This window comes from Phycisphaeraceae bacterium (genome assembly GCA_019454185.1).
Lineage (GTDB): Bacteria > Planctomycetota > Phycisphaerae > Phycisphaerales > UBA1924 > JAHBWV01.
The window spans coordinates 3,742,647-3,800,083 of sequence record CP075368.1 but is presented as its reverse complement, the minus strand read 5'-3'; the positions used below and the strand labels follow the sequence as shown (position 1 = coordinate 3,800,083).

Sequence of the window (57,437 nt, the reverse complement as noted above, 5' to 3'; positions counted from 1 at the left end):
CAGAGGGGCAGAGGGGCAGAGGGGCAGAGGGGCAGAGGGGCAGAGGGGCAGAGGGGCAGAGGGAAATAATATTATATAGCTTTGTGCGTTCGCGGCTACGACTTGACCACTCGCACCTCGCCATCGGCGGCGTGGGCGACGATGCCGAGGTCGTGCAGCGCGATGAGGGCGGCCTCCTGCTCGGCCTGCTTCTTGGACTGACCCCAGCAGGGCTCGAACCTGCGGCCGGCGATCTCGACGCAGACCTTGAAGCACTTGGCGTGGTCCGGTCCCTTCTCGTCGAGCACCTTGTACGTCGGGGTCTCGTTGAACACCTGCTGCGCGTGCTGCTGGAGCACGGACTTGTAGTTGTGCTGATGCCCGCTCTCCGCGGCACGATCAACGAGCCCGATCAGGAGCGGGCGCAGGAACGCGCGTGTCATATCGCAGCCGCCGTCGAGATAAACCGCAGCGATGACAGACTCGAAGACCGCGGCGGCGAGCGAGGACGGGAGGGCGTCGCCCCGGGCTGTCTGCATCCCCTTGCCGAGCATCAGCAGGGAGTCGAGCCCGAGCTGGGTCGAGATCTGGGCGCAGGTGCGCCGGGAGACGATGGTGGATTTGATCTTGGTCATCTCCCCTTCGAGGAGATTGGGGAATCGCTCGTAGAGCATCTCGCAGACAACGAGGCCGAGCACGGCATCGCCGAGGAACTCCAGACGCTCGTTCGAGTTGAGCCGGTCTTCGGAGACCGAGGCGTGCGTCAGCGCGAGGTCGAGGAGCTCGATGCGCTTGAACGTGTACCCGATTGCCGCTTCTGCGGCGCGCAACGATGAGTGGTCCATTCCATCCGCCTGTCGGTCCGGTGACCGACGATGTGCTTGAGCGGCGCCATGCGGCTCAAGAGCGGACGCGGGCGCTCATTTGCCGTCCGTGCGAACACCGAACGGACGACGGCAGAGGAGCGGACGCGTCTGCGGTCGGCGAAGCCGACCCGACCCTCTGAACATACCACGCATCGGCGTTTCGTACACCGTACATGGACGAAGGAAAGTGAGATTCAGTCATGAATGTCCGATAACTATGTGGTCTACTGGCCAGTTCAAGGGAAAGCACCGGATGGATCGTCCGCCTGATCTGGCATGGAAAGTAGCAAACGGGCGTCTGGCGGGCTATTGTCTCTGCCCCCCATCGGGCGGGCGTGGGCGATGTCGCCCATGTCGATCCAGGAGCCGGCTATGCATTATCCACACCGTGTCAGCCGTCTGAAGAGGAAGCGCTCGATCGGCTTTCGCGCACGGATGAAGACCACCAACGGGCGCAAGATGATGAACCGCAAGCGTGCCGCGGGCCGCTCGCTGAACGTCGCTGATAAGTGATTCGCTCCCTCTGGCGACACAACTGAAAGTTCATTCACGCCTCGGCAGACGCCGGGGCGTCTTTGTTTTTCACGTGAGCCCGCGAGTCGCGCCGCCGTCGACGAGGAGACTCGTGCCGGTGATGAACGATGCGCGTTCGCTGGCGAGGAACGCGACCGCAGAAGCGAGTTCGTTGGGATCGCCGAGCCGCCCGAGCGGGATCGCCTGTGAGAGCATGGCGTACTCCTCGGCGGGTGTGAGGCCGGAGACCTTGGCGCGGGCCTCGGAGAGGTGGGTCAGGCGATCGGTCGCGTGCATGCCGGGAAGGACGCAGTTGACGAGGATGCCGTGCGGCGCGAGCTCTGTGGCGAGGGTCTTGGACAGCCCGTGGACCGCGCCACGGAGGGCGTTCGAGAGCATCAGGTTGTCGATCGGCTGCACGGCGGAGGTGCTGGTGATCGTGATGATCCTCCCCCACTTCTGCTTCTTCATGTGCGGGATGCAGAGCCGCGAGAGGCGGACGACGTTCATGAGCGTCGAGTCGATCGCGGCCTGCCAGGCGTTCTCGTCGGCTGCGTCGAACGGACCGGGAGCAGGGCCGCCGGAGTTGTTGATGAGGATGTCCGTGCCCCCCCACCGGCTCGCGACCTCGGCGACGAGGCGTTCGCAATCGGCGGCACGGGTGACATCGCACGCCAGGCCGAGGGTCTGGGAGCCCGTCTCCGTGGCGATGGCTCTGGCCGCGGCTTCAGCGGCATCGGCCGACCGTGAACTTACACAGACCCGGCACCCTTCCGAGGCGAGGGCTCGGGCGACGGCGTATCCGAGCCCCTTGGATGAGGCGGCGACGATCGCGACTTTGCCGGTGAGCCCGAGGTCCATGTGCTCTCCTTCGGATGGCTTGGGTGGATGGGGCGAGATGCTATCCGGGCGGGTGATACCGATGAACCGGGGCGGGTGGGGTATCGGGAGACGCTGAGGACGATACCCGATGACTGGCGAGGCACAATCTGATACTCTCGTGGGCCGATTCCACCCCTTCTCTGCCATTGCTGAGGACGACCATGCCGGGCGAAAGCGTCAACAAGGTGTGCTGCAAGTGCGAGGTCGATGTCTCTCAGGCGAAGCGCCACAAGGACGCCAAGGGACGGTACTGGTGCGAGCCGTGCTTCGCGAAAGCCGCGGCTGAGGCGAAGGGTGGAGCATCACAGGGCAAGCCGGATGCGGCTTCCGGCGCGGCGACGCCGGCATGGCTGGCGGGGAGTCTGGCTGTAGAGGGCAAGCGATGCACGGCGTGCTCCGCGCCGATGCCGAAGGAGGGAGTGATCTGCACATCGTGCGGTCACAACAGCGAGACGGGGAAGGCGATGGGGACGCGGGTGGTGATGGCGCCGAAAGAGAAGGCGCCGAAGGCCAGCAAGGGGCCGAGTCTGCTGGGTGGTCTCGGAGGCGCGTTGCAGGGCCCTGCTGCGGTTGGATTCAGTGTCGTAGGCGGCGCGGTAGGAGGCGGGATCGGCGCGTGCATCTGGGCCATGATCGCAAAGTCCCTCCAGGTTGAGATCGGGTACATCGCCGCGCTTGTGGGCATGTTGGCGGGTGGTGGTGTCGCGGTGATCGCCGGCAACTACAGAGGAATGACGACAGGGATCATCGCGGCCGTGATCGCCGTAGCAGCGGTGATGGGCGGACGATACTGGGCGATCTCGATGATCGCGGATGAGTTCGTCGGAAAGATGTCCAGAACCGAGATGAGGATCCAAGAGGAAGATGCCCCCTATTTCCTTGCTCGCGAAGTCACCTCAGAGTGGGAGGCATCGGGGCAGCTGAAGAACTGGATCTCGAATGTGTCCCGTGAGGATGCGGAGAAGCTCGAGGATTTTCCGAAGGAGATCCAAACGGAGACGATGCGTCGTTGGACAGCGAAATCATCTGCGGAAAGAGCCGCGTATGTCCGTGTCCAACAGGACCGCTTCAATCAGGGCGCGAAGGAGTACTTGAAGGAAAACGTCTTTATGGATTCCTTCGATCTCATCGACGGGATCTTCATCATGGTGGCGATTGGCGTTGCCTTCGGCATCGGGAGCGGCGGCTCATTCAACGATGACTGAGTCGGCTGCAGCCCGTTCGTCACGCGCTCACCGCACGCCGATAGGCAGCGGCTGAGGGCGGACGACGTGGGTCGGCTGCACCGCGATGTTGAGCGGGATGCGCTTGCCGTCGGGGCCCTTGGGCGGGATGCCCTCGTTGTCGATGTGGCGCTGGATGGCCATGATGCCCTCGATGAGCATCTCGGGGCGGGGCGGGCAGCCGGGGACGTAGACATCGACCGGGATGTACTGATCGCACCCCTGCACGACGGCGTAGGTGTCGAAGACGCCGCCGGTGGAGGCGCAGGCGCCCATGGAGATGACCCACTTGGGCTCGGTCATCTGCTCATAGATACGCTGGAGGACGGGCATCATCTTGACGCTGATGCGACCGGCGACGATGAGCAGGTCGGACTGGCGGGGGCTGAAGCGCATGACCTCTGCGCCGAAGCGGGCCAGGTCGTAGCGGGAGCAGGCGGTGGCCATGAGTTCGATGCCGCAGCACGCGGTGGCGAAGGGCATCGGCCAGATAGAGGAGCGGCGAGCCCAGTTGATCACACGCTTGAGCTGCGTGGTCAGGATGGCGTCAGTGGGAAGTGCGGCTTCGATGCCCATGGGGGGAACTCCAGAGAGAGAAGTCTAGGGGCATTCGGCATTCGGCATTCGGCATTCGGCATTCGGCATTCGGCATTCGGCATTCGGCATTCGGCGCCGGCTAGGGCAGGGGCTCGATCGTTGCCATCGCGGGTTCGATGTCGGAGACCTTCAGGATGCAGCGCGGGCCGAGCCCCGGGCCACGCTGGGCGAGGTAGGCGTATCGGATGTTGACGCGGGCAGCGGCCAGTGCGACCGCGATCTCTCGGAGGGCGTTGGGGCGGTCGGACATATCCACCACGACGACCTCGGTCTCCACGATCGGGCTGACGCCGGAGTCAACGAGCGATTCGCAGGCGTGTCGCAGGGTTTCGGTCTCGCGGCCGAGAAGTCGCACAACGGCCCGGCTGTTGTGTTCGGCCACATTTACAGCCGCGAGCTGGACCCCGTGTTCTCCGAGCGCGCCCAGCACACCCGCCAGTTCACCGGGACGTTGATCGAGGTAGATGGAGAATTCGGTGTGTCGTTCGGCGTGCATCAGGGCCTCTGAAGCGTTGTGAAGGGACGAAGACCCTCTGGCCGTTGTGGCCGGTTGGAGGGTGGGAAGCCGCGGCTCTCAATCGCGCGGCGTGTACCCCGACGGACGACGCGGGTTCGATTTCGTTTCTGTACCGAACACAGCCCGATCTACAAGACTGTTGGAACGGTTCGAGGGCTGGACGGCGACGCCTTCTGCGCCGATGCCCTCTGCCTTGACGACCCGCTTGTAGCAACCGCTCGTTGAAGCTAAAGCGGCAAAGAGGGTCGCACACGCGGAGAGCGTGAGAAACATGTGGAAGGGTCTGGTCCGTAAGCCGTGCAGCATGGGAAGGATGTTATTCCCTCTCCGAGCGTCGCCGGTTCGCTCCAGTTCGATTCTTGGGCTGAAAAGCGGCGTTCCGGGTTCGCGGGCCAGTTGAGGGCCTGGCTGCTTTTGCGGGCGATTCTGAGCGTCCTGAGGCATCTGCTCTGCCCCCTGCGTTCCCGGTCGGCCTCGGGGCTCGCTTGGTGGGATCGGGCTTCGCGTTTCGGGGTTTGGGGCTGCTTGCGGCGCGCGAGGCGCGGCGGGGCTTGCGTTTGCCTGCCTTTGATGCCGACCTGGGGCGATCGGGGAGGGGTGCGGCCTCGCTGACATCCCGCTTGAGGGCGAGGACCTCTCGACGTTCGAGTTCCCTCCACTCTCCTCGTGCGATCCCCCTGAGGAGTAGAGGCCCGAAGGCGATGCGTTCCAGGCGTTTGACGTGGTGTCCGGTCTTGGCGAGCAGGTCCTGCACGAGCGTGCCGCGGGATTCGAGCAGATTGATGCGCAGGATGGTCTTGCCGTCGTCGAACCCGATGATGGAGACCGGCTCGCCGGTGTCTGTCGTCGTCCTGCGCGAGCGGAGCCGTCGGTTGAGTTCCGCCAGCGTGCGGGGAGGAACGACGCCGGCGACCGCGACCTCGTAGACGCGCCGGCCTCCGAACTTCGGGTGGGTCAGCCTGTGGGCGAGGTCTCCGTCGTTGGTCAGCAGGAGGAGCCCCATGGCGTCGTAATCGAGCCGCCCGACCGGAAACAGGCGTGCGCCGGAGTGGTGGCGGACGAGATCGAGGACGGTCAAGCGGTCTGCGCCCGGCTCGTCCGACGCGGCACAGAGCGTGCGCGGGGGCTTGTTGAGCATGATGTAGACGGGCGGAGAGGCGGGCTTCAGGGGCTTGCCATCGACGATGATGCGATCGGCGGCGGGATCCACCCATATCGGCAGATCGGTGAGCACGCGTCCGTTGACCCGGACCTTGCCGTCTTTGATGAGTTGCTCGCACGCGCGGCGGGAGGCGACCCCTGCCTCGGCGAGCACACGCTGGAGACGCTCACCCCGCGACGCGTCGCGGTACTCGTCTTCGGGGCGAGCATGGGGAGACTTTGTGGATCGGAGCGGGTGTTGCACGGCGGAGTGTAGCGCACGGAGCGGGGAATCCGGTGTATTGTGTACGAGGTGCGGGGGGCAGTCGGCAGACGGGTTCGTCACGGAGGACGGCCATGGCAGAGAAACTGACTCGGGCGGAAGCGGCCTCGGCGGTTGAAGAGATCCTGATCACCCCGCGCGTGCTCAACACCGAGCGCTACGCGGCGATGATCGAGGAGCTCGGCTCGCTCGTGAGGGCTGCGGCTACGCAGACCAGCGCGATGGGGGCGGCGGCGGAGGAGCTGCGTGTCGCGCAGGCGATCGCCGGGCGGACGCTCGAAGAGCTTCGGTCGAGGACCGAGTCGCTCGGGCGGAGCGTCGCCCTGATCGATCAGCGGCTGGCGCGCGGAGAGTCGCAGCTCACGCGGGCGTCGGAGCAGGTTCACGCCGCGTTGGAAGCGACCGCGCGTGTGGAGCGGTTGGCGGCTGCGGATGTCGGTGAGGCGGCGGCACGGCTGGCCGAGGCCGAGCGTGCTGCGATCGAACGAGTCGAAGCGGCATCGCAGCGCGAGTCGTCGCGTCTGCGGGCAGGATCCGACGAGGGGATCGCCGTGATCGAGGCGCTGATCCGCGACGGCGGAGCTAGGGCCGCGGCGGGCGCGACGGAAGCGGCCCACCGCGCCGCGGCTTCGGCCGCGGAGGGGATCGTGTCGCGCTTCGAGGCGAGACTCGACGAGCGTGCGGCTGCGATCCGGCGGGCGTTGCTCGAGCAGGCCACCGGCGCGACCGACGCGATCGAGCGGGCTGTTGGTGCGGGCGTTGCGAAGATCGATGACGCGACGACGAAGGGCGTCACGGAGGTTGAGGGCTCTGCGCGTGCCGGGATCGAGGCGTCGCAGGAAGCGAGTGCGACGCTTGGAGCACTGGTCGAGCGGGCCGAGTCGCTCTCACGGCCGGAGACACTCGAACCGATCCGCACGCTCGTGCGCGAGCTGGGACTCGGGATCGACAACGCAGAGCGTGTGCGGGGCTCGCTGTCGGAATTGCTCGCAAGGGCCGAGGCGGACAGGGAACGCATCGAGGATGTGGTGAGCCGGGCGCGGACCGAGGAGCACTCGGCAAGCGCGAGCGAGACCGACGCATCCCGGTCGCTTGGAGAGGATGCGCTCCGCGATCTGGAAGCTCGATCGAGAGCGCTGATCGCATCGACCGAGGAGCGGCTCCATGCCGCGTCGGCGCACGCCGAGCGGCTCGGCGCGTGGCTGGCCCAGGCGCTGGCTCACGCGCAGCAGACGGGCGCGGCGCTTGAGGCCGTGGTGCGACGCGCCGAGGGCGTGGGGCAAGGCGCGGCTCCGCGATCTGGAGCCGCGAGGTAGTAGAAATGAAGACGAATGGTTGACAGGCGTCTGGGTGAGCGTGCGTCGTGGGCGAGACGGCCGCGCGACTGGGAGTGATGCGCGCGGCTCGGGAACGGCACGCGGTCTCCCAAAGAAATGACCCGCGCCCTGGGTAAGCAGGACGCGGGTCCGCAGGGGGTCCGCGCTCGGACGTACGCCGCCCGAGCACGGTGTGGGGGGCTGATCAGTCGGAGGCCAGGATGCGGTCGAGGAGAGAGACGGCCCGCTGGCGGCCGAGGAAGAAGTTGGTGTTGTCGATGGGGTCGATGCTGCTTGAGAGCAGGCGGTTGGCGTTGGAGTAGCGGTAGGGCTGGGCGAGACCTGGGATGTTCTGGACGCTGTTGGAAGCCATGATGTCGGCATCAGCCGAGGTCGTGAAGTTGTTGGAAATGCGGAGGCCGAGCATCTCGCCGACGCGCCGGCCGACGGCGGCGGTGAGGGACTGGCTGAGCTGCTCGAGTTCGGCCTGGCTCTGGGTGTAGCCGAGCGAGCTGGCGGAGGGGATGAAGACGACCGACTCGTCGCGTGCGCTGATGTTCAGCGCGTCGGAACGCTGGCTGTATCCGAAGGGCTGGTTGGTGATGGTGCCGATGCCGAAGAAGGAGAATCCGCTGTTCACGAAGTTGAGACTGTCGAAGTCGCTCGTGAGGAAGACTGTGGAGAAGTCCTGGAACTCGAAGTCGGCGGGATTGGCCGAGATGCGGATATCGACGCCCACGGCGGCGTACGCGCCGGTGAGCTGCGAGATGATGGAGTCGAGGAGGAACTTGTCGATCGTGCGCCCGTCTGCCACGTTGCCGGCGTATCCGAGCACGCGGGAATCGAAGCCGGTGAGCGTCGTGGTCAGGCCGCCCGCCTCGAGCCAGTTGACGGAGCCGCCCCTGGTTTCGAGCAGGATGTTCTGAACAAGACGTGGCGCGGCGGCGACTGTTCCGCCGAACTGGACGATCTCGATCTGGTAGTCGGTGTTGAAGGCGCCCTGGAGATAGACGGCGTACTTGGCGGGGACTGTGCCGTCGGAGCCAAGCGCGCCGGGCGTGACGAAGTCGATGTAGAAGTCGCCGTTGGCGTCGAAGCCGTAGGAGTTGGTGCCGTTGTCGGCGATGACGCCGGTGCGGCCCTCACGCCCGGTGAAGTCGGTGGGCGAGAAGAGGAGGACGCCGTCGTCGATGCCGACGGAGTTGGTGGTGTCGAAGACACCGAACTGGACGAAGCCGCGGTAGTCGAAGAAGGTGGAGAGAAGGAAGATGTCGGAGATGGAGCGCTGGTTTCTGGACCCGAGATCTGCGCCGAGGTCGGCGAGCTTGACGGTGATCTTGAGTCGGGTTCCGGGTGCGATGGCCTGGCGGTTGTTGAGGTGGTAGATGTCAACATCGGCCCAGACATCGCTGGGGACGCCGCTGTGGCCGGTGGGGCCGATGGCGGAGGAGATGGTGACGGTGCGGACGGCGGTGTTGACGCCGTTGATGACGGCGGTGGTGAAGTTCGAGGTGATGCCGTCGGGGCTCGTGCCGAGGACAAAGTCGTCAGCGGTGCCCTTGATGCCGTCGGGTCCGGCGTTGTAGACAAAGGTGTAAGAACCGATGATGCGGGTCGTGAGGTCGTCGGCGGTGCCGAAGATGCGGTCGGGTCCTGCAAAGTCGAGCGCTGACGGTGCGTAGACCACGGCGTTGCCGTCGCCGGCGTTGGTCGAGGCATTGAAGCCGGAGTCTCCGTCGTCGAATATCTCGATGTCGAATCGATAGGTGCCGACTGCGCCGGGGATCGAGTCGATGTTGGGGACCGTGGCGTTCGAGAAGGCGTTGGTGTTGCCGATGGCGATGACGTAGACGCCGGTCTGCTTCACGAGGTACGCGAACTCGCCGACGAAATCGAACTCTGTCCGGCCGTTGACCGGCAAGGCGAGGAGCGCGGCAGAGGTCTGGCCCTCGCCGAGGATCGCTCCGTTGGGATCGACGATGGAGCGACCCGCGAGGAGAGCGGAGCCCTGCATCTGACCGAGGCGGAGGATCTGTCCTGCCTGGAGGGAGACGCGGTAGAGATCGACATCACCAGCGGGCTTGAAGAAGTTGATGTTGGTGTCGGGGTGATCGCCGATGGAGCCGCGGACCGTGTACTTGCGGTTCGCGTCGGCAAGGCCGTCCGACGCGCGGTTGTTGTCCATGACGATGTCGAGGTTGAACGGCCCGTAGAAATCGATGTCGAGGATTGAGTTGCCGAATGTATTTACGATCGTGCTCCGCTGCGACGTGAGCTTGTCGCCCGCATCGCCGACGAAGTCGTCCTCTGAGTAGTTGTCGCCGGCCTCTGCGAAGCCGTTGCCATCGCCGTCGAGACGAGCATTGACAAGCGAGGCGCGGAGGATGTTCTGATCCAGCTCGAAGCGATAGGCACCAGCTCCGGGCACACCGACAACCTGCGGGAGGTTGCGCTCCGTGACGGCGCGGGCGAAGGTAACCGTCGCGACGCGCGTAGTCGGGTTGTACGTGAGGGTGTAGTCAAGGCCCTCGATGAGACGGATCGTCACGCTGCCCGTGCCGCGGACTTCGGAGACCGAGAGTGCTCGGGAGAGTGTCGAGACGTCGAGCGGCATGTTGAACGTGAGGTTCGCGGAGTAGACGCGCGAGGCCTCGTCGACGCGGAGATCGGTGACCTGGATGGGCTCGGGGTTGAGCGTGATGGGTCCGAACCTGAAGTTGCCCTGGTTGCGGGCGTTCTGGCCAGCGATGCGGACCGTGCCGATGGTACCGGTCGAGGAGATGGCGTAGGACTCGGAGTTGACGTTGGAGCCGACCTGAGAGCCGCCGATGGTGATCGAGCCGATGGTCGAGCGTCCCTCGGCGACGAGGTCGTCGTTGTTGCCGAAGAAGCCGTCGTTGCCGCGATAGATGCCGGCGACGATGTCGGACTCTGCGAAGTTGCCGCCGATGGTGATCGTGCCGATGCGCCCTGTGGTGATGAGGTCGGCGTTGACGCCTGTGCCTCCGAAGCGTCCGTCGGCGCCGAGATCGATGCCGGACATGATCGAGGAGTCGAACATGTCGCCGGCGATGGTGACCGAGTTGATGGCGTCGCGAGCGGAGATCCAAGCGCGGCTGAGGGATGCCGCGGTGAGCGATCCGATCGTGTCGCCGGCGCGGACGAAGCCGACATTGATGGAGCCGCCGATCACGATGGACGTGATGGACCGATCGGAGGAGAGCAGGCCGAGGAAGGTCTTGCCGACGTTCACGGTGCCGATGTCGAGGGCGATGATCGAGGCCTCTCCGACGATGCCCGGTGAGGTGTTGCCGAAGAAGCCGGAGATGTTGGTTGCGGTGATGGTGCGGGCCTCGACGTGGCCGCCGAAGAAGTCGCCGGAGATGAGCGAGGAGAGCGTGCCGCCGACGATGATGCGGCCCGTGCTGTTGAAGGTGGCGACGTTGATGACGCCTGCGTTGCCGTCGACCTTGATGTTGCTGTTGCCTGTGAGAGAGCCGGTGACGACGATCGAGCCGATGCTGATGTCGTCGCGCCCGACGATGTTCAGGTTGGCGACAGATCCGCCGCCCGCGGGGTCAACGCGGAGGATTGTGGCCGACGTCGTACCGGAGAAGGTGACGGTGCGTGTCGAGGCGTCCCAGCGGACTGAGCCTGGACCGCTGAACGAGATGCGTGTGGAGACGCCCCCGATGTTGACCGTGAGGCCCGAGCCGGGGACCACAACGCCGGGCTGTGCCTCGCCCGGTGCGAGGATGTCCGGATCGGTCGTCGGGCGAGTTGTGCTGGCGCGGAAGATGCGGCCGTCGATGCCACCGGCGAGCGAGTCGGCCGTGAGCCGGGCATTGGTGACGGGGCCGGAGACGATGATGTTGCTCGCACTGGAGAGTCCGACGGCCGTGCGGTCGTCGCCGCCGATGTAGAGCCCGTCGGCCCCGGCGTTCACACCCGCGACAAAGTCGACGGTGTCGAGTGCGCCAGCGCTGATGCCGTTGATCGTGCCGGACCGGACGACATCGGCGTTCGCGCCGGTGCCTCCGGGAAGGTTGTCGGCACCGAAGGAGACGATGCCCGCGCCGAAGAAGGCGCGGTTCACGCCGCCCGTGAAGGTGATGTTGCCGATCTGATCTCCCGCGGCGATGACGGTGGCTCGTTCGGTGGTGCCGCCGTTGTTGGCGACACCGCCATTGACCTGCATGGCGAGGATCGACCTGCCCGCGTGGATGAATGCCTCAAAGATGGAGCCGTTGGTGACCTCGAAGGAGACGATGTTGTGCCCGGCCGTGATGCGTGGCCCATCGACGCCGGTTGTCGCGGCGACGCCCGGGGGCAGTTCGTTGCGGCGTGCGTCGTAGCTGCGGAAGGCGGAGTTGGCGGGGTTGATGCCGACATCGCCGAAGATGCCGTCCGCGCTGGCGACGACGCGCAGCGACGTGATGTTCCAGTCGGCGTGGACATTGCCGAGGAGGTGGCCGCTGTTGATCACGAGGGAGTCGATGCTGCCGTCGTACGAGGCGATCGTGCGTCCCTTGTAGAACGACCCGTTCGAGATGGTGACGGTGCCGATGCCGCCCGACCAGGAGACGATGCTGCCTCCGAAGTCGCCGTTGGCGACGACGGAATTGATGCGTCCGAAGGCGATGATGGAGCCGTTTCCGACGAGGTTCGCGCCGGGCTTGGCAGAGACCGCGCCCGTGGTGACCGTGCCGGTGATGCTCTGTCCGACGCGGATGTCGTTGTAGAGCGTGCCGCCCGCGGTCGCGCTGCCGAGGTTCCCTCGGATCAGAACGACGCCGGGCTTGGAGATGTTTCCGATGTGGCGTCCGGCGACGAGGGTGGTCACGCCCGCGCTGACATCGCCTGTGATGTCGAGGTCGCGTCCCGCGCTCAGCAGTGAGATGCTGCCGAAGGCGGTGATGGTGGTGATGCGGGACTTGATGTCGCCGACGGTGGTGCGAATCGTGCCGATCGGGCCGGCGGAGGAGATCTGACCCGAGATGAGGTTGACGGCGGAGACCAGGTCCATGCGTCCACGCGGACCGGTGACGCTGATCGTCGTGTTGATGATGCTGTCGCCAGCGGTGAGCGAGACGATCGGGCCCGAGATGGCGATGCTGGACGAGACGATGGTCTCTGTGGCCGCGAGTCGGGTGAGTTCACCGGCGTTGATGTTGCTGGCCCGCATGCGCGCGGTCTGGAAGTCGCGCACGATGCCATCGACGTCGAGGATGACACGGACGGTGTCGGATGCGGAGTAGAGGTTCAGATTGCCCACGACATCGATCGTGATGTCCTTCACCGTGCCGAGCAGGGTGGTGGCGTTGGTGGTGCTGCCGTTGACGCGGAACTCGTTGAGGTTGCCGTCAACGATGACCGCGTTCGGGAAGAGCTCGAGCGCGGTGCCGGAGAGCGTCGAGTTGCGGTACTCGTCCGCGGTGATGAGGTTGATGTTGCCGTTGGCCTGGATGAAGACGGCGTCGAACACGCCGCCGAGAACCTGGAGGCGATTCAGATCGCCGAAGAACATCTCCGTGCGGAAAATGTCGGCGTTGCGTGTGAGGATGTCCTGGGCCTGTCCTCTGGCGATGTTGTCCGCTCCATACAGGATGGAGGTCCAGAAGTTGTCCATGTTCGAGACGGAGATGTAGGCATCGATGATCCGCCCGCCGTTGGTGAGCTCAACGAGCGAGATGCCGCCGACCTCTCCGGGTTCGCCCACGGTCTGATTCGACGCCGTGATCGTGCTGGAGATGATCGAGCCCGCGATGCGGTCGCCGATGACGGTGCGGACCTCGTTGGTCGCGAAGATGCCTGTCGTTGAGAGGGGCGAGTCGGCCCGCTGGAGGAGACCGTCGCCGATCTCGACGCGGGAGATGATGTTCGCGAAGACGGTCCCGACGATGCCCTCGAAGCGGCCGATCGGCGTGACACCGTCCAGATTCGCCACGAGACGGACGAGTTCCGAGGTTGCTCCCTGGAGGATCACATCGCCGACCGCGCCGTTGGTGCGGATCTCGGTGACGTTGCCATCGCGGACGACGATGCCGTTGAGATAGCCGTCAAAGGGAGAACCGACATCGTCGAGGAACGCCGCGCCGGCCGCGTTGCTGGCGTTCTGGGTCGGACGGAAGATCCCGCCGCCCCAATCGCCGGCCATGGTCTCGCGAACGATACCGAGCGGGCCGCCGACGGTCTGGTTGAGGCCTGAGGCGAGCCCGAGGAACGGCCCGATGAGCTTGGGGCCGAACTCGACAACCTCGGTGCGTCCGATGTCGCCCGAGCCGAACTCGACGAAGCTGATCCCGAGCACATCCATCGCGACGATGTCGCCGTTCGGGGTGTCGTTGATGATGCGCTCGAAGGCATCGCCGCCTGTCTGCACGATGCGCCAGATGTCGACCTCGCCGGAGCCGACGATGCGGATGCTGGAGGTGGCGACGGTGTTCGTGAGGGTGATGCGTCCGATCGAGACCGGCGTGCCGGTGCGTCCATCGCTCTGGATGTCGAGACGCTGCCCGGGTCCGCTGAGATCGACCTGGACCTCAGCGATCGCAACGCCTTGCGAGCCGTCAACAGGCAGGAAACGGACAAGGCCGACAGGGACGCCGTTCGGCGCGCCCGCGACACTGAACGTGACCTTCGCACCGCCATCATCGACGAGTTCGAGCACCTGCCCGCCGATAATCGGCAGCGTGGTGTTGACGGAGTTGACCGAGACCTGGGGCGAATCGACGAAGCGGACATCGGACCCGAAGCCGGTGTTGAGCGAGCTGAAGCCGCCACCGAAGCCACCCCAGATGCCGTAGAAGGTGTTGGGCGTGTCCTGAACATCCTGCGAGACGAGGATGCCGCCGATGATCGAACCAGCGGGGGTGCGAACGGAGATAGACGGGCCATAGATGTGGCCGCCGACGCGGATCATACCGATGGAGCCATCGCCGCCGTTGACGCCGGTGCGTAGAACGAACTGCGAGCCGGTGGTTGCGGAGGGCGCAGAATCGCGATCGATACCGATCGAGCCGCGGACGTCGATGACGCCGACGCGGCCGCCGACCGTCATGTTCAGGTTGCCGAGGTCGCCCTCGAGCCCGTCGTTAGCGCCGGCACCCGCCGCTGTGGCGATGCCCGTGACGAGGTTGCCGAAATCGCCCCCGATGAAGACGTTGATGACGTCCTGGCGGAGCCCCTCGAACTCGATGTTCAGGTCTGAGCCGGTGGTGATGTTGTAGAGGTTGCCCTGGACGGAGACGGTGCCGCCTCCCCATGTCATCAGGGCTTGGACATCGGTCACGTCCGAGTTGATATAGTCTGTTGGGTCGGCATCCGCACCCGCAGATGTTCGGATACCGGTGCCGACGCGGATCGCGCCGAGCGAGCCGTTCAGGACCTGGATGTTCACGTCGTTGCCGAGCCCGTTGCGGACGTTGTCCTGCCCGAGTGAGCCGCCGGTGCGGAGACCGCCGAACGTGACAGGCGCGAGGCCGCTGAGCGTGACCTCGTAGTTGACACCGGTGGTTTCTGTTCCGTCAACAACCCCGGGGCTGAGCACCACGAGGTAATAAAGCCCGGGCGCGTTCGGCGAGAACGTAAAGATCGACTGCTTAGACGTGCGGGTGCTGATGGAGTTCGCGGCGAGCATCCTGCCATCGACATCGACGATGCGGACATACTCGCCGCCGACGTTCGAGATTTCGACACGAACATCGTTCCTGCCGTCAACCAGGAAGCCGTAGACGTCCGCGGCATCCTCGTTGGAGTTGATCGGGTCCATGAGCCCGACGTTGCCGCTGATGATGACGGATGTGCCCTGACGATTGACGATCTCGGCGCCGATGATGGTGTCGTTGCGGTAGAAGCCGTTGCCGTAGAACAGAGCTTGTCCGGTGCCGCCGGTGATGGCATTGACACTGGTGCGGTTGACGTGCGCGCGGATCGACGCGGCCTCTGTCGCGGCAATGAGGATGCCCTGCGCGACTTCGAGCTCGCGATAGCGGAGCGAGTCGATCATGGGGCGCGTCTGGGGCGACGAGAGGTCGCCCAGCACCGAAACCTCCATCAGGGAGCGACCGGCAACCGTGAACTCGCCGAGCGTGCGCCCGACAATCAGACTGCCGTTGGTCTTCGTGATCAGGTCGAGATCGTTGAAGCCGGAGAGATCGGCACCGGGGTCGGGTACCCAGAGACCAGCATCGGTCGCGGCGACGAACCGGCCGAGATCGCCCTGCACGCTGAACGTGCCGAGGGGGTACGTGATCGCGAGCGTGTCCAGCGCGCCCGTGAACTGGCTGGAGCCGAAGACAACGCCGTGGATTGCGACAGAGCCCATCGAAGAGCCGTCGGTGACGAAGATCCCCTGCTCAGGATTGGTGAAACCGGAATTGACAAAACCACCCGTGCCCGGCGGGAGCCCGACCGGGTTGTAGTTGTTCAGGGGCCTTACCCAGGGACTGCCGATGATGACCGAGCCCGGCGCATCGGGCAGGCCGATGACTCCGTCTGGCGTGAAGGCGAAGCCGAAACCCGCATCCTCGAACTCGCTGAAGTAGCCGGCTCGGTTCTCGAGCAAAGAGACGACGCCCTGTTGGATTCTGAACCCAACAATCGTGAGGGAGGTGCGAACATCTCCGCCGGACAACTCGATCCTTCCGATACCATCGTTGAAGTTCGGGATGCCGTTGTCATCCAGATCGACGAGCGGCACCGTAAGACCCTGGGGCGCGCCGAGCTGGATCGTCTGGACAATGTCTCTTCCATAGAGGTCAAGGAAGCGAACGGTCGATCCGATGGGGCCGCTGAAGACAACCTCCGCGCCAAAGATGCGGCTCGACACGATGTCAGAGAAGTTGCCGGCCGGAATCGTGTAGTTCACGTTGTCCATCGCGAACAGAACCGGGCCCGACGCGTTGAAGCGGATCGAGTCGAACACGGGGGTCGCGCTGTTCTGCGTTGTGAATCTGAAGGTGCCGACACCGGGAAGTGCGGGATTGGTCTGGTTCAGGGCTCGCAATTGCGCGCCGGTGTAAGAGGCAACGACCTGCCCACGGAAGAAAAGATCGACACGCATGCGAGCCGAGTCGAGGCCGACGTTGTTGCCGACGCCGTAGACCTCCATGGTCATCGACTGGACACCGATGTTGGTCGTGTTGGTGCCCTGGCCACGGAAGGTGTATGTGAACTGCTCGCCCGCGACCATGTTGGCTTCGAGCGCGATCTCCTGGATGGGCTGGGTAAAGGCGGGTGCCGGGCCCTGGGCGATGTACCCGAGGCGCTCGCGCACGGCAAAGCGAGCACCGACTGAGATGTTGTGCGTGACGCGGAGGCCGCTGCCGTTGAAGATCGTGCCGCTGGCGATGGGCTGTACCGCGACGCCGTCGCCGCGTTCGTCGTTGAAGTCCTCGTCGAAGTCATCCGGCGGGTTGATCTGCAGTTCTTCTCCGGTCTGCAGGATCGGGATGGTGTACCCGAACTGGGCACGGACCTCACCGATATCGCCGCTCACCAGATCGCTGGGCGTGATCGTCATGGAGAAGAGGAGCTGACGCGGCTCCAGCCGTTCGAGCGACGCGAGCCCGGCGATGCCGGAGAGACGCGACACATCGCGGTCTGCGCTCCGACGGGAGGCCGCGGGACGCGTGTAGGGACGAGGGGAGCGACGGGAACCCTTCATGGCTGCTCCTGAGAAACAAACTGATGCGGCTCCGGCAGGCCGGACCCGCTGCTGAGACATACTTCAACACTCGCGGACACGAATGCGTCGTGCAGCCGCGCCCGCCCACAGAAGGACAACGCCCGCGGGGCGGGGTCCGACTGGGGCGTGGATGGTAGCGACAACGTCTGCAACGTGTAGTCCCTGAACGATTCGGGGCTTCGGCTTGCCTTTCGAGCGAGCCGGAACCCTGTCTGGCTGGTGGACCCGGTCGGAGCGACGCCTGCATCAAGCAGGGACGCGGCACCTGGGTTTGAGCGTCGCTCCCTCAGCGTTCAGAACGCTCTCGGAGCAACTGCTCAGGCCCGATGGCGACAAGCGGGGGTCGCCCAAGGGCTGGGGTCGCGCACCCGGCGCGTCCCCGTTCGGACAATCTACCCATACGTCGTCTGGAAAGCAAGGTTCCCAGACGTTCATCCACATACCGAACGCAGAATGGGGTGTTGTCCCGGAGCAGGGTCAGGAGCCGCCACTACCCATTCACATACCGAATCGTTGATTCGATCGGCTTGGACCTACGCATGCATCAGAGGATTCGTGCGGCCCGCGGGTAGCTCCCGAGCACGACCAGTTCCTTGCAGTGCTTCTCCGCTTCGGCAATCGCCTGGGTCATCGTCTTGTCGTCGCGATGCCCCTGAGCGTCGATAAAGAACGCGTAGGTCCAGTTGCTGCGTCCCGCGGGTCGCTTGTCGATGTGCGTTAGGTTGATCCCCGCGTCGCGGAGGACGGCCAGCACGTCCACCAGCGCGCCCGGCTTATTGAGCGTGGTGAACATCATCGACGTCTTGTCGTCCCCGGAGCGCTGCGTCTTCTGGCGCGAGATCACGAAGAAGCGCGTGATGTTGTTGGGGTTGTCCTCGATCTTCTCAAAGAGCGTCCGCAGCCCGTAGATCTGCCCGGCGAGAACGCTGCCGATCGCGGCGGTTCTCCCCTCGGCCCCGATCGCCTCGGCCTGCTTGTACTCTTCCGCCGCGATCTGGGCGGCGCGGCTGCTGCTCGGCGCGGGCACAAGCTCCGCCTGCGGGTACTGCGTCGCGAGCCACGTGCGGCACTGCGTGAACACTTCGGGCTTGGAGTGGATCCGCCTCACGTTGCTCGGCTTGCAGTTGGCCAGGAGCGCGTGGTGGATCTCGATCTGCACCTCGGCGTAGATGTTGATCTGCCCCTTGTTCTCGATGAAAGCGTCGAGCGTCTCGACGATGCCGCCTCCGGTCGAGTTCTCGATCGGGACCAGCCCGTAATCGACATGCCCGCGGATCACCTCGGTGAAGACGCCGCGGATCTCGTGCAGGTTCTCGTAGTCCACCGACGAGCCGAACTGTCGCACCGCCGCGAGGTGGGAGTACGAGCCGGCGGGCCCGAGGTACCCGATCCGCAGAGGCCTTTCGAGAGCGAATGAGCCGGACATGATCTCTTTGTAGACACCCTCGATCGTCCGGTCCGGGAGCGGCCCGGCGTTCTGCTTGAGCACACGCGAGAGCACCTCCTGCTCTCGGTGGGGCGTGTAGATCGGCACGTTGTGCTTCCGCTTGACCTTGCCGACCTGCACCGCCAGCTTCGCCCGCTTGTTCAGGAGCTCGACGATCTGCTCGTCGAGCTCGCTGATCCCGATGCGCAGATCCTCAAGCGCGGGAGGCGTGCCGGTGCTCGCGCGTTCGCCGGGTCTCGCGCTCTTCTTGCTTCGCTTGGTCTTGGATTGCTTCGCGCTTCCGCCCTTGCGTGAAACGTGGGGGCTTGCGGGGGGCGTTGCGCTCGTGCGTCGGGAGGGTCCCTTCCCCTTTTTGGAGACGCCGCGTGATTTTCCTGAAAGAGACATGCATTCTCCCGGCCGTAAGGCACAATAACCTGAGCCGGACGGTAGATCCGGACCCGCGCACGTGTCGCGCTCGGAGTATCGGTCAGGACCGACGTCGCGGCCAGCCCTTGCCCCTTGCATGGGCTCGAAACCAGGGTCGGAGAGACCCGAAGCAAAGGAGCGTGGAGGACTTGCGCTCAACCCTTCCAACCTTCGGCCTGGAGACGCTCGAGCGTCTCCTCGCGACATTGAGCAATCTCCCGATCGGCGTCCACGGGGGCGCATTTCTTGCGCTGTTGGCGGGCATATCTGTGTGGCTCTTCGGCGTGAAGGCGCTCAAGCCGGTCTTTGCGCTGGTGGGCATTGCTCTGGGCTCGATTCTGGGCGCGATCGCCTTGCCGCTGCTTGGCGTGATGCAGGTCGGCTCGTTCCCCTCTGTGTATGTAGGACTCGCGGCCGGAGCCATAGCTGGACTTATCGGGGCTTGCCTGCTCTTTCGGTTCGCCTTGATTGTTGCCTCGGGCATCGTGTTCGCCGCTGTGGGCGTGCTGGTTGCCGCGGCCTATGTCGATCATCGCACACCGGGCTCGATCCAGCCGCCGTCACGATTGCTCTTGGGCGCGCCGGCCGAACGCCCGGAGACCAATCAATCGAAGGACTCGGAAGCGAAGTCGTATCTCGTGACGAGGGACGGCCAGGGGGTCGAGTCGGCCATGATGGCACAACGGTCGGAAGCGGCCGCGGCGCTCGTTGAGAACGCGCTGCCGGCTGTTCAGAAGCATGCCGAAGCGGCCCGGGCCTTCGCGAACGAGTTCGGAGGGCGCGTCTCTTCGGGGTGGAACGCGATCGGGACGAATGAGCGTCTTGCGTTGTGCGGCGGCGGCATCGCGGGCGCGGTGCTCGGCGTCTTGTTCGGGATTGCGATGCCCAAGCGATCGGGCGCACTGGTGACCGCGCTCTTCGGGGCATCGATCGTGGCCGTTTCAACGGTCTGGCTCGCCGGCGCGATGGAGATCTCGGGTGCCGCGCTGATGGACCAGCCGCCCAAGGCGATCGCGCTCGTTCTCGGCGTCGCGACGCTTGTAGGGATGGCGATTCAGCTCACGCTAACCAACAAGCGAGCGGGCGGCGCGAAAGCAACAACCTGAACGGCGCGTGCCGATCGTGATGAAGGCGCTCAACATGCTTGCATGCGAGTGGGCTTACGCGCCGACGCGCCGGGCGGGGGCTGGAGGGTGCGTCGCGGCATCGTGACGCCCGCCGGCCTTGTGTCCGGGCGCCGGGCTGGCGGGAACCGCGCGGACACCGCTCCCCTCGACGACGGCCGCGTTCCGGCTCGCCTTCATCAGCGCATCGCCGAAGAACGAGAGCGAGATCACGAGGACGAGAGCAACGAGGCCGGACATCGCACGTGCGGGGAAGGGCGCCGCCAGCGGCTTGGGACCATCGCTGGGATCTTCGAGCATGGCGACGGCAGCGAAGCGGAGGTAGTAGAACGCCGCGATCGCCGAGTTGATGCCCATGACGATGACAAGGACGATCTCACCGGACGCGATGCCCGAAGTGAACAAGGGAAGCTTGCTGAAGAACCCGAGGAGCGGCGGGAGTCCGAGCAGCGAGAGCGAGCAGACGACGAGCGTCCAGCCGAGCAGGGGGCGACCGGCGCAAAGGCCACGAAGATCATCGAACGAGTCGATCTCGACCGGCCTGCCGTCGCGCCCGCGGCGTTCGAGCCCTGCGAGCGCGGCGAACGCGCCGACATTCATCAGCCCGTATGCCGCGAGGTAGAAGAGCACCGCCGCGATGCCGTTGTGAGCGAAGCCCGCGCCATAATCGCCCGGGCCCGCGATGAGGCCGACGAGCATGTAGCCGGAGTGGGCGATCGATGAGTACGCGAGCACTCGCTTGGGACTGGTCTGCACGACGGCCAGCACGTTGCCGATCGTCATGGTCAGCGCGGCCATGACCCACAGCAGGAGTCGGAGTTGCGAGGGGAGAGTGTGACCGACGGAGACCTTGTCGGCCCCGTGGTCCCAGCCGACGAGCGCGAGCAGGAGGATGAGACTGACGAAACCGGCGGTCTTGGGGACAAACGCCAGGAAGGCCGTCACGGGGGAGGCGGCGCCCTGGTAGACGTCGGCGGTGTAGAAGTGCATGGGCACCGCGGCGATCTTGAATGAGACGCCGATGATCGCAAGGATCATGCCCGCGAGCGTGATCTGGTTGATCCCCTGCTGGGAGATGATGGAGGCGATATCAACGAACTTGGTGGAGCCGGTGCCGCCGTAGATCAGCGCGAAACCGTAGAGGAAGACGGCAGCGCCGAGCGCACCGAGGAAGAAGTACTTGACGCCGGCCTCTTGCGAGCGAGTGCCGCGTGTTGACATCGTGACGAGCACGTATGTCGGCAGCGACGTGAGCTCGAGGGCGAGGAAGAGCCAGATGAGATCCGACGCCGATGCGCAGAGCATCGCGCCTGTGAGCGAGAAGAGGATAAAGGAATAGAACTCCGCCCGGTTTGTGCGAAGCGCGTTGAACGCCCCGCCCCGAGAGACGCGGGCGTCCTCCTCGCGATCGACGGTGCCCGCGACGAGCATCACAAGCAGGACGCCGATCAGCGCGATGACCGCCTTGATGTAGGGCGTGAGGCCCGGAAGCAGCCCGTCGCCCGCGGGGCCGTTGATGGCGAGGATCGCCGCGATGAACAAGCCGCTCGCGCTGAGTAGCCCGCACGAGCGCCGCACCGCGAGGTTGGGCGAGAGACCGACGACCATGACGATGCATGTCGTCAGGAAGACGATGATCTCGGGCACCAGGAGGGCCAGTTTCTCGCTCACTTGTCACCCCCCGACAGAGCACCATTCCACTGGACGGACGGTGAGCTCGATGCGACGGAGACGCCGGCATCGGTGACGGGCGGCTCGTCAGCCGAGGCGGGCAAGCCCGGCAGGTCGTTCATGGCCTTCACGCCGGATTCAGCGACAGGACGCTTGCCGGTTGCGTTGATCGTCTCAACGACGTTGTTCACCGCCGGCTCCAGCGCCTTGATCACGGGCTTGGGGAACAGTCCCAGCGCGATGCAAAGGAACGCGAGCGGCAGAAGCACGAAAATCTCACGCTGGCAGAGATCGGTCGGGAGCGGGCCGTGCGATCCCCCACCATCGTGGCCGTGATCATCATGCCCCGCGGGTAGCACCAGCGGCCCCCACACGACGCGGCCGACCATATAAAGCAGGTACATCGCGGCGATGATCATGCCGAGTCCCGCGATCAATGCGTACCAGAAGCCGAGATCGCCGCCCGTGCCGCCCGGGAGCGAACCCCACTTGTCCCCTGCCTGGAACGCGCCCATGAGGCACATGAACTCGCTGATGAAGCCGTTGAGGCCGGGCAATCCCACAGATGCCATGGTGAAGAAGACCATGAATGTGGCCCACACGGGCATCTTGGCCGCGAGACCACCGAGTTCCTTCATGGAGCGCGTGTGGTATCGCTCGTAGACCATGCCGATGAGGAGGAAGAGGGCGCCGGTCGAGAGTCCGTGGTTGATCATGTAGAGGATCGAGCCGGTGATCCCCACGGTGTTGAGAGCCGCGAGCCCGAGGATGCAGAATCCGAGGTGCGCGACGGAGGAGTAGGCGACGAGCTTCTTGACGTCGGTCTGCACCCAGCAGATGAGCCCGCCGTACAGGATGCCGATGATGGAGAGCGTGGCGATGATCGGCGCGTACTCAAGGACCGCCGCGGGCAGGAACGGAAGCACAAACCTGAACATCCCGTACGTGCCGAGCTTGAGCAGCACGCCGGCCAGCACGACCGAGCCGGCCGTGGGTGCTTCGGTGTGCGCCAGTGGGAGCCACGTGTGCACCGGGAAGAGCGGGATCTTGATCGCGAACCCGCACATCATCGCGAGCAGCAGCCACCCCTGCACATTGGCGGGCATCGCCTGAGCCGCGGCCTCGAGCGCGGCGATGTCGAATGTCCAGCGGCCGGCGGTCTGGATCCCGATCGAATCGAGTTGTGTCGCGTTGAACCAGGCGATGTAGACCAGGCCCGCGAGCGTGATCACCGAGCCGGTGAAGGTGTATAGAAAGAACTTGGTCGCCGCGGCCTTGCGGTTGGAGGAGCCGAAGAGCGAGATCAGCACGTACATCGGCACGAGCGTGAACTCGAAGCATGTGTAGAACAGGACGATGTCACGCGACGCGAAGACGCCCGTCATCGCGGCTTGCAGCACCAGCAACCAGCCGTAGTAGGTACGCTCTTTCTGCTGGATCGCGGTGAACGAGCAGAAGACGCAGATCGGCCCGAGCAGGAGCGTGAGCGCGATCAGCATGAGCGAGACAGAATCAACGCCGACCGAGAGACGCAGCCCGAGCGTCGGCAGCCAGTCCCACGCACCGGAGAGCTGCATCGTCGCCGGTGTTCCCCAGTCGAAGCGTCCGAGCGCGTTCACGCCGATGCCCGCGGCCAGGAGGGTGCCGATGACGGCGTGGAACTTCGCCTCCTGCGCGGGGCGCAGCGCGATCAGAATCGCGAAGGCCAGGGGCACGAGAATCAGAAGGACCAACTCCACTCAACACTCCTTCACGCGTCGGGTCGCCCGACGCGAAGAACGACTACAGACCCGCGATCGACGCCAGGAACACAATGAGCAAGAGCACCGCCACGCCCCCGGCCATCTGCACGGCGTAGCCGTGGAGGTTGCCGGACTGCAGCGGACGCAGGCCGGAGCCCATGCCGCGCGGCACCCACCCGAACGCGTTGACGAGCCCATCGACAAGCAGCTTGTCGATGTAGGCAAACACAATCGAGATCAGGTGCAGCGGCTTGACGATCAGCAGGTCGTACACCTCGTCCACGAACCACTTGCCCTGCGCCAGCTTCGGGATCGGGCCGAGCGCGGGGAGCAGCTTGTCGGCGTTGGCGGTCGCGGCGGTCTTCCGACCCACATAGTGCAGGCCGAATGCGATCGCGATGCCGATCGCCCCCACGATCCCCGAGACGTAGTACATGACCTTGTGCGGGTCCATGCCGAGGAATATGCCGTGGGCGGCGTGCCCGTCGTGAGCGTGTCCGTGTGCTTCGCCGGCGTGAGCCGCCAGATCGACCACGGGCGGATAGTTCGCGCTCGACGCGTGGACCATCTTCGCGACCCAGCCGCCGTGGTCGCCCATGAAATAGAGGCCCGCGGCAGCGATGGACAGGATCGTCAGCGCAGCAAGGACAAAGTTGATCGCCCAGCCCGGCGCGTGCGGATGGAACTCGCCGGGAGCATGGCCGTGGGCGTGCCCATGATCTCCAGCGTGGTCGTGACCATGCGCATCATGCCCATGGCCGCTGTGGCCGTGTTCGCCGTGATCGTGATCACCATTGCCATGATCCGAGTGGGCGTGCACCTCATCGCCCGGCTCGTAATACTTCGGCCCGACAAAGACGCGGAAGAAGACGCGGAAGGTGTAGTACGCGGTCAGACCCGCCGTGAGCAGCAGGATCCAGCCGATCGGTGCCATGTGGGGCGTCACGAAGGCCTCGGCGAGGATCATGTCCTTCGAGAAGAAGCCCGCCGTGAATGGGAAGCCCGCAAGGTTCAGACACCCGACAAACATCGCGACCGTGACAACCAGCCACCCCTTCATCTTGCCGACACCCGAGAGCTTCCGCAGATCCAACTGGCCCGCGAAACCGTGCATCACCGCGCCGCATGAGAGGAAGAGCGATGCCTTGAAGAATGCGTGGGTGAAGACGTGGAACGCCGCACCCGTGCTCGTCAGAACACCCAAGCCCGCGAACATGTACCCGAGCTGCGACACCGTCGAGTACGCCATGATCCGCTTGATGTCGAACTGGGCCATGCCGATCGTCGCGGCGACCAGTGCTGTCAGGGCCCCCACCCATGCCACGATCGGCAGGGCGTACTCCGACACGAGGAACAACGGGTACGTCCTGGCGATCAGGTAGACGCCCGCCGTCACCATCGTCGCCGCGTGGATCAGGGCCGACACCGGCGTCGGGCCTTCCATCGCATCCGGCAACCACACGTACAGGGGCAGCTGCGCCGACTTGCCGAAAGCACCGATCATGAGCAGGATCGGGATGAGCTGCACCGTCGCGGGGATCTCTTCGAAGTGACCGGCCTGGGCCGCGGCGAGCCACGGCTGCGCCGCCTCAAGGATCACCTTGTACTCGACCGACCCGAACTGCACGAACGCAAGGAAGATGCCGAGCGCCAGCCCGAGGTCGCCGATGCGGTTCATGATGAACGCCTTCTTCGCGGCGGCGACCGCGGAGGGCTTCTTGTAGAAGTATCCGATCAGAAGGTACGAACAGAGGCCCACACCCTCCCAACCCAGATAAAGCAGAATCAGGTTGTCGCCCATCACGAGGCAGGCCATCGAGAAGACGAACAGGCCGAACGCCGCGAAGAAGCGGCAATACCCCGCTCCCACGTCGTGGCTCATGTACTCGCTGGCGTAGAGGGCGATCAGCGTCGCGAGCCCCGTGACGAAGAGCATCCAGAGGCACGTCAGCGAATCGACATAGAACCCGAAGTTGGCGATGAGCGAGCGTTCGTGCCCGCTCGAATCGGTCCAGGCGACATTGATCCACTCCCACGCGATCGTCACCGAACGGCCGCCCGCGAGTTGCTGGAACATCGCTGCGGTCAACGCGAAGGAAACACCGAGACACCCGACCGTGATCCACGCCGGGAGCTTGCTCTTGATGCGCATCGCGGCGGAGACGCCGCACAGGATGCAGGCAAGCAGCGGGAGCGCGGGAATGAGCGAGACCCACCACGGACCGGTCTCGATCGCGGGAAGGGCGGCTCCGGAGGCGCCGGGCGCACCGACAGCCGCGTGCAGGATCGAACCCATGATGTCCGAGGCGATCGTCACGTTCCGAACCTCTCACCCCCACTGCCGGAGCAGGGCGGGGGCACTGCGGGATCAACCCTTCATTTCCGTCCACTCATCCGCATCGAGCGACTCACGCTTGCGGAAGAGGAGCACAACCAGAGCGAGCGCCATCGCCGCCTCCGCGGCGGCGACCGTCAGCACAAAGATCACGAACGTCTGACCGCTGTGCTCGAGGTGGAACCGGCTGAACGCGATGAGCGCGATACCGGCGGCCTGGAACATCAGCTCGGTGCAGAGGAACATCACGATCAGGTTCCGCCGGGTGAGAAACCCGATGAGCCCGATGGCAAACATCAGCACGGAGATCAGGAGATAGTGCGCGAGCGTGGCCCCGCCCATCGGCTCGGGAAAGCCCGCCTGCGCCAGCATGAAGAGGTCGGTGCCCATCACGCCTGTCCCTCCGCGCCGCGTCCTTCCATGAGGTTGCGGGCCTGACGGACCTTCGCCTCCTCGTCGATCTCGACCTGCCGGCGAGAGAGAACGACCGCGCCCAGCATCGCCATCAGCAGGATCACGCCCGCGATCTCGATCGAGCCGGGATGGGTGTTCAGAAGATTGAAACCGAGGGCCTCCACGTTCCGGGGGGCGAGTTTGGCAGGGAAATCAACCCAGCGCTCACCACCCGGGCCGGTGACCAGCGCCCGCCGATTCTCGATGTCGATCTGGAACGCCCCGTCCCGCTCAACAATGCGATCCTTGAACGAGATCACGCTCGCGTCCTTCATCGCATCTTCAACGCGGCGAGGGAGTTGCGCAAGCAGCGCGTCGTGGGATGCCCCCGCGCGCCGGGGCTCTAGCCCGGAGACGCCAGCAAAGAGCATCCCGGTCAGCACCGCAACCAGCGCCATACTGGCGACTGTTGCCAACATGGGCTCCCGGGCTGCAATGTCGTACGACTTCAGCCCTTCCGTCCGATCCTCGGTCGGCGCCTGCGTCGCGAGCATGATGACGAAGAGATAGGTAATCAGGATCGCACCGGCATAGACGATCACCAGTGCGAACGCCATAAACTCTGCCGAGAGAAGCAGATACAAACCACAAGAGGCCAGAATCGTCAGGATGAAGTAGATCGCCGAGTACACCGGCCTCGGGTGTGTGACCACCCGGAGAGAACCGCCGAGGGCGACCAGCGAGAACACATAAAAGTAGAGATTCGGCAGCTCGCCCTTGGCCTTGAGGCCCATGAGCACCAGGATCACGCCGAGGCCGCCCGCAGCGAGCAACGCCCCGATGACCTGAGGGCTGACCCGCGCGCGCGGCAGCGCGACACATAGCCCGAGCCCCACGAGCGCCAAACCGAGATACAGCGCGATCGGATGTATGAGATGGTCCAACGGCGGCCCTTCTCGAGGTCGAATACCGGCGAACAACCCGCGCGCAGCGAAGCGGACAGTCCGCCGCCTTGAACGGGTCCAGAGGATAGATGGGACTCACCCATCCTTCAACCAACCCTTGCAACCGGTCGTGACCCGGAGTTCCGGACGACACCACCCCTCACGCTACCATCGGCTGCCATGCCCGAGCCGGCCCCCAATGCGGCACATCCAGCCACCCGACCCGCGCCCGCCCCCTGGCAGGTCCACCTACCGAACGCCCTGACACTGCTGCGGGTGGCGATGACCGCCCTCTTCGTCGGGCTGATCGCGTTCCGATCGCGCCCCTTCCCCACTGGCGCCTCGATCGCTGGCGATACCCCGGACATCGGGCTCTTGCTTGCCGCTGCGCTCTTTGTGCTCGCCGCGTTGACCGATGCCCTCGACGGATACCTCGCCCGGAAGTGGCGCGTCGTCTCGAAGTTCGGTCGCGTGATGGACCCGTTCGCCGACAAGGTTCTGGTGCTGGGCGCTTTCATCATGCTCGCAGGACCGGCCTTCACCAGCGCGTCGGGCGATCTGGTCTCGGGCGTCGCACCCTGGATGGTTGTGGTGATCCTCGCACGTGAGCTGCTCGTCACCTCCATCCGGGCCGCACTCGAAGGAGATGGGATCGACTTCTCCGCCGGATGGGCCGGCAAGGCAAAGATGGTCCTGCAGTCGGTCGTTGTGCCGCTGATCCTCATGCTACTCGCATGGGGCGCGCCCGCACGCGGCTCAGCCGGCGCGTGGACCATCGACATCGCTGTCTGGGCAACCGTGGTCGCCACAATTCTCAGCGGCATCCCCTACATCACGCGCGCGATCTCCGCCACTCGAAAGCCAGCCACATGACGCGAACACCGCCCACCTTCCACCTCATCACTACGTTCGGCCTCGGCTTCCGACGCCCTGCCTCCGGCACGTGGGGCTCGGTTCCTCCTGTCGCGCTCGCGCTCCTTCTGATGCTGACGGGCTTCGGCCCGCGCGAGAATCCTCTGGTCTACTTCGGCGTGCTTGCATTCGTGCTTGTCCTCTTCTGCTGGGCGTGTATCGCGCACGGCGACCTCGCCGAGGTCCGCTTCGGCGAGAAGGACCCATCCGAGGTCGTCGCCGACGAGACCGCTGGCCAGTGCATCCCGCTGCTTGCGATCCCGTGGGCCGGGCTCGTCGATTGGCCCCGCACGCTCGCGACGCTCGCTTTCTGCTTCGTCGCGTTCCGCATCATGGACATCATGAAGCCCCCGCCGGCGCGCGGGCTTCAGCGAATCCCCGGCGGCTGGGGGATCCTGATCGACGATCTCGTCGCGGGCGTGTACGCCGCGATCGCCGTCAACGTCTTCATCTGGCTCCTGCCGTAACCCGCGCCAAGCGGTGCCGACATGCCCACCTCTTGACTTCGCCCTCGGGCGAGGACGAATCTCTATCTCGGCCACGAGTTGTTCGACGGCTCCTGATCGGGCAGGCGGCTCTCCGGATCGATCGTGACCCGCTTGACGCGTCGTCCCTGCGTGTTCCAGGCCGCGGTGTGCGCATCGCTCGTGTACCACGCCTCGACAGGCAGCCGCCTGACTTCAGACGAGCCGTCCGTGTAGTCCACGCGATACTCCGCAGGCATGACCATGCGACGGAGTGACCGGAACTTCGCGGTCGCGTTGGACGCACCCTCCTGATCGAAGCCCATTACGGCGAGATCGAGGGTGCCGTTCTCATAGAACCACCCGCGCCAGAACCATGCGAGATCCATCCCCGCCTCGTTCTCCATGATGCGGAAGAAGTCGGCCGGTTGCGGATGCTTGAACGCCCACTGATCGATGTACGCCCTGAACGCGCGATCGAAACGCTCCGGGCCGAGCACACGCTCACGCAGCAGCACAAGAGCCGCGGCGGGCTTGGCGTACATCATCCGCCCCAGCCGACCGCCCGCGAGCCGGTCGGGGAACGTCATCATCGGCTGGTCGTCGCCCCGGCGCATCTCGGCCGCGAACGTCCTCGGGTCTCCACGCCTCGGCGCATCCCCTGGATACCGCTCCAGATTGCAGTAGTAGTTGATGAACGTGTTGAACCCCTCGTCCATCCAGGCGTGCCGGCGCTCATCGTTGGAGACGATCATGGGGAACCAGTTGTGGCCGATCTCGTGCGTGGTCACGCCGAAGAGGCCGCGCTCGTTGTTCCGCTCGCGGCAGAAGATGATCATGGGATACTCCATCCCGCCGACGATTCCGTTCACGTTGATCGCCGTCGGGTACGGATACCTGAACCACATCCTGTTGTAATGCTCGATCGAGAAGCGCAGCATGTCCGTGCTCTTCGACCACTGGCCGATCCCCTCCTTCGGATACAACGACATGCAGAGGGTGCCCGCGCCGTTGCCCGCGCCGCTTCCCACCCAGACGCGCGACGCATCGCCATCGACCGCCGACGCATCCCAGATAAACGCCTCCGAACTCGTCCACGCCACCGTGCGCACGTTCTTGGCGGCGAACTTCCAGGTCAGTGGTCCATCCCCCGCAGGACGGCTCGCGGGATCCCCCACTTCTTCCGGCGTGCGGATCATCACCGTCTCACGTGTCCGACGCGCCCTCTCCAGTCGCTCCATCTGCGTCGCCGTCAGCACCTCCGGCGCGTTCACAAGCTCGCCCGTTGCCCCCACGATGTGACCCCGAGGCAGCGTGAGCGCGAGCTCATAGTCCCCGAAGTTCGTGTGGAACTCACCCGCGCCGAGATACGGCAGCGTGTTCCACCCGTGGACATCGTCGAACGCGCACACCGCGGGGAACCACTGCGCAAACTGGAAGATCGTCCCCTGAGAGACCTTCTCGACGCCCATGCGATCCGATCCATACGGGGGCACGTCGAACGCGTACTCCACCTCGAATCGCACCTCGCCCCCGCGCGGACCGACCGGCGTGGGAAGATCGATCCTCCCGACCGTGTCGTAGACGTCGAGATTCAGGGCTCGCTGCGCATCCCCTTGCGGACCGAGCAGCGTCACGCGCGAGATCTGGTACCCGCCCTCGAAACCGTCGCGGTTACCGAATCGCCCTCCCTTGCCCAGCATCAGCGCGCCGGTGCTCTCCTTGTCGAAGAGATTCTGTTCGAGCGTCATCCAGAGAAAAGGCAAGGGCTCCGGCGAGTTGTTCACATATCGCACGCGCACAACGCCCGTGAGCCGCCGCTTCTCGGCATCCAGTGTCGCGTTGATCGTGTAATCGACCCGCTGTTGCCAATAGGCGTGCCCCGGCCTGCCGCTCGCACTCCGCACCTCATTGCCCGGAGGAAGATCGAGCGGAGCGAAGATATCCCGTCCGTAACGATCCGCAACGGTGCTCGTGCCGGCCTCAGAGACCACCGGCCCCGTCTCGCGGGCCCCGCCGCCCGACTGGCAGCCGAGCGCAAAGACGCATGAGAGAGAGACCACACCACACACCCAACGCGTGAGCCAGATCGACTTAGCCAGGTACATCATCGACTCCTGAACCCGACGCCGCGGCACGCTCGCGCCCGCACGCTCTCGGGGTCAAGAGCATACAGCCCGTCACCCGGGGCGTGGCACGCCGAAAGACCGCCTGTTGCTCGCAGAGACGAAAGCGGCGTTTATCGCTCGCCCTTGTAGGGGGGCATGTCCTCAAGCCGCGTCAGGCCCGGCACCACAAAGACGCCCGGGCTGAACGGCATCAGAGGCGCGTCGGCTCCCAGCCCGCTCGCCCTGTACGGCGGATGGGGCTCGAAGGGACCATCGAGCCCGCGCCGCTGCGCGCTGACACCGTTCGAATCGGTCACCAACTCCACTACGCACACGCTTCCATCCGGAAGCACCGGCTTCTCCGCATCGCCCCAGATCGCGCACTGCACGGGCTCGCCGCGCGGATCGAGCAGCATCACCCAGTCACCCCCGTTCGCAAAGCCCGCGCGTGTCGAGGGCGCGCGGGCCGTGAAGACCCACGCGTTTCCGAAATCCGGATGCTGCTTCTTCGGGGGTGTCGCGCCATCGCCGACCGTGCCGTCGGACTCGCCGCTCAATTTCGAGTCATGGCCGTTGAAAACGACCACCACCTGCCCCGGCTGGAGCGTGAGCTGCGGAAACGTGAAGCGGAACTGCGTCCGCCCCGGCTTCGCCGAGTCGTGCAGCGTGTAGCCGCTGATCCGGATCGCTCGATCATGGGGATTGATCAACTCGACGAACTCGTCTCCCGTTGTCTGGCGCTCCCCGTCGCGGTTCGCGTCCCCGTTCTTCGTCGGCACGGCGTACAGAATCTCCGTGATCAACGGGTGCGGATACGCCACGGGCGACTTGGGCACTGGCACAGGAGGCGGTTCATCTCCGAGAGCCGGTACTGGTTGCGCCGTCGCGCCGCCCGCGCAGCAGATAACCAGGAACCAGATTGCAGCAACGACGGGTGTCCTTCCCATGCACCCAGCGTACACGCGAAGGGCGTCCGGCAAAAGGGGTGTGACGAGAGACTGACGATCGCCCCCGAGTCGATTACGATTGCGCCCTCTTCCTCGTGCAACGATCCAAACGCCGCACGACCCATGAGAAAAACCCATCGCCATACCTTGGCGCAAGGAGTCCACCAGTGTTCAACAGCGTGACCGTGTCAGAAAAAGGCAAGGGCGTCGTCGTCGTCGGTCACTTCAAGGGCCAGGGTCTCGACCGGCTCTCGAAGCGTGCCGCGCCGCAGGCGGGTGTCGCCGGCGCGCTGAAACGAAAGGAAGCAACGGGCGATGTCGGACGGATCGTCGAGGCCTGGATCAACCCCCGCTCACGCGTGATGATCGTCGGTCTTGGTGAGAAATCGGCCTGCACGCCGCAGACGCTCAGGGACGCCGCCGCCGCCGTCGGCAGACGCCTGGCCGCCTCCAAGGACGACGCCGCAACGCTCGCATTCTCCGGGCCCGCTGCCCAGGCGGGCATCGACGCCGCGATCGCAGGCGAGGCGATCGGCGAGGCGATCGGCCTTCTCTCCTGGTCCTGCGATGAGTTCCGGGGATCCGCCACGCCCAAAGCCGAGCGCACCGATCTCGCGATCCGCTCCGACGATCGCGCCATGACCTCGGGAATGAAAACCGGGCTCCAGATCGCACAGGGAGTGAACCTCGCTCGCACGTTGAGCCAGACCCCCCCCAACATCGCGACACCCTCGTGGATGGCGGCCCAGGCGCGAAAGCTCGCACGCGCAACCGGCCTCAAGGCCCGCATCGTCGAAGGAGACGAGCTCGAATCCGAGCGCATGACAGGCCTGATCAACGTCGGCAAGGCGTCAGAGAACAAGCCCTGCCTGATCCGCCTCGAGTACACACCCAAGAGCGCGAAGGCCCGTGCCGCAAAGCCGCTGGTTCTCGTCGGAAAGACCATCACTTACGACACCGGCGGGCTCTCGCTGAAGATCAACAACATGATGGTCGGCATGAAACGCGACAAGGATGGCGGCTGCGCCGTTCTCGGCGCAATGCACGCGATCGCCACCGTCATCAAGCCGGACTTTCCCGTCGTCGCGCTGCTCGCCGCGGCTGAGAACTCCATCAGCGATGAGGCCTATCGCCCCGACGATGTCATCCGCTACCGCAACGGCGTCACGGTCGAAGTCACCAACACCGATGCCGAGGGACGCCTCGTGCTGGCAGATGCCCTGATCTGGGCGTGCGAAGTCGAGAAGCCGAGGGCGATCATCGATCTGGCCACGCTCACGGGCGGCGTCATCACCGCCCTCGGCTCCACATACGCGGGGCTCTTCTGCGACAACGACCAGCTTCGCGGGGCTGTGGAGTGTGCCGCCGCCGGTTCGGGCGAACTGGTCTGGCGTCTCCCGTACGCGCACGCGGACTATCGCGACATGATGAAGTCGCCGGTTGCCGACATCCTGAACAGCAACCCGAATCGCAAGGCCCATGCGACCCAGGGTGCGGCGTTCCTGGCGAACTTCGTGCAAAAGGATGTCCCCTGGTGCCACCTCGACATCGCGGGCGTCCATGTCGCCGAGAAGAACGCCGGGATGTACATCGACGGCCCGACCGGGTGGGGAACCCGGCTCCTCGCACACCTGATCCGCTCGATGAACCGGGACTAGTTCTCCCTCTGGGCGCGTGTGGACGCACCTGCCAAAGACGCCGGCAGCTGGACGCCGCGGAAATACCATGCAAAGACCATACTTGTTGAATCTCTGACATGTTATGGGACCAATTTTGCCCGCAAGGTCCGTATAAACTGCTGTTTTGCAACGATTTCGGACGTATCAACTTGAAAATCCTGAAGATTTGGTTTGGTCAGCATTGATCGTCGTGGGCGTGTCAGGTATAAACACTCTTGGTGGTTCGTACCACTCGCTTTGGTGCAGGTGAGAGAGACAAGTCTGGAGAGAGACAAGTCTGGTGCCGAGTTGGAGAGCTCGGCACACCCTCCCCTCCATCGAGCGTTCCGTTTGCCGTCGTGCTCGTGCCCTGCGAGCCGTGCGGTGTCGTACTTGCGGGGCGTAGTTTCGATCCACATTTCCCCACACGCTCGGGGATGGATCGGGAGGCAAAGACATGAAGAAGACTCTTGCGATTCTTGCGGCTTCAGGTATGGCACTCGCGGCTTCGGCCGATGTGCTCGTCGTTGACATCACCGGCTGGCGCTCTTTCGCTGGGTACGGCCACCCCAACAACAGCGGCGTCACCATCCCGCTCCCTGCCGGCTCAACCATCGACTCGGCCTCTTACGAGATCAACTTCACCACCATGAACGGCTCTTGGCGCTCCGAGCTCGTTCTCTCGCTGAACGACGGCCCCGTCGGCGCGTTCTTTGATCACGCTCCCTCCACGCTCGGCTCCGGCGGCAACTTCATCGGCTCCGGCAACTTCGGCTCGCTCCCCGGCGCTTGGGGTGGTGGTCCCTTCGTTCTCACCACGGGCAACCTCTTCGTCACCGTCTTCGAGACGTTTGACGACGGCGGCGTCTCCGTTCAGGACGCGATCGTCAACAGCGGTCGCATCACCATCAACTACACCCCGATCCCGGCTCCCGGCTCTCTGGCCCTCCTCGGCCTCGCCGGTCTCGCCGCCCGCCGTCGCCGCTGATACCAGCGAACGGCCGGATCGATCCGGTCCATAGTCCCATAGCGGACGCAACCACAACCGCTCGGCCACACGGCCGGGCGGTTGTTCTTTCTCCGCCGCCCGTTTCATCCACTCCCGGCGAAGCTGCCCAACACGCTCGCCAGCAGCCGCGTCGCGTCGTGACCCGTCGAACCAGCATGCTCCAGCATCGACGCCACGACGACCCGCGTGCGATGCTGCTGGGGGACGATCGCATAAGGGTGCTGCATACCCCGCACACCCACCCACGGCTCCGGGATGACCACGCCCTTCCACGCGAGCGATGCCAACCCCGCCGCGATGACCCACGAGAGCCCCTCGACACCCGCCCCCGGGCCGAGCGCGCTCAGCCCCTCCTCGATCCGGAGGATCGCTGCACGCAACGCCTCGGTGCGGATGACTGCCCCGGCCCCGATCCCAGAGAGATCGAGTGCTGCGAGCCCGCCAGGATCCAGCCCCAGCGGCACCCACGATTCACGAGGCGAGTGGCCATGCACGAACGCCGACACAACGGCCACATCCGGCTCGGCCGCCAGGATCCGCGCCGATGCGGATACGAGCCGCGGATCGACACTCGCATCAACGCTCCGCACGAGGATCGCCGAGGCGTCTGTGCGCCGTGCGGCCCGCTCGATCTCACGCCAGGCCCCTGGCGCACTCAGCACAATCTCCTGCAACGGGGCGCCATCGGCCTCGATGCTGGGAAGCGCACGCGAAGCCCGATGCGATCGCCCCTGATCCGCTATGGAAGACGCCTGTGCCGCGATGGAAGCCGCATCGCAGAGCGCCCGGATCTGGGCCGGCGCGTTCGACGCCATGCGTTCGCGCAGCGATCTGTCTGCGAGCGTCAGAAACAGGGCGTCCGCGAGAGCCGGCACGTCACCCGATCGAAACAACAACCCCGAGTGTCCGTGCTGCACGATCTCGGACATCCCGCTCGAATCCGCGCACACCACCGGCGCGCCCAGGGACATCGCTTCGAGGAGCACATTCGGAAAGTTCTCCCATCGCGAAGGGAAGCAGCAGACGCCGCCCGATGCCGACGCAGCCAGCACAGCCCCGACGATCTGATCACGAGGCAGCCGATCCTCAAAGATCACGCGATCGCGCGCCTCGTCCGCAAGCCGCAGCACCAGATGCTCCCGCATCGATCCCCCGCCGGGACCGGTCCTGGTATCGCCGCCGATCATTCGCAGCGTGCAATCCATGCCGCGCCCGATCAGCCCGTTGAACGCATCGACCAGCAGATCAACGCCCTTGCGACGCTCCAGCCGCCCGAAGTACAGGATCTCCGGCACGCGGTGACCCGCGCGACCCGAGGCCGGGTCCGACCAGCCCGCTCTCGCGCCCGCGAACTCCGACGCATCAAACGGGTACGGCACAACGCCGCTCGGCCCGTGCATCGAAAGGCCCATGGCTCGCAGTTCGGTGCGGCACCATTCGAGCAACGCCGACGTTGGGGAGACAACCGCGTCGGCGTGCGCCACCGACTCCATCTCAAGCCGATCCGTCAGCAGCCGATTGAACCCGAGCAGAGGGTCCGCATTGAGCTCGCGACAGAGCCGATCCGGCGAGTGCAATCGCACGCCCAGCGTCGCGCCCGCCAACTCGCCCAAGGAACGCGCACCCCGGATCGAGAATGCCCCTTCGGCGAAGTACTCCGGAAACTCGATGAAATCGAACCGGTGGGCGGCATGCAATCGAATCAACGCACGCCTCACCTGCTGAGACCGCTTCGCCACATCCGACCGCCAGAGCACGCGATCGTCCGACTCCGCCAACGGATCAACATCGTGGAACCGAACGCCCGGAAAGAGTCTTGCCCCCTTTGAGAGGGCCTCGGGGTCGTTCACCCCGAGCACGTGAACCTCGTGCCCCGCCTGCACCCACGCGCGAGCCATAGACGAGACATAGGTCCCGATCCCCGCGCCCCAGAACGGGGCCATCTCGCGGCTGACGAGGCAGATTCGCATGGCGCAAGCGTACTGAGTTCTGACGGCCGTCGTTGGGGGTGGCCGCCGGGATCAACGTTCCCGGCAGTGCCCCTGAGCGATCAGCGTCTACGCCGGTTCACCGCGAGTACGCCGAAACCGATCGCGACGAATGAGCCCGGAGCGGGCGTGATGACGATCGTGTCCGCTCGTCCCATGAGAATCGGCAGCAGATAGTCATTCAGGTACGAGTTCGCCCCCAACTCTACAGGAAACGAGAACGAGTCGAGCGAACTGGGAACGACGAGCGGAGGCAGGCCGATGCCGATCAAGCCGATGCTCGCGTACATCTGGTGCACCGTGCTGTGCATCATGAAGTCCACCGATATGTGGTTACCGGCGTCATGCCAGACCACGATCTCCAGCAATGAGGCCTCCACCACGCGCCCATCGATGGCGAATGTCGAGCCGCCGCCCGGGAAGACATACCGCGCGAAGGTATCCGTCAGTGTCGTCGGCGGCGTATCGCTGTCGTAGTGGAACTCGAACGCAAGCTGCGCTTCTACTTCCCACTCGAGCCCGACGAAGGGGTACTGGTCCCCGCCCGGGAGATGGGGCCACACATCGATCGTGCGCCCCGTGCCGGAGAGCACCAGCGGGCCGGCCACGGAGGATGCCGCGAAGGCGGCGCAGAGGCCGAGAGCCAGGCAGCAAGGCCGGCCCAACGCCCGTCCGAAAGCCCGTCCTGTAGCAAGAGAAGGTCGCATGGCACTGGCCTCCGATGTCTGGTCCGAGTCTCGTCCCCGCAACGCAGCGTAGCAGACTGATCCGGCGGCTCCAAGGTCTTTCGTGGAAAGCCGCCTCAGGAACAGCCCTTCCTATACTTGCGGCCCGGTCGACCGTGCCGGCTCAGGAGTTCGCCCCTTGTCCTACACCCTTCGCCCCGACGAGACCTTCGGCGTTGATGTCGAGTCCACCGGCTACCTGGCCGAGCACGTGGACACCGGCGACCGCTGGGTCCTCAACTTCGGCCCCCAGCACCCCGCGACGCACACGACCCTCCGCCTCGTCCTCGAGCTGGACGGCGAGCGCGTCGCACGCTGCACGCCCCACATCGGCTACCTCCACTCCGGCTTTGAGAAGCTCGCCGAGGTGATGGACTACAACCAGTACGTCACCATCGTCAGCCGCATGAACTACCTCTCGCCGGTGTCCAACGACATCTGCTGGCACCACTGCGTCGAGAAACTCTTCGGCATCGACATCACGCCCCGCTGCAAGGTGCTGCGGACGATCATGGCAGAGATGGGCCGCATCCAGGACCACCTACTCTGCATCGGTGCCGCGGCACTCGACATGGGCGCGTTCACCGGCTTCCTCTACGGCTTCAACCCGCGCGAGACCATCTACGACATCGTCGACTACATCTCCGGCCAGCGCTTCCACCCCGACTGGACCCGCGTCGGCGGCCTGATGAAAGACCTTCCCGATGAAGAGACCTTCAAGCGGATGGTCAAGAACTTCCTCAGGAACGACCTCTCCGTCGCCATCAGGGACATCGAGAACCTCCTCAACCGCAACCGCATCTTCCTCGATCGCACCGTCGGCATCGGCAAGATGACCATGGAAGAGGCCAACGCCTGGTCGATCACCGGGCCGCTGGCCCGCTCCACCGGCATCCGGCGCGACCTCCGCAAGGATGCTCCATACCTCTGCTACGCCGACAACTGGGACGGCCAGGGTGCCGAGGCCGTCAAGTTCAAGGTCCCCATCAGCACCGACGGCGACGTCTTCGCACGCTACCAGGTCCGCTGCGAGGAAGTGAAGCAGTCCATGTCGATCATCGAGCAGCTCATCGACAACATCCCGCAGGGACCGATCGATACCTTCGCAGACTCCAAGATGGTCAAGCCCAAGAAGTCCGAGGTCTACGGCTCCATCGAGGGCCTGATCCAGCACTTCGAGCTCATCATGACCAACCGCGGCTGGCAGCCCCCCGTCGCCGAGTGCTACGGCGCACACGAGACCGCCAACGGCGAACTCGGCTACTTCATCGTCTCCGACGGCGGCCCGCGCCCCTGGCGCGTCAAGACCCGCCCACCCTCCTTCATCAACTACGCGATCATGGCCAAGCTCACCGAGGGGCACCAGCTCGCCGACGTGCCCGCGATCCTCGGCTCGCTGAACATCGTCGCCGCGGAACTCGATCGCTGAACACTCACTCCTCGCGCCGGATCGCGCTCGGACCGAGCGTCAGCGCGTTCTTCCCCGTGCGCTTGCTCTCAAGGGCGCGGGCATCGGCGCGCTCGAGCAACTGCTCGGCCGTCGAGCCGTCCCACGGGAACGTCGCCAATCCGCCCGAAATCGAGAGCGAACCCGGCGCCTGAGAACCAAGCTTCGGGAAGCGGTGACGCCCCACCTGCTGCTGGAATCGCTGCGCGATCTTGCACACCGAGTCCGGATGCCGGCTGTTCGCCTCCCGAGGCCCCTCCGGCTCGTGGAAGATCACGCCGAACTCGTCGCCGCCGATCCGACAAACTCGGTCGGTCGGCCTCACCACGCTCTTCATCAGTCGCACGATCTCCGAGAGGATCTCGTCCCCCGCGCCGTGCCCGTGGTTGTCGTTGTACTGCTTGAAGTCGTCGATATCAAAGACCATCAGCGTCAGTGTGCGCCTCGACGCGCGGCAGTCCTCGATCGCCGACGCCAGGAAGCGATCGAAGTAACGCCGGTTCCATGCGCCGGAAGTCGGATCGGTGAACGCCGCGTGACGCAGCTCCGATTGCTGATCCCGCAGCCGAAGCCACGTCGCCAGCCACGCAGCGTGCGGGCTCAGCGCATCGGTCTCGATGCCGGGCGCAACCAGGAACCCCATGAGTGCTCGCCCATACGCAACCGGAGCAGCACCGCCGGGCGCTTCCGCGCCGCCGTTCGTCGCGGCCGACACGGGGATGAACGAGAGCGTGCTCGTCCCGAGCCGGTTCCTCAGCAACTCGAGCCCCACTTCGAGCACGTCCTGCCCCCGAAGCAGGCATTCAACCATGCGAACATCGTGCGGACCCTGCACCGGCTGCCCACGCGGCCCCTGCATCGCAACCGATCTGTCACGCCGGTTCTCTGACTGCATCCGCTCCGGCCCGCCATTCAGAATCGAAGCAATCAGCGATTCCACGCCCCCGGGCTTGCCCGCGTCGCGCTGTGCGAAGGACGCACGATCCTCGCTCCCGCCTCGCGCCACCGGTGCAACCCGCTTGCCCGAGCCGAATCGCAGCATCCGGACCACGTCCTCATCCGTCGAGGCCCCGCCATCAAACTCGGCCCCCGCCCGATCGCCCGAAGAGATCAGCACAACACCCGGCGCGACCGACCTCGCTGCCCTCGCAAACTCAGATGCCGCTCGCTCATCGGAGATCGCATCCGCACCGACCACGATCGCCGTCCGCGTTGGCGACAGCTCATCGATCGGCATCGCCAGCTCGCCGATCGCCTCCAGCGTCGACTTCACGCGGAGCAGCTCGACCTCGGGTCGCGATCGCAAGGACTGATCCAGCCCGGTCCGACCGACCAGGATCACTCGCGATGCGCCATCCGCGCCGTTCTCGTGAGTGCCACCCATCATGGCCGCCCACCCCCTGAACCGCGCCGAGGACGGTCGTCCTCATCCAGCGGATCATCGGAGAGAAGCATCGCCAGCTCTTCATCAGTCAGGTGCGAACCGGAGACGATCTCATCCTCCATCTGCTCATCCAGCCCGTCGGGTACCGGGGTTCCTGGCCGAACAACCGGCGTGTCGCCGATCGATCCCGGCGCGATCCGCAGCGGCAGGGGCCTTGCCTCAGGCCGCGGCGTACCGATCCGCGCTCCGGCACCCGATCCACGTGCCGGACGAGATGGCTCACCAAACCGTGTTCCCTGCGAAGCCGCGCCTTTCACATCGCTTTCAACGAGCGCACGCAACGCGGGGTTCGCGCCGCGGACATAAACCCACCTCGCCGCATCCGGCGCATACAGATCCGCGGCATCGAGCAGAGCCCGAACACCATCGGACCCGTTCCCAAGCCCGGAGGGCTCCACCAGAATCAGCACGCGAACGACACCCTGCTCCTCCGCGGGTTTCGCCCACGAAACCAGCAGAGCCATCGCGCCGTGCGCATCGTCCGCGGCACGCCACTCGATCCCCTTCTTCCCGAGTTCGACGTCCAACTCCGAAGGTGGCATCGCGCCCCTGGCAGTCCAGAGAACACACCGAACCTTCCGGCGACCCTGAGGCCCGCCGGAGCCCCTCTCAGAGCCCGCATTCATCTACCCAATCTTACAGCACAACGGCCCCGATGCGCCGCCAAACCGCGGAATCCCGCCCTTCTCCACGAGAACGCCCTCGGACATCCCCCACCCCATTCCCGGCTTCACGTCCGATCACTCCCGCCCCGCTTCGGACGGATTCTCGGGCCTCTTGGCGACGGTGTACCACACGAAAATCGACTTCTGAAGCCCCTCGAGCCCCTTTCCCTCGTCATACCCGAGTGCGAGGAAAATCGGGTGCAGCACCGCTTCATCACGCTCATCGAAGGCGAGCACCTCAAGCCCCGCAGAGGCAAACTGCTCCTTCGTGAACGGGCTCCACCCGTCCGCCCACGGGATGTACGCGGTATCGCCCGTCGCACCCGCTGTGCCCGGCGCGGGATTCTGCGGCGGGCAGATGTTGTAGATGACAAACAGCCCGCCCGGCTTCAGTGCATCGTGAACGCTCTTCAAGAACGCCGCATCATCCACGCCGAGGTGCACGAGCTGCGCGGGATCCACCTCGCGCGCGGGGTGGATGTATCCCGCCTTCAGCGTGTTCTTGCTCGTGATCAGGTCGTACCCGCCTCCGATCGCCTCGACGATCGCGGGCTCGGCCGGCCACCGCCCGTGGTGCAGCGAGACCTTGCCCGGACCGAGCCGCCCCGTGTCACCCTCGTGCCCATACAAAGCCGCGAGCGCGACCTCGACGTCCACACCGTGCGCATCCGCCCCCATCAGCGCCATCAGCCGTATCTGACCGATCGAGCCATACCCGAAGTCCAGCACGCGCTTCCCGCTCAACGACTTCACACCGTGCGCCGACGCCACATCCAGCACCCTCGCATATACCAGCGGCGACCCGTACGCCGTCATATAGGTAAACGCCGGCGGAAACTCCCGGGCCGAAAGATCCGCCCGCTCCTGCTCATCCAGCGACTCATACTGCGCAGCGGTGTACGCCACGCGCCTCTCGCGGCTGCGCCACAGCGTCCTGGGCTCGGGCACCGGCAGATTCGGCACGCCACGCAGGAACTCCAGCGCAAGATCCGAATGCACCGCCGGCGAGATCATCCACGACTGGCGCGAGAGTTCCTGCACGATGTCAGAAGCCGGCTCCGCACCCTGCGCGGCCGCACCCCCGGAACCGCCCCAGAGCCCGGCACACAGGACGACCAGTGACAACGCACGAGATCGGATGGACATGTGGAACTCCGTTGCGGGTCCCCCGCCTCTGTCGCGGGCGAGCCCTCGACCTATTGAAGGCACGCCCGTCCCGCCATGGCGACCCGTTCCGAGGGCATTCGGGATGGATTCGAACCCTACCATCCTCCGCGTCCCGGAGGGCGCGACAATGCCCAGCCGATCACGCAAGAAAGCAACAACCAATGCCCGCGGTCGCGGAACACGCCCCGCCAAGAACTCCCGCGGCCGCGCCGCCGTCGATGCGCGTGCCTCGCTGCAACGCGAACTCCACAAGAAGTCGCCGTTCGCCAGCATCTCCCAGGAGGCGTACATCGCCCTCCAGCGCACCTCGGGCATCCTCTCCGCCGACTTCCAGCGGCTTCTCAAGCCCCACGGGCTCTCCGAAGCCACATACAACGTGCTCAGGATCCTCCGCGGGGCAATCGCCGAAGACGGCACCCGCACATGCTCGGAGATCGGCGAGCACATGGTCACGCCCGTTCCCGATGTCACACGCCTGATCGATCGCCTGGAGGACCAGGGCTTGGTCAGACGCGCCCGCGATGGAAACGACCGCCGCATCACACGCGTGAAGATCACACGAGCGGGACTCGACATCCTCGCCGCACTGGATAAGCCGGTGCTCCGGGCCCACAAGGAACAGCTCGGCCACGTCTCGCAGCGCGATCTCGGACAACTCCTCGTCCTGCTCGCCAAGATCCGCCGCGCTCGCTCTGAGCCGTGAAGCGGGCCCCGACCCCGACCTTGTGAGAATCCACCCAACGCACCAACAGTCCCAGAACCGAGGCGCATCCGCGCCTCGAAACGCCAGAACTCACACGCGCCGGCTGCGTATAGAAACCCAGAAGAGATGTGTCCGGTCCGAGCATTCTGAAACCAAGCGATGCGGACGATCGAACTCTCTCTCGCGTAGTGGAATGTGCGGGGCCGGTCAACGTGTGACACACGGACACGAACCGGCACCCACAGTGGAAAGCCGCGGGGACTGCGAAACGCAATCCGATCAGCGGCATCAGATAGTGTGATCGGTTGCCCGCTCTTCATCTCGCTCCGGGCAGGACCAGCCGGTCCGGCCCGTACCCGAGCCCGGGACCGGGCGCTGAGACATCCCGAGACCTCCCAGACGCCCCGCCGCAACTCTGAGACCTCCAGCGGCGGGGTGTCATTTTTGCCCCTTCGCATCCATACCCCGCAGGCCTCGCGGCGTTCGCCCCCCAGCCCGCCACGCCCGCTCTGCGCGGGCTCGCACCAGTCCCGTGACGCCGTCACCATCCGCGACCCGCCGGCATCGTATTATCTGTTGGAACAAGCAATGGCACGGGCGAGCCCGTCCAGACCACCAGAAGGAGCTTCAGATGATCACTGTTCGCAAAGCGGATGACAGGGCCATGACTCGCATCGGCTGGCTCGACGGTCGCCACACCTTCTCCTTCGGACGCTCGATCCTCTCGAACGATGTGCCATACGCCGACGGCTTCCGCTCGCTCCTCGTCGTCAACGACGATCGCGTCCGCCCCGGCATGGGCTTCAGCGAGCACCCCCACGACAACATGGAGATCATCACCTACGTCCTCGACGGGCAACTCGCTCACAAGGACTCGACCGGCAACGCCAAGTCGCTCGCGCCGGGGTGGATCCAGCGGATGAGCGCGGGCAGCGGCATCCGACACTCAGAGTTCAACCCCTCGCCGACCGATCCGCTCCGTCTTCTGCAGATCTGGATCACGCCCGACCGCAAGAACATCCGACCTTCCTACGAGGACCGCGAGTTCAAGGATGCCGACCTGCGCGATCGCCTCGCGCTCCTCGCCGGCCCCGACGGCTCAGGCGCTCCGACACTCATCCACCAGGACGCCTTCTTCTACGCATCGCGCCTGAGCGCGGGCAAAGCCGCGGCACACCCGCTCCATCCAGACCGCCACGCCTTCCTCCACCTCGCCAAGGGCAGCATCACCCTCAACGGACACGATCTGTCCGAAGGCGACGGCGTCTTCATCGGCGATGAGACCGAGGTGGCCATCACCGCAGGCGATGCCGGCGCAGAGTTCATCCTGATCGAAATGGCCTGATTCGCAGCGGCCAGACGCTCACAGTTTCCTCAGCAGGTCATCCACGATCGGCCCCGTCTCGGTCGTCGCCGCGGGATCGAACGCCTTGTTCGGATCGTTCGGAAGATAGATCCGAAACGTGGTGCCCTTCCCCGGCTCGGACTCAACGGTGATGCGCCCGCCGTGCTCCTCGACGATCCGCTTGGTCACGGCCAGCCCCAGCCCGGTGCCGCGTGACCCCTTGCCCGAGTTGAACGGCTCGAAGATCCACTGCAGCCGATCCGTCGAAATCCCCGGCCCGTTGTCCATTACCAGGATCTCCGTCGAAGGACCGAGCCCCGGCGCGCCCGCGTCCGGCTGACGGTACGTCGTGCGGATCGTCACGATCCCCGTCCCATCCACCACCGCCTCGACCGCGTTCGTCACCAGATTCAGAATCGCCTGATGCATCAGGTGCGGATCGATGTGCAGCGGCGGCATCTCCTGGTCCAGATCCAGCATCATCCCGATCCGACGCTGCTTGCACTGGCCCTCAAGCAGCATCGCGCAGTCCTCGATCACGGCCCCGAGCGGCGTCAGTTCGATCTCCAGCATCCGCTGCTTGCTGTACGTCAGCATGTTCAGCGTCAGCCGCCCGATCCTGTCGATGTTCCTGCGGAGGATCGTCCATCCACCCTTCGCGATCTTCAGGTCGTCCTTCTTCAGCCCCATCTCCACCACATCCGCCCCGCCCCGCATCCCCTGCATGATGTTCTTGATCGAGTGCGACAGCGTCGCCATCGTCTCCCCCATCGCCGCGAGACGCTCCGTGTGCAGACGCTGCTGGTACGACTCAAGGTGCGCAAGCGCCAGCCCCGTGTGCAGCGCGATCGCGTTCAGCAGCGCGAGGTGCGCCGGCGTGAACGTGCCCGCCGCGGCGGACGAGTCCAGATACACCGCCCCGAACGTCCGATCCTTGAACCTGATCGGCGAGCAGAGCGCGGACCGAATATGGAAACGCTGGATGCTGTCCCCGCCCCCTGCCCCCCCGGGCACGCCGCTGAATCTCGGGTCCGCCATCGCGTTGCTCGTTAAGAGCCCCTCACCCCGGCGCACACAGTGCTGCAGGATCGTGCGGCTCACCTGGATCCGCGGATCCTCCCCCCGCCCCGGCGCGGTCCGGTGCCTCACCACCAGGGGGCGCAACGTCCCCTCGGCGTCGTCATCCTTCAGCATGATGAACCCGCGCTCGGGCCGAAGCTCCGAGAACGCAAGATCCATCACCGACTCGAGCAGCTTCAGACGATCCGTGATCTGCGTCGTCAACGAGGTCAGGCGATAGATCAGGCGCAGATGCTCGCGAGCCGCCGCCGATGGATCCTCCGAGGGAAGGATCATCGAGTCCTCGCTCGATTCGAGCGTCCGCTGCACGCTCGCGTCCATCTCATGGGGCAGCATGAGGCGCACGGCGTCCGCGTGCTCCCGCGTCAGACGATCACCCACCCTGAAGACCGTCTCACCGACGCGGATCTGATCCCCCTCGGAGAGCCGCCGGCGCTCCTCGATCCGCGCCCCGTTCACGAGCGTCCCGTTGTGCGAGTCAAGATCGCGGATCCACCACGTCCCGCGATCGGGCGTCAGCTCCGCGTGCCGCCGAGAGACCGTCGTGTCCGAGATGGGAAGGGCCTCGCTGGATCGCCCGATCAGCTGCGGGACATTCCCCGGCAACTCGAACCGGCGCCCCTTGTCCGGACCATGGATGACCACCAGCGTCAGCATGCAGAGAAGATACGCCCGAACCGCGCATGGCGACGCATACGCTCTCGCACACATGCCGGAACGAACGTCCACCCCCCCGGATACCTGGCCGCTCTCTTCGGGCCTCGCCATCTCCCTCACCCACCCACGCCTCATCGCCATCCTCAACCTCACGCCCGATTCCTTCTACGACGGCGGACTCCTCCACACGCCCGCCGACGCCGTCCGTGCCGCACACCACGCGGCCCTCGCCGGAGCGGACGCGCTCGACATCGGGGGTGAATCCACACGCCCCGGCGCCGGTCGCGTCAGCGCACAAGAACAGATCGCCCGCGTCGTCCCCGCGATCAAGGCGATCAGGGCCGAAGGGGGCATCCTCGGCACCATCCCCATCAGCATCGACACCACGCTCGCCGAGGTCGCACGCGCCGCCCTCGATGCGGGCGCACAGATCATCAACGATGTCTCAGGCGCGACAGAAGACCCCGCCATCCTCTCCATCGCCGCTTCAAGCGGGGCCGGGCTCATCCTCATGCACCGCGCCCTCGCGCCGGATCAGGACAGATACTCCACGTCCTACGCACCCTCAGAAGCACCCATCCAAGGCGACGCCGTCGAGCACGTCCGACTCGCCCTGCACGCCCTTATGCAACAAGCGGTCGAAGCCGGCGTCGATCCGGAACGCATCGTCCTCGACCCCGGGCTCGGCTTCGGCAAGACCGTCGAGCAGAACGCGATGCTCATCCGCAGAACCCAGGAACTTCTCACGCTCGGACGCCCCATCCTCTCCGCCCTCAGCCGCAAAAGTTTCGTCGGCGCGTTCGCAGCAGAGCCCCCGCTCCCGCTCGATCAACGACTCCCGGCCACGCTCGCCTGCTCCATCGCGCACTTCCACGCCGGGGCACGCCTCTTCCGCGTCCACGACGTGGCGGCACACGCACAAGCCCTCCGCGTTGCCCGGCACCTCGCCCAGCCCAATTCCTGACCAAACGCTCCCCCCAAACGCGCCGACCACCCTCCGTCCATTTCCATCCCGAACAATGTCACGTTCGCCTATGCTTCGCCATCCAAGTGAATGACGCGTCCGGGTCCGCCTGTTTGCGTGCCGGGGCGCGAGATGCAAGGACCGAAATCATGGCAGGCGCAAACACCAAGACGTTCACCGACGACAACTTCGATCAGGAAGTTCTCCAGTCCAAGGTCCCCGTTCTTGTAGACTTCTGGGCCGAGTGGTGCATGCCCTGCAAGATGCTCGCTCCGTTCATCGATCAGCTCGCCGACGAACTCGGCGAGAAGGCAAAGATCGGCAAGATCGACACCGACAACAACCGCGCCGTCGGTGTCCGCTACGGCATCCAGGCCATCCCCACCGTCATCATCTTCAAGGATGGCCAACCCGTCGAGAAGTTCGTCGGCCTGACGGACAAGGCCCGTCTCGCCCAGGCACTCGAGCGCGCCGCCGGCTGATCACACCGGATCGCCACGAGCCAGGCCGGCAAGGGCCGCCCCTCCACCCGCACTACGCTCCGCGCCGATGCGCACGAAAGATCCGTGATGCCCGATTCGACCAACGGGACGAACGCCTCATCCGTAGGAACGAACGGCCGGACGCTGCGTTGCGGAGCCGTCGGCGTCGGTCGCATGGGCCAGCACCACGCACGCGTCTACGCGACCGAGCCAGGGTGCCAACTCGTCGGCGTCGTCGATTCCAGCCCCGACCGTGCGGCGGAGATCGCCAAGAAATTCAACTGCCGCGCCTTCCCAACCGAACAGGCCCTCCTCGATGCCGGCGTCGACGCCGTTTCCATCGCCGTCCCCACAACCGCGCACTACAAGTCCGCCGAGCCCTTCCTGAAGAACCGCGTCGCCTGCCTCATCGAGAAGCCTCTCGCCGCTGACGCGAAAACCGCCAACGCGCTCAAGGACCTTGCCGAGTCCGCCGGCGCATGCCTCATGGTCGGCCATATCGAGCGCTTCAACCCCATCATGCGGGCCATGCAGCGGGCGACCGCCGAAGCCAGCCAGATCACGCCCCGCTTCATCGAGGTCCACCGCGTCAGCCCCATGTCCTTCCGCTCCGTCGACGTCGGCGTCGTCATGGACATGATGATCCACGACCTCGACGTCGTCCTCATGCTCATGGGTGGCCAGGAACCCGACGAGATCCAGGCCTCCGGCGTCGCGGTCATCACAGAGCATGAGGACATCTGCAACGCCCGTCTCGTCTGGCGCCGGCCCAGCGGCAACTGCGTCGCCAACATCACCGGCAGCCGCCTGGCCCTCAAGACCGAGCGCGTCACACGCATCACCGGCGAGGACGCCTACATCAAGATCGACTACGGAAACAAGAACGGCGTCATCATTCGGCGTCTGGCCAACGAGATCCAGATGAACGAAGTGCGTGAGCAGATCCGCAACGGCTCGGACCTCACCATGCTCAAGTGGCACGAACTGGTCAACGTCGAGAACCTCGCGATCGACGATGGCGAGCCGATCGTCATGGAGATCCGGGAGTTCCTGGGCGCGGTCCGCGACGGCCGCCGCCCCACCATCGACGCGAGCGCGGGCTCCATCAACGTCCGCGTCGCCGAGCGCATCGTCGAGGCGATCAAAGAGAACCGATGAATCCACGCTCACCCAAAAGGGAGCCCCGAGCGCAAGAGCTTTTTGCGTCATCGCTTCATTGCCTGTGTGTGTCGATCAAGGATGATGATGGCTTGGATCCATCGACGGACCCGCTCGATGCCGCGCACGTGCGGCGGGATAAGCCCCACATGGTGGGTCATTTCCAGGCGTGCAAACACACGCTCGATCACGCGCCGGAGTGACAGCAGGCCCCTGCCGAAGCCCGTCATGCTCTGCTCCAGCATGTCGATGGCTCGACGGCGGTCCGGATGCGTTCCGGACCGCCGCACGCCGCGACCCACGCGGCAGTCCTTCCGCGGAACCACCAGTTGTCCGCCCTTGCACGCGCAGAGTTCATAGAGCTTCACGCTGTCGTAGTTCGAGTCGGCCAGCACATACCCGTTCAACTCCATGTCTCGCATCATCCGCTTGGCCATCACTGCTTCATGGCAGTGCATGGGCGTGAGACGCCAGGAGACGATCGAGCCCGCGAGATCGCAGATCGCATGGAGCTTGTAGCCGCGCAGTCCCCATGCGCCGAAGGTCGCGGTCCGGTCTCCGGAGTGCGAGGCGACGCGCAGGGCCTTGCCGTCAAGAGCCAGCACCAACGCTCCCGATGCAGAGACCAGATTCTCCGCCTCCGCCGCGGCAAGTAACGCCTGGACGCTGGTGGTTCTCAGCCGCCGGCTCATCCTGCTTGGCGAGGGCAATCGACCACGCCGCCACAACGGCCATGCATCGCGTCGGCACGCCCAGGAGGTGGGTCGTCGGTGCAAGACGGCCCAGAGAAAGGTCAGCACGATGTCCGCATCGGTGAAGGTGAAGCGACCGCCACGCGGGCTCCGATCCAGCTTCCGCACGCTCGCCGCCAACACCCTCCAACTCGCGTTGTCCATGCTCGGTCTCCTGTCTGGCAGCTCCACCAGTGGGACCGAGCATGGCATGAGCCATCAGATCGCGCAAGTCTCCACAATGGAAACACTTGGAACACATGGCGCAAAATGCTCGCAAGCTCGGGGTGTTGCATTCTCAATGCAGAGATGAGTCGGACTTGCGCGGCGCCGCGCTTCCTTATTCCCTTGTCGCCGGAGGCGACACAACTCGAGCTCTTCCGGCTTTCGGGGGTTGCAGGGGGCATCGCCCCTTGCACCGCGTCTTCCGTTCCGCTCGCAACAGGTGCCCCCTGCCGCACCCACCACATTCACACGCATTCCTGTACACTCACCCCCATGCACCATCGCCTCCTCCCCCTCCTCGCCTGCATCCCCCTCGCCCTCCTCGCCGCGTGCGCGGCCAACGATCACCGCGTGGACAACGCCTCCTCACGCCTCAACGACCCCGCCCTCCGCGACGACCCGCGCATGGAGTGGTGGCGCGATGCACGCTTCGGCCTCTTCATCCACTGGGGGCTTTATTCCATACCAGCCGGTGAATGGAACGGCGTCAACACCTACGGCGAGTGGATCCGCACCACCGCCCAGATCCCCCTGGAAACCTACGACACCTTCGCCTCGCAGTTCAACCCCGTTGACTTCGACGCCGACGCCATCGTGCTCGCCGCGAAGGACGCCGGCATGAAGTACATCGTCATCACCACCAAGCACCACGACGGCTTCGCCCTCTTCAACTCCCAAGTCTCCGACTTCGACGTCATGTCGACGCCCTTCAAGCGCGACATCATGAAGGAGATGGCCGACGCCTGCCGCAAGCACGGCCTCATGATCTGCTGGTACCACTCCATCATGGATTGGCACCACCCGGACTACCTCCCTCGTCGCACATGGGAGACCGACCGCCCCACCGCCGGCGCGGACTACGACCGCTTCAATGCCTATCTCAACGCACAAGTCACCGAACTCCTCACCAACTACGGACCCATCGGCGTCATGTGGTTCGACGGCGAGTGGGAGTCCACGTGGACCCACGAACGCGGCGTCGCCCTCTACAACCTCTGCCGCTCGCTCCAGCCCGATGTCATCATCAACAACCGCGTCGATGTCCACCGCAGCGGCATGGCCGGTTTCAGCCAGAGCGACGATGCCGTCGGCGACTTCGGCACACCCGAGCAGGAAGTCCCCGCCCAGGGCCTCCCCGGTGTCGACTGGGAGACCTGCATGACCATCCACACCCACTGGGGGCACAACAAAGCCGACACCAATCCAAAGTCCGGCCAGATGCTCGTCCGCACGCTCATCGATGTCGCCAGCAAGGGCGGCAACTTCCTCCTCAACATCGGCCCCATGGCCAACGGTCGGATCGAGCCCTCCGAGGCCGATCGCCTCGCGCACATCGGCCGCTGGATGGAGGTCAATGGCGAAGCCATCCACGGCACCGGCGCCAGTATCCTCCCCTCAACGCCCTGGGGCCGCTGCACGATCAAACGCGACGGAAAGCGCACAACCCTCTACCTCCACGTCTTCGACTGGCCGACCGACGGCCGCCTCTTCGTCGATGGGATCGGCTCCGCACCGCGCGATGCACAGATCCTCGGCCGCCGGAGTTCGACGCTCCGCGCCTCGCTCGCCTCCGGCGGACTCGACATCACCCTCCCATCCTCCTCCACACTCACGCCCGACCCCGATGCCACTGTCATCAAACTCGTCTTCGATGGAGAACCCGTGATCTACCACCCGGTCACCATCAACGCCGACAGCGAGAACTTTGTCGCATCAACCACCATCACGCTCACCTCGCCGACGCTCAACACCGCGCCCGGCGCAACCATCCGTTACACGCTCGACGGTTCCGCCCCATCGGCGACCTCTCCCGTTCCATCCGGCCCGATCACGCTCACCGAATCCGCCACCATCTCCGCCGCCGTCTTCGTCGGCGACCGACGCGTCTCCGATCTTGCCACCCGCTCCCTCACGCGCGTCGAGCCCTGGGGCGCGACCCTCTTCGTCCGCGCCCCGGATCCCGGGCTGAAGGTCCAGACCTTCTCCGGCGACTTCCAGCGCTGCGCCGACTTCCTCTCTCTCGCCCCCGAATCCGAGACCATCTCACCCACCGTCGCGCTCCCCCCCGAGAATCCGCCGCCGGAGCATGTCGCACGCCGTTACACCGGCGTCATCAGCGTCCCCGCGACCGGGATGTACCACTTCGCCCTCACCTCCGACGATGGCTCGCGCCTCTTGATCGACGACAACCTCGTCATCGACAACGACGGCCTCCACGCGGCCCGCGAGGTCCGCGCCAGCGCACCCCTCGAAGCCGGCTACCACCGCATCACGATCGACTGGTTCAATCGCACCGGCGGTGCGGCCCTCTCCCTGAAGTGGCGTGCGCCCGACGGCTCATGGCAATCCGTCCCCGCCGACATGCTCGCCCACTGAAACCGTCGCGCCACACACCCTGAAAGCCCCCATCCCCTCCCGCCGACGCGACGCCCATCGGGACGCGCGCCCATTCCGCGCGCGTGCCGCCCATATCGACATCCAAAATTCCTCCCGCGTCGTGCAAGATCGAGCCCCGTGGCGGCAACTCATGTGCTCGCAAGCTCCGCAGTCCCCACACCAACCCTCGACCTCAACACACACAGGAGACGAAACCATGCATCGCACAACCAGCATCCTTGATCGCTCGAAGCCGATCGCCGCCTCTCTCGCGCTCGCGGCACTCGCCGGAGCCGCATCCGCCGCGCCGCAGATCATCAACCTCCGCAGCGGGCAGGTCGGCGGACTCCCCGGACTCGCCGGGCAGCAGGACGACATCGTCACCTTCCTCCCCAACAACCCGCCCGGTGCCGCCATCAGCGCATCACCCTTCACGGCGGGCGACTTCGCCGGCGCGGCATCCGGTCCCTCCGCCTCCGTTATCAACCCCGTGTGGGCCTGGACGCCCGGAATCAGCGATCCCCTCGCACGCTGGATCAACTTCGACGGCTTCTTCACCAACCCCGACGGCACACCCGGCGTCGGATGGGGCGCCCCCGGCTCATGCCTCTACGCCGTCCCCTTCAACATCTCCCTCTCCAGCATCACGAACGCGACGCTCGCACTCGAGTTCGCCGTCGATGACTATCTCGGGGATCACCCCTTCTACGGCGGCGGCAACCAGGCAGGGCTCTACATCAACGGCATGTCCACCGGCTACGACGGCGGCACCTTCGTCTCCTCTACCTTCCACTTCCAGAACATCACCTCCTTCGTCAATCCGGGACTGAACTATCTCTACTTCTACCAGCGCGACATCGGCGTCTCCGTCAGCGGTCTCATCTTCAGCGCACGCATCACAGTCATTCCCGCACCCGGAGCCGCCGCGCTCGTCGGTGTCGGCGGACTCATCGCGCTGCGCCGCCGTCGGCTCTGATCCGCCGCTGTCGATCTCGTCTCTCCACCCCCGCTGGGACGCGGGCCGGCACCCGGCACAACGCCACGCCGGCCCGTCTCGCTTCACTCACCCCGACGCGGCACGCCTCGCGCAAGCCGACGCCTGAAATCCTCAGCGGCCGCCGCATCTCCTGCCGCGTCGAACGCCGCGATCGCATCCCGAAAGTGAAGATCCCGATACGTGTACGCCAGGTCTACGTCAATGGCGTTGTTCCACCCCTCTCTGACCAACTGCGCCGCCTCTGCCGCGCGATCGGTCGCGCACAGCACGTGCGCCCTGGCGATCTTGGTTGCCATCACCTGATCGAACGGCATCGAGGCCGACGACAACGCGATCCGCATCGCACCGGCAGACCGCGCGTCCGCTTCCGCCAACGGATCGTCGAACGGAAAGCCGACCGACACCGCCGACCCGCTCATCTGTACGAGCGAGATCGCCATAAAGGCATCAACCGTCGCGATGATGTGGTGCTCAGGCCCGAGCACATCCGACAGCAACGCCCTCGCTTCCAGCCCCTCACGAACCGCCTCCTCGTGTGCGCCGTGCAGCCCGAGAAACCACGCGAGATACCGCCGGCTGTTCCCGAGGAGCAGCGCGTCCCGCGCCTCGGGCGGGAGCATCGACCGGATCCGCACAACCGCCCGTGCCAACTCAACCGCCTCTGCCGTTCGTCCCGCACGCGCCAACTCGACGGAAGCCGTCTCATAGCAAGGCAGCAGCGAGCGATGGTCCTGGCCATACAGAGACGACAGCACATCCGCCGCCAGCAGAGCCGAATCGATCATCTCGGACTTCAACCCTTCCGCCTCCGCCGCTCGCATCCGCAGCATGTACACCTGCGCGACCGACGGATCACGCTCACCAAGCAGCCGCTGGTGCAGAGCCGCAAGCCGCCCGAACGCCGCCGCTCGACCCTTCGGCCCGCTCTCACCCTTCCTTACCGTCCGCGACGACTCAAGGACGGGCAGATCCGCTCTGATCGCCTCCGCAACCCGCGATGTCGGCACACCCCACGCCATCGCAAAGTCACGAGCCAGATCGCACTCAGGCGCACGCTCCAGGAGCGCAGCCGCCTCCCCGAGTGTGGCAACCACATCCGGCGATGCGGGCACAAGCACGCGCATCCGCAGCTTCAGCGCCTCCCGCAGCAGCGGCTCGGCCTCCGCCGGCGCGCCCGCCATGAGGCGCGCTCGCGCAATCAGCGATGCCATCCGCGCCGCCGCAACACGCGCCTCGTCGCTCTCGATCCCGCGAAGGCCCTCAAGGGCAACACGCGCCTCGGTCTCCGCCTCCGACTCCTGATGCATCGCCATCAGCACGCTCGCGTGCAGCGACCGGGACAGCTCCACCCCCGCACGCGCCAACTCGTTCCCCGCTTGCATCAGGCGCGTTCGCATCTCGATCGCGTCACGCACCGCCCGCTCCGCCTCGGCATACCGCTTCCGCAAGAGCAAGACCGCGCCCAACTCGTGCAACGTCTCCGCGATCTCCGGATGCACCGTCCCGTGCTCCGCACGCAGACGCTCGAGCCCCGTCCGCAACGCCACCTCCGCGTACGCCACCTGCGCCACCGCACGACCGCCGGAAATATCCGTGTACACGCGGCTCCACAGCCGCCGCAACGCCTGATCCACGTCCGGATCCGACGCGAACGACCCCGTCTCCAGACGCGTGTACAACCGATCCAATCCCGCGCCCAGTTCCTGCGCCAACTCCGGCCGAGTCGGATCGTCCGTCGGCAACACCTCTCGCAGCAACTCCGTCACCGCCTGCGCACGCACCTGCTCCTGCCTCGCGATCTCCCGGTCAAGACGAGCCCGACGCGCCGCAGCAGCAGCCCCCGCCGTGCTGATCACCACCACCGCCCCCGCCGCCGCAACAAGCAGAAGCAGGAACCCCGCCATCGCGATCCGCGAGCGGTTCACAACGATCGCCTTCCGCAGCAGATACCACCCCGAACCGCTCCGCGCATCAACCGGGATCCCCGCAAGGTATCGCTCGATATCCCTCGCAAGACTCGCCGCCGACTGATACCTCAGGGCCTTGTCCTTGCGCATCGCCTTCAGGATGATCGCCTCAAGATCCTGCGACAATGACGGCACAACCCGCCGCGGCTCGATCGGCTCCGCCGTCTCCACCGCCCGGATCACCTCGTACAGCGATCCCCCGACGTCGTACGGCATCGCCCCGCACACCAGTTGGTACAGGATCACACCCAGCGAGTACACGTCCGTCAGCGCGTCGATCTGGTCGGACTTTCCCGATGCCTGCTCCGGAGACACATACGCCGGAGTACCCGCGAACTCGCCCGTCAGCGTGAGACGCAGCGTCCCCGCACGCGCGATGCCGAAGTCGATCACCACCGCACGCCCCTCGGGCGTCACCAGAATGTTGTCCGGCTTCAGGTCGCGATGGATCACGCCGTTCAGGTGCGCGTTGTGGATCCCGTTGCACACCGCGACAAACACCTCCAGCATCCCACGCTGACGCGCCGACGCGCTGTCGCCCGGCGGAGCCCACGCATCCAGCGGCACACCGTCCACATACTCCATGATCACCGCGATCCGCCCGTCCGCCAGAGCCCGCGACTCAAAGACCGTTACCAGATTGGGATGCCGCAATCGCGCCGTGATCTCCGCCTCGCGCTCCGCCCGATGCCGCTGACGTGCCGATACATCCCCGCCCGTCGACAACGCCTTGATCGCAACCACGCGCGACGTCGCCTCCTGCACCGCCCGGTACACCACTCCCTGCGACCCCGAACTGATCACCGACTGGATCCGATACCCTCGGATCCGCGGCGCGCCCTCCGGACCGGAATCAAGCTCAGACAACTCGCGGGCCCTGCGGATGAACGACGCGTCCTCCTCCGCCGCACGCAGCCGCTCCAGGCAGATCTCACACCCATCCACGTGCGTCCGGATCGACCCGTCCGAATCATCGCCGGAAGCGAGGCGGTCGATCTCCGCCGCGCTCGGGCAACGACCCGCCGACCCTCCACGCTCCGGAACCACTCAGACATCCTCCTCAAAGGCCTCTGTCAACTCCTCAACGAGCGACTTCAGGCGCCTCGTCATGCGCGTCTTCGCCACATACACCTGATCGACGGACATCGCGCACTGCGCCGCAACCTCGGCCGCCGGCACCCCGCGCATCGCCACCAGCTCGAACGCCAAGATCGTCCGCGGATCGACCGCCGAATCCTCCCGCAGCAGATCGAACGCCCGCGCCAGGATCGCCCGATCGCGCTCATCCGTCCAGATCGAACGCAACGCCCCCTCGTCGTGACCCTCTTCGCCCGGATCCTCGACAGCATCCATCTCGGCATGAACCGCCCGACGCCCCTCCCGACGCACACGCAGCGCGGTCCGATGCGCGATCCCCAGGATCCACGAACTCAACCGCCCCTTGCTCCGGTCATAACGCCCATCCCGGTACACACGCACAAACTCCGCGAGCGTCCGCTGCGCCGCCTCCTCCGCGTCCGCATCGCTCAGCCCCAGCCGACGCGACAACCCAGCGATCACCGGCCGGTATCGCGAGTCGATCTGCGCCCACGCCGGCTGGTTGTCACCCTCCCGCAGCGCGTCCAACAGACGCGTCGTCGTGCGTGTAGCGAACATGGATTGCTGAGAACGCGGCACCGTGCACAAACCCCCAGTCTGGCACACTCCGCCCAGTATACCACAAACCAATCCGACCGCCCTGCCGATTCTCACCCACCCCGCGACGCGCTCACACCCTCCGCCTCCAGAGCCGCCCGCAACTTCTCCAAACGACCTCGAGACTTCACCGTCCTCGGATGCTCGGCCCCGAAGAACTTCTCGATCGCCTCGTGGCTCTCAACCAGGTGCGATTCCCCATCCGATGCCCGCCCGACCTCGACCAGGTACTCCCCGTAGTTATTCCGGAAGATCGCACAGATGTAGTGCTCCGGGGGCAGGGCCGCGAGCGCCCTCGCAACCGTCTCCTCAAACACCACCCCGGCCTCCTCCATGTTCCCGCGCTTCCAGAGCAGCATCGCCAGGTTATTGAAGTTGCTCAGGGTCTCCGCCTCACGCGCCGGGGGCAGCCGCCTGCCGATCTCAACAATCCGTCGCAGGATCGACTCCGCCTCATCCAACTCATCCATGTTCTCAAGCGCAAAGGCCAGCGTCCCCATCGAGACCAGCACCTTCGGGCTCTCCTCCCCGAGCACCTCAAGCTGCTTCGCCACCGTCTCTCGCAGCAGCGGCAGCGCCTCCTCGGTTCTCCCCGAACCGATCAGCGCGGTCGCAAGGTTCGCCAGATTGACCAGCAGCGACGGGTGATCCGGTGGCAGGCACGCGCGACGGATCGCCAGCGACTCCCTCAAGAGCGCGATCGCCTCCTCGTGCTTCCCCTGCTTCTGCACCACGTTCGCGAGCGTCGTGATCGTGTACGCGACCGTCGGGCTCTCCGCGCCGAACACGGCCCGTCGATCCTCCAGCAACTCACGCAGAATCGCCTCGCCCTCGGCGAATCGCCCCATGTCCGTCATCAACGCACCAAGATGATCACGCTGCGTCAGAATCTCCGGATGCCGGGCCCCGAGCGAATCACGCGTCAACTCGATCGCGCGCCGCAGCGTCCGCTCCGCATCCTCGATCATGCCCGTCTCTACATAGAGCCGCCCGAGGTCACCCACCGCCAGCGCGGTCTCAGCCGACCTCGGCCCCGCAACCCGCTCCATCGCCGCCACGACCCCGACCATCTGCTCCAACGCGCCCGTCGGATCATTCAGATCGCTCGTGGTGATCGCGATCGAACGACGCAACGTCAACGCCTGCACGCTCTCCTCGCCATGCACCAGAGCCGCAAGATCCCGCGCCGCCACAAGGTGGGGCATCGCCTCCGACCACAGCCCCAGCGCGCGGTACGTGTTCCCCAGTGTCGTCCTCACCGCCAGCGCAACCCGAGGCCTCTCACGCAACGCCGGAATCGTCTCCGATGTCTGGTCCAACACCCGCCGGACCGTGATCTCCTCTCCACGCGCGAGTTCCGGATCCACCGCCCCCAGCATCCCCGTCAGAAACTCCGTCACCGCCTGCGAGTCAGCAAGCGCGGCCTGCGCCTCATACCTCAATCGCTCCGCCTCC

At 65.5% G+C, this 57,437-nt stretch carries 40 protein-coding genes (1 of these 40 only partly in view); 16 read left to right on the top strand and 24 right to left on the bottom strand.

What is annotated here, in order from left to right; all coding sequences use genetic code 11:
- Nucleotides 1-95: 95 nt before the first annotated feature.
- Entirely contained in the window at nucleotides 96-824 is a 729-nt protein-coding gene (gene rnc / locus KF838_15850) for a ribonuclease III (protein ID QYK48249.1), read from the bottom strand.
- Nucleotides 825-1,217: 393 nt separating this feature from the next.
- Here rnc and rpmH point away from each other — a divergent pair, with 393 nt between their 5' ends.
- Nucleotides 1,218-1,358, top strand: coding sequence for a 50S ribosomal protein L34 (gene rpmH, locus KF838_15845; GenBank protein QYK49848.1), 141 nt, complete (start codon nucleotides 1,218-1,220; stop codon nucleotides 1,356-1,358).
- Between the two features lie 69 nt (nucleotides 1,359-1,427).
- Here rpmH and KF838_15840 read toward each other — a convergent pair whose 3' ends face one another.
- A complete protein-coding gene (locus tag KF838_15840; protein QYK48248.1) occupies nucleotides 1,428-2,219 on the bottom strand; it encodes an SDR family oxidoreductase in 792 nt (263 codons plus the stop codon).
- A 182-nt stretch (nucleotides 2,220-2,401) separates the two neighbouring features.
- Here KF838_15840 and KF838_15835 point away from each other — a divergent pair, with 182 nt between their 5' ends.
- Nucleotides 2,402-3,445 carry a hypothetical protein gene (locus KF838_15835; protein QYK48247.1) on the top strand — a complete coding sequence of 348 codons (1,044 nt, stop codon included), beginning with the start codon at nucleotides 2,402-2,404 and terminating at the stop codon, nucleotides 3,443-3,445.
- Between the two features lie 27 nt (nucleotides 3,446-3,472).
- Here KF838_15835 and KF838_15830 read toward each other — a convergent pair whose 3' ends face one another.
- The 3 genes from KF838_15830 to KF838_15820 form a co-directional block, all read right to left on the bottom strand.
- Nucleotides 3,473-4,039 (bottom strand): NADH-quinone oxidoreductase subunit B, encoded by a 567-nt coding sequence (locus tag KF838_15830; GenBank protein QYK48246.1) that lies wholly within the window; start codon nucleotides 4,037-4,039, stop codon nucleotides 3,473-3,475.
- 100 nt (nucleotides 4,040-4,139) lie between these two features.
- Nucleotides 4,140-4,556: a hypothetical protein gene (locus tag KF838_15825; GenBank protein QYK48245.1), complete on the bottom strand. Its 417-nt coding sequence runs from the start codon at nucleotides 4,554-4,556 to the stop codon at nucleotides 4,140-4,142.
- A 337-nt stretch (nucleotides 4,557-4,893) separates the two neighbouring features.
- A complete protein-coding gene (locus KF838_15820; protein QYK48244.1) occupies nucleotides 4,894-5,982 on the bottom strand; it encodes a hypothetical protein in 1,089 nt (362 codons plus the stop codon).
- A 92-nt stretch (nucleotides 5,983-6,074) separates the two neighbouring features.
- Between KF838_15820 and KF838_15815 the strand changes: the two genes are divergently transcribed.
- Nucleotides 6,075-7,316 (top strand): hypothetical protein, encoded by a 1,242-nt coding sequence (locus KF838_15815; GenBank protein QYK48243.1) that lies wholly within the window; start codon nucleotides 6,075-6,077, stop codon nucleotides 7,314-7,316.
- A gap of 205 nt (nucleotides 7,317-7,521) precedes the next feature.
- Here the strand turns inward: KF838_15815 and KF838_15810 are convergent, their stop codons facing one another.
- Together KF838_15810 and pheA are read right to left on the bottom strand one after the other, a co-directional pair.
- On the bottom strand, nucleotides 7,522-16,983 hold the full coding sequence (locus KF838_15810; protein QYK48242.1) for a hypothetical protein: 9,462 nt from the start codon (nucleotides 16,981-16,983) through the stop codon (nucleotides 7,522-7,524).
- Nucleotides 16,984-17,548: 565 nt separating this feature from the next.
- The gene (gene pheA, locus KF838_15805; protein QYK48241.1) at nucleotides 17,549-18,838 is read right to left on the bottom strand and encodes a prephenate dehydratase; all 1,290 of its coding nucleotides are present in this window, start codon (nucleotides 18,836-18,838) and stop codon (nucleotides 17,549-17,551) included.
- Between the two features lie 170 nt (nucleotides 18,839-19,008).
- On the opposite strand from pheA, the gene KF838_15800 reads away from it, so the two are divergent.
- Complete coding sequence (locus tag KF838_15800) at nucleotides 19,009-19,965, top strand: hypothetical protein (protein ID QYK48240.1); 957 nt, start codon at nucleotides 19,009-19,011, stop codon at nucleotides 19,963-19,965.
- A 54-nt stretch (nucleotides 19,966-20,019) separates the two neighbouring features.
- Here the strand turns inward: KF838_15800 and KF838_15795 are convergent, their stop codons facing one another.
- The 5 genes from KF838_15795 to KF838_15775 are packed head-to-tail and all read right to left on the bottom strand — an operon-like array spanning nucleotide 20,020 to nucleotide 27,068.
- The gene (locus tag KF838_15795; protein QYK48239.1) at nucleotides 20,020-21,654 is read right to left on the bottom strand and encodes an NADH-quinone oxidoreductase subunit N; all 1,635 of its coding nucleotides are present in this window, start codon (nucleotides 21,652-21,654) and stop codon (nucleotides 20,020-20,022) included.
- Complete coding sequence (locus KF838_15790; protein QYK48238.1) at nucleotides 21,651-23,393, bottom strand: NADH-quinone oxidoreductase subunit M; 1,743 nt, start codon at nucleotides 23,391-23,393, stop codon at nucleotides 21,651-21,653. Before KF838_15790 ends, KF838_15795 begins: the two co-directional genes overlap by 4 nt.
- A 43-nt stretch (nucleotides 23,394-23,436) precedes the next feature.
- Complete coding sequence (gene nuoL / locus KF838_15785; GenBank protein ID QYK48237.1) at nucleotides 23,437-25,713, bottom strand: NADH-quinone oxidoreductase subunit L; 2,277 nt, start codon at nucleotides 25,711-25,713, stop codon at nucleotides 23,437-23,439.
- Nucleotides 25,714-25,764: 51 nt separating this feature from the next.
- A complete protein-coding gene (gene nuoK / locus KF838_15780; protein ID QYK49847.1) occupies nucleotides 25,765-26,073 on the bottom strand; it encodes an NADH-quinone oxidoreductase subunit NuoK in 309 nt (102 codons plus the stop codon).
- Nucleotides 26,074-26,120: 47 nt separating this feature from the next.
- Nucleotides 26,121-27,068 (bottom strand): NADH-quinone oxidoreductase subunit J, encoded by a 948-nt coding sequence (locus tag KF838_15775; protein QYK48236.1) that lies wholly within the window; start codon nucleotides 27,066-27,068, stop codon nucleotides 26,121-26,123.
- A 180-nt stretch (nucleotides 27,069-27,248) separates the two neighbouring features.
- Between KF838_15775 and pgsA the strand changes: the two genes are divergently transcribed.
- Entirely contained in the window at nucleotides 27,249-27,941 is a 693-nt protein-coding gene (pgsA, locus tag KF838_15770; protein QYK48235.1) for a CDP-diacylglycerol--glycerol-3-phosphate 3-phosphatidyltransferase, read from the top strand.
- Nucleotides 27,938-28,447: a phosphatidylglycerophosphatase A gene (locus KF838_15765; GenBank protein ID QYK48234.1), complete on the top strand. Its 510-nt coding sequence runs from the start codon at nucleotides 27,938-27,940 to the stop codon at nucleotides 28,445-28,447. The genes pgsA and KF838_15765 overlap by 4 nt, the downstream gene beginning before the upstream one ends.
- Nucleotides 28,448-28,509: 62 nt before the next feature.
- Here KF838_15765 and KF838_15760 read toward each other — a convergent pair whose 3' ends face one another.
- Together KF838_15760 and KF838_15755 are read right to left on the bottom strand one after the other, a co-directional pair.
- Nucleotides 28,510-30,555 (bottom strand): M1 family metallopeptidase, encoded by a 2,046-nt coding sequence (locus KF838_15760; GenBank protein QYK48233.1) that lies wholly within the window; start codon nucleotides 30,553-30,555, stop codon nucleotides 28,510-28,512.
- A 128-nt stretch (nucleotides 30,556-30,683) separates the two neighbouring features.
- Nucleotides 30,684-31,499 (bottom strand): lamin tail domain-containing protein, encoded by an 816-nt coding sequence (locus tag KF838_15755; GenBank protein QYK48232.1) that lies wholly within the window; start codon nucleotides 31,497-31,499, stop codon nucleotides 30,684-30,686.
- A 167-nt stretch (nucleotides 31,500-31,666) separates the two neighbouring features.
- Here KF838_15755 and KF838_15750 point away from each other — a divergent pair, with 167 nt between their 5' ends.
- Nucleotides 31,667-33,157, top strand: coding sequence for a leucyl aminopeptidase family protein (locus KF838_15750; GenBank protein QYK48231.1), 1,491 nt, complete (start codon nucleotides 31,667-31,669; stop codon nucleotides 33,155-33,157).
- Between the two features lie 457 nt (nucleotides 33,158-33,614).
- Complete coding sequence (locus KF838_15745) at nucleotides 33,615-34,145, top strand: hypothetical protein (GenBank protein ID QYK48230.1); 531 nt, start codon at nucleotides 33,615-33,617, stop codon at nucleotides 34,143-34,145.
- A gap of 104 nt (nucleotides 34,146-34,249) precedes the next feature.
- On the opposite strand, the gene KF838_15740 is transcribed toward KF838_15745, so the two are convergent.
- Complete coding sequence (locus KF838_15740; protein QYK48229.1) at nucleotides 34,250-36,136, bottom strand: glycosyltransferase family 4 protein; 1,887 nt, start codon at nucleotides 36,134-36,136, stop codon at nucleotides 34,250-34,252.
- Nucleotides 36,137-36,216: 80 nt separating this feature from the next.
- A complete protein-coding gene (locus KF838_15735) occupies nucleotides 36,217-36,861 on the bottom strand; it encodes a hypothetical protein (GenBank protein QYK48228.1) in 645 nt (214 codons plus the stop codon).
- Nucleotides 36,862-37,078: 217 nt separating this feature from the next.
- Between KF838_15735 and KF838_15730 the strand changes: the two genes are divergently transcribed.
- Nucleotides 37,079-38,308: an NADH-quinone oxidoreductase subunit D gene (locus tag KF838_15730; protein ID QYK49846.1), complete on the top strand. Its 1,230-nt coding sequence runs from the start codon at nucleotides 37,079-37,081 to the stop codon at nucleotides 38,306-38,308.
- A gap of 4 nt (nucleotides 38,309-38,312) precedes the next feature.
- On the opposite strand, the gene KF838_15725 is transcribed toward KF838_15730, so the two are convergent.
- From KF838_15725 to KF838_15715, 3 genes are all read right to left on the bottom strand, one after another.
- Nucleotides 38,313-39,713 (bottom strand): GGDEF domain-containing protein, encoded by a 1,401-nt coding sequence (locus KF838_15725; GenBank protein QYK48227.1) that lies wholly within the window; start codon nucleotides 39,711-39,713, stop codon nucleotides 38,313-38,315.
- On the bottom strand, nucleotides 39,710-40,396 hold the full coding sequence (locus tag KF838_15720) for a hypothetical protein (protein ID QYK48226.1): 687 nt from the start codon (nucleotides 40,394-40,396) through the stop codon (nucleotides 39,710-39,712). Before KF838_15720 ends, KF838_15725 begins: the two co-directional genes overlap by 4 nt.
- A gap of 114 nt (nucleotides 40,397-40,510) precedes the next feature.
- Nucleotides 40,511-41,581 (bottom strand): hypothetical protein, encoded by a 1,071-nt coding sequence (locus KF838_15715; GenBank protein QYK48225.1) that lies wholly within the window; start codon nucleotides 41,579-41,581, stop codon nucleotides 40,511-40,513.
- Nucleotides 41,582-41,729: 148 nt separating this feature from the next.
- Between KF838_15715 and KF838_15710 the strand changes: the two genes are divergently transcribed.
- Complete coding sequence (locus KF838_15710) at nucleotides 41,730-42,305, top strand: MarR family transcriptional regulator (GenBank protein ID QYK48224.1); 576 nt, start codon at nucleotides 41,730-41,732, stop codon at nucleotides 42,303-42,305.
- A gap of 631 nt (nucleotides 42,306-42,936) precedes the next feature.
- Entirely contained in the window at nucleotides 42,937-43,650 is a 714-nt protein-coding gene (locus tag KF838_15705) for a pirin family protein (GenBank protein QYK48223.1), read from the top strand.
- Nucleotides 43,651-43,668: 18 nt separating this feature from the next.
- On the opposite strand, the gene KF838_15700 is transcribed toward KF838_15705, so the two are convergent.
- A complete protein-coding gene (locus KF838_15700; GenBank protein ID QYK48222.1) occupies nucleotides 43,669-45,387 on the bottom strand; it encodes an FHA domain-containing protein in 1,719 nt (572 codons plus the stop codon).
- Nucleotides 45,388-45,439: 52 nt separating this feature from the next.
- On the opposite strand from KF838_15700, the gene folP reads away from it, so the two are divergent.
- The 3 genes from folP to KF838_15685 all read left to right on the top strand — a co-directional run bounded on the left by folP (nucleotide 45,440) and on the right by KF838_15685 (nucleotide 47,991).
- Nucleotides 45,440-46,351: a dihydropteroate synthase gene (folP, locus tag KF838_15695; protein ID QYK48221.1), complete on the top strand. Its 912-nt coding sequence runs from the start codon at nucleotides 45,440-45,442 to the stop codon at nucleotides 46,349-46,351.
- 149 nt (nucleotides 46,352-46,500) lie between these two features.
- Nucleotides 46,501-46,833 carry a thioredoxin gene (trxA, locus tag KF838_15690; protein QYK48220.1) on the top strand — a complete coding sequence of 111 codons (333 nt, stop codon included), beginning with the start codon at nucleotides 46,501-46,503 and terminating at the stop codon, nucleotides 46,831-46,833.
- Between the two features lie 87 nt (nucleotides 46,834-46,920).
- Nucleotides 46,921-47,991: a Gfo/Idh/MocA family oxidoreductase gene (locus tag KF838_15685; GenBank protein QYK48219.1), complete on the top strand. Its 1,071-nt coding sequence runs from the start codon at nucleotides 46,921-46,923 to the stop codon at nucleotides 47,989-47,991.
- 47 nt (nucleotides 47,992-48,038) lie between these two features.
- On the opposite strand, the gene KF838_15680 is transcribed toward KF838_15685, so the two are convergent.
- A complete protein-coding gene (locus KF838_15680) occupies nucleotides 48,039-48,887 on the bottom strand; it encodes a transposase (protein QYK48218.1) in 849 nt (282 codons plus the stop codon).
- 333 nt (nucleotides 48,888-49,220) lie between these two features.
- On the opposite strand from KF838_15680, the gene KF838_15675 reads away from it, so the two are divergent.
- Nucleotides 49,221-51,323 carry an alpha-L-fucosidase gene (locus KF838_15675; GenBank protein QYK48217.1) on the top strand — a complete coding sequence of 701 codons (2,103 nt, stop codon included), beginning with the start codon at nucleotides 49,221-49,223 and terminating at the stop codon, nucleotides 51,321-51,323.
- Nucleotides 51,324-51,540: 217 nt separating this feature from the next.
- The gene (locus tag KF838_15670) at nucleotides 51,541-52,299 is read left to right on the top strand and encodes a hypothetical protein (GenBank protein QYK48216.1); all 759 of its coding nucleotides are present in this window, start codon (nucleotides 51,541-51,543) and stop codon (nucleotides 52,297-52,299) included.
- 83 nt (nucleotides 52,300-52,382) lie between these two features.
- Here the strand turns inward: KF838_15670 and KF838_15665 are convergent, their stop codons facing one another.
- From KF838_15665 to KF838_15655, 3 genes are all read right to left on the bottom strand, one after another.
- Entirely contained in the window at nucleotides 52,383-55,334 is a 2,952-nt protein-coding gene (locus KF838_15665; GenBank protein ID QYK48215.1) for a protein kinase, read from the bottom strand.
- Nucleotides 55,335-55,943: a hypothetical protein gene (locus tag KF838_15660; GenBank protein QYK48214.1), complete on the bottom strand. Its 609-nt coding sequence runs from the start codon at nucleotides 55,941-55,943 to the stop codon at nucleotides 55,335-55,337.
- A gap of 92 nt (nucleotides 55,944-56,035) precedes the next feature.
- On the bottom strand, nucleotides 56,036-57,437 hold the 3' portion of the coding sequence (locus KF838_15655) for a serine/threonine protein kinase (GenBank protein ID QYK48213.1). Its footprint extends 1,295 nt past the window's final position; only the last 1,402 of its 2,697 coding nucleotides appear in the window; its start codon lies beyond the right edge, outside the window; the stop codon is at nucleotides 56,036-56,038.

Bases quoted from the DNA above. Each gene is read 5' to 3' on its own strand.
- rnc (QYK48249.1), bottom strand. From the start codon at position 824: ATGGACCACTCATCGTTGCGCGCCGCAGAAGCGGCAATCGGGTACACG.
- rpmH (QYK49848.1), top strand. From the start codon at position 1,218: ATGCATTATCCACACCGTGTCAGCCGTCTGAAGAGGAAGCGCTCGATC.
- KF838_15840 (QYK48248.1), bottom strand. From the start codon at position 2,219: ATGGACCTCGGGCTCACCGGCAAAGTCGCGATCGTCGCCGCCTCATCC.
- KF838_15835 (QYK48247.1), top strand. From the start codon at position 2,402: ATGCCGGGCGAAAGCGTCAACAAGGTGTGCTGCAAGTGCGAGGTCGAT.
- KF838_15830 (QYK48246.1), bottom strand. From the start codon at position 4,039: ATGGGCATCGAAGCCGCACTTCCCACTGACGCCATCCTGACCACGCAG.
- KF838_15825 (QYK48245.1), bottom strand. From the start codon at position 4,556: ATGCACGCCGAACGACACACCGAATTCTCCATCTACCTCGATCAACGT.
- KF838_15815 (QYK48243.1), top strand. From the start codon at position 6,075: ATGGCAGAGAAACTGACTCGGGCGGAAGCGGCCTCGGCGGTTGAAGAG.
- KF838_15810 (QYK48242.1), bottom strand. From the start codon at position 16,983: ATGAAGGGTTCCCGTCGCTCCCCTCGTCCCTACACGCGTCCCGCGGCC.
- pheA (QYK48241.1), bottom strand. From the start codon at position 18,838: ATGTCTCTTTCAGGAAAATCACGCGGCGTCTCCAAAAAGGGGAAGGGA.
- nuoK (QYK49847.1), bottom strand. From the start codon at position 26,073: ATGGGCGGGGCCACGCTCGCGCACTATCTCCTGATCTCCGTGCTGATG.
- pgsA (QYK48235.1), top strand. From the start codon at position 27,249: ATGCCCGAGCCGGCCCCCAATGCGGCACATCCAGCCACCCGACCCGCG.
- KF838_15765 (QYK48234.1), top strand. From the start codon at position 27,938: ATGACGCGAACACCGCCCACCTTCCACCTCATCACTACGTTCGGCCTC.
- KF838_15760 (QYK48233.1), bottom strand. From the start codon at position 30,555: ATGATGTACCTGGCTAAGTCGATCTGGCTCACGCGTTGGGTGTGTGGT.
- KF838_15755 (QYK48232.1), bottom strand. From the start codon at position 31,499: ATGGGAAGGACACCCGTCGTTGCTGCAATCTGGTTCCTGGTTATCTGC.
- KF838_15745 (QYK48230.1), top strand. From the start codon at position 33,615: ATGAAGAAGACTCTTGCGATTCTTGCGGCTTCAGGTATGGCACTCGCG.
- KF838_15740 (QYK48229.1), bottom strand. From the start codon at position 36,136: ATGCGAATCTGCCTCGTCAGCCGCGAGATGGCCCCGTTCTGGGGCGCG.
- KF838_15735 (QYK48228.1), bottom strand. From the start codon at position 36,861: ATGCGACCTTCTCTTGCTACAGGACGGGCTTTCGGACGGGCGTTGGGC.
- KF838_15725 (QYK48227.1), bottom strand. From the start codon at position 39,713: ATGATGGGTGGCACTCACGAGAACGGCGCGGATGGCGCATCGCGAGTG.
- KF838_15720 (QYK48226.1), bottom strand. From the start codon at position 40,396: ATGAATGCGGGCTCTGAGAGGGGCTCCGGCGGGCCTCAGGGTCGCCGG.
- KF838_15715 (QYK48225.1), bottom strand. From the start codon at position 41,581: ATGTCCATCCGATCTCGTGCGTTGTCACTGGTCGTCCTGTGTGCCGGG.
- KF838_15710 (QYK48224.1), top strand. From the start codon at position 41,730: ATGCCCAGCCGATCACGCAAGAAAGCAACAACCAATGCCCGCGGTCGC.
- KF838_15705 (QYK48223.1), top strand. From the start codon at position 42,937: ATGATCACTGTTCGCAAAGCGGATGACAGGGCCATGACTCGCATCGGC.
- KF838_15700 (QYK48222.1), bottom strand. From the start codon at position 45,387: ATGCTGACGCTGGTGGTCATCCATGGTCCGGACAAGGGGCGCCGGTTC.
- folP (QYK48221.1), top strand. From the start codon at position 45,440: ATGCCGGAACGAACGTCCACCCCCCCGGATACCTGGCCGCTCTCTTCG.
- trxA (QYK48220.1), top strand. From the start codon at position 46,501: ATGGCAGGCGCAAACACCAAGACGTTCACCGACGACAACTTCGATCAG.
- KF838_15685 (QYK48219.1), top strand. From the start codon at position 46,921: ATGCCCGATTCGACCAACGGGACGAACGCCTCATCCGTAGGAACGAAC.
- KF838_15680 (QYK48218.1), bottom strand. From the start codon at position 48,887: ATGGACAACGCGAGTTGGAGGGTGTTGGCGGCGAGCGTGCGGAAGCTG.
- KF838_15675 (QYK48217.1), top strand. From the start codon at position 49,221: ATGCACCATCGCCTCCTCCCCCTCCTCGCCTGCATCCCCCTCGCCCTC.
- KF838_15670 (QYK48216.1), top strand. From the start codon at position 51,541: ATGCATCGCACAACCAGCATCCTTGATCGCTCGAAGCCGATCGCCGCC.
- KF838_15660 (QYK48214.1), bottom strand. From the start codon at position 55,943: ATGTTCGCTACACGCACGACGACGCGTCTGTTGGACGCGCTGCGGGAG.